Annotated in this window: 59 protein-coding genes, 2 tRNA genes and 1 pseudogene (1 of these 62 running past the window's edge); 48 read left to right on the top strand and 14 right to left on the bottom strand. The window is 37.7% G+C overall.

What is annotated here, in order from left to right; genetic code table 11:
* From ACTS4L_RS05735 to ACTS4L_RS05575, 33 genes are all read left to right on the top strand, one after another.
* Positions 1-307, top strand: partial view of a 2OG-Fe(II) oxygenase gene (locus ACTS4L_RS05735; RefSeq protein WP_440651800.1) — the end only. 2,027 nt of this gene lie to the left of the window's left edge; 307 of the gene's 2,334 nt are visible here — the last part of the coding sequence; its start codon lies off the left edge, out of view; it ends in the stop codon at positions 305-307.
* 35 nt (positions 308-342) lie between these two features.
* Positions 343-795, top strand: a complete 453-nt coding sequence (locus ACTS4L_RS05730) for a hypothetical protein (protein ID WP_440651798.1) — start codon at positions 343-345, stop codon at positions 793-795.
* Positions 792-1,088: a nucleotidyltransferase domain-containing protein gene (locus ACTS4L_RS05725; RefSeq protein ID WP_440616752.1), complete on the top strand. Its 297-nt coding sequence runs from the start codon at positions 792-794 to the stop codon at positions 1,086-1,088. Before ACTS4L_RS05730 ends, ACTS4L_RS05725 begins: the two co-directional genes overlap by 4 nt.
* 82 nt (positions 1,089-1,170) lie before the next feature.
* Positions 1,171-2,724 carry an ATP-binding protein gene (locus ACTS4L_RS05720; protein WP_440616751.1) on the top strand — a complete coding sequence of 518 codons (1,554 nt, stop codon included), beginning with the start codon at positions 1,171-1,173 and terminating at the stop codon, positions 2,722-2,724.
* Between the two features lie 46 nt (positions 2,725-2,770).
* Positions 2,771-3,067 carry a nucleotidyltransferase domain-containing protein gene (locus tag ACTS4L_RS05715; protein WP_440616750.1) on the top strand — a complete coding sequence of 99 codons (297 nt, stop codon included), beginning with the start codon at positions 2,771-2,773 and terminating at the stop codon, positions 3,065-3,067.
* On the top strand, positions 3,064-3,552 hold the full coding sequence (locus tag ACTS4L_RS05710; RefSeq protein ID WP_440616749.1) for a hypothetical protein: 489 nt from the start codon (positions 3,064-3,066) through the stop codon (positions 3,550-3,552). Before ACTS4L_RS05715 ends, ACTS4L_RS05710 begins: the two co-directional genes overlap by 4 nt.
* 179 nt (positions 3,553-3,731) lie before the next feature.
* Entirely contained in the window at positions 3,732-4,229 is a 498-nt protein-coding gene (locus ACTS4L_RS05705) for a hypothetical protein (protein ID WP_440616748.1), read from the top strand.
* 59 nt (positions 4,230-4,288) lie between these two features.
* Positions 4,289-5,710, top strand: coding sequence for an RNA-binding domain-containing protein (locus ACTS4L_RS05700; RefSeq protein ID WP_440651796.1), 1,422 nt, complete (start codon positions 4,289-4,291; stop codon positions 5,708-5,710).
* 127 nt (positions 5,711-5,837) lie between these two features.
* On the top strand, positions 5,838-5,990 hold the full coding sequence (locus ACTS4L_RS05695) for a hypothetical protein (RefSeq protein WP_440616744.1): 153 nt from the start codon (positions 5,838-5,840) through the stop codon (positions 5,988-5,990).
* The gene (rfbA, locus tag ACTS4L_RS05690; RefSeq protein WP_440616742.1) at positions 5,987-6,862 is read left to right on the top strand and encodes a glucose-1-phosphate thymidylyltransferase RfbA; all 876 of its coding nucleotides are present in this window, start codon (positions 5,987-5,989) and stop codon (positions 6,860-6,862) included. Before ACTS4L_RS05695 ends, rfbA begins: the two co-directional genes overlap by 4 nt.
* Positions 6,862-7,866, top strand: a complete 1,005-nt coding sequence (gene rfbB, locus ACTS4L_RS05685; RefSeq protein ID WP_440616741.1) for a dTDP-glucose 4,6-dehydratase — start codon at positions 6,862-6,864, stop codon at positions 7,864-7,866. Before rfbA ends, rfbB begins: the two co-directional genes overlap by 1 nt.
* Positions 7,867-7,869: 3 nt before the next feature.
* The gene (locus ACTS4L_RS05680; protein ID WP_440616740.1) at positions 7,870-8,262 is read left to right on the top strand and encodes a sugar 3,4-ketoisomerase; all 393 of its coding nucleotides are present in this window, start codon (positions 7,870-7,872) and stop codon (positions 8,260-8,262) included.
* Positions 8,263-8,724, top strand: coding sequence for an acyltransferase (locus ACTS4L_RS05675; RefSeq protein WP_440616738.1), 462 nt, complete (start codon positions 8,263-8,265; stop codon positions 8,722-8,724). It begins immediately after the preceding gene.
* A complete protein-coding gene (locus ACTS4L_RS05670) occupies positions 8,717-9,799 on the top strand; it encodes a DegT/DnrJ/EryC1/StrS family aminotransferase (protein WP_440616737.1) in 1,083 nt (360 codons plus the stop codon). Before ACTS4L_RS05675 ends, ACTS4L_RS05670 begins: the two co-directional genes overlap by 8 nt.
* A 3-nt stretch (positions 9,800-9,802) precedes the next feature.
* The gene (locus ACTS4L_RS05665; RefSeq protein WP_440616736.1) at positions 9,803-11,047 is read left to right on the top strand and encodes an O-antigen translocase; all 1,245 of its coding nucleotides are present in this window, start codon (positions 9,803-9,805) and stop codon (positions 11,045-11,047) included.
* On the top strand, positions 11,044-12,126 hold the full coding sequence (locus tag ACTS4L_RS05660; RefSeq protein ID WP_440616734.1) for a hypothetical protein: 1,083 nt from the start codon (positions 11,044-11,046) through the stop codon (positions 12,124-12,126). Before ACTS4L_RS05665 ends, ACTS4L_RS05660 begins: the two co-directional genes overlap by 4 nt.
* A 21-nt stretch (positions 12,127-12,147) precedes the next feature.
* The gene (locus tag ACTS4L_RS05655; RefSeq protein ID WP_440616733.1) at positions 12,148-13,248 is read left to right on the top strand and encodes an EpsG family protein; all 1,101 of its coding nucleotides are present in this window, start codon (positions 12,148-12,150) and stop codon (positions 13,246-13,248) included.
* 16 nt (positions 13,249-13,264) lie between these two features.
* Positions 13,265-14,023, top strand: coding sequence for a glycosyltransferase (locus tag ACTS4L_RS05650; RefSeq protein WP_440616731.1), 759 nt, complete (start codon positions 13,265-13,267; stop codon positions 14,021-14,023).
* Positions 14,024-14,048: 25 nt separating this feature from the next.
* The gene (locus ACTS4L_RS05645; RefSeq protein ID WP_440616728.1) at positions 14,049-14,879 is read left to right on the top strand and encodes an NAD-dependent epimerase/dehydratase family protein; all 831 of its coding nucleotides are present in this window, start codon (positions 14,049-14,051) and stop codon (positions 14,877-14,879) included.
* Positions 14,876-16,027, top strand: a complete 1,152-nt coding sequence (locus tag ACTS4L_RS05640; protein ID WP_440616726.1) for a glycosyltransferase family 4 protein — start codon at positions 14,876-14,878, stop codon at positions 16,025-16,027. Before ACTS4L_RS05645 ends, ACTS4L_RS05640 begins: the two co-directional genes overlap by 4 nt.
* Before the next feature lie 304 nt (positions 16,028-16,331).
* Entirely contained in the window at positions 16,332-17,198 is an 867-nt protein-coding gene (locus ACTS4L_RS05635; protein WP_440616724.1) for an ATP-binding protein, read from the top strand.
* Positions 17,199-17,209: 11 nt separating this feature from the next.
* Positions 17,210-17,494, top strand: a complete 285-nt coding sequence (locus ACTS4L_RS05630) for a nucleotidyltransferase domain-containing protein (protein ID WP_440651794.1) — start codon at positions 17,210-17,212, stop codon at positions 17,492-17,494.
* 80 nt (positions 17,495-17,574) lie between these two features.
* Positions 17,575-17,967, top strand: a complete 393-nt coding sequence (locus tag ACTS4L_RS05625; RefSeq protein ID WP_440651792.1) for a hypothetical protein — start codon at positions 17,575-17,577, stop codon at positions 17,965-17,967.
* A gap of 277 nt (positions 17,968-18,244) precedes the next feature.
* Positions 18,245-18,871 (top strand): sugar transferase, encoded by a 627-nt coding sequence (locus ACTS4L_RS05620; protein WP_440616721.1) that lies wholly within the window; start codon positions 18,245-18,247, stop codon positions 18,869-18,871.
* Entirely contained in the window at positions 18,864-19,493 is a 630-nt protein-coding gene (locus ACTS4L_RS05615; protein WP_440616719.1) for a NeuD/PglB/VioB family sugar acetyltransferase, read from the top strand. The genes ACTS4L_RS05620 and ACTS4L_RS05615 overlap by 8 nt, the downstream gene beginning before the upstream one ends.
* Before the next feature lie 121 nt (positions 19,494-19,614).
* Positions 19,615-20,781, top strand: a complete 1,167-nt coding sequence (locus ACTS4L_RS05610) for a DegT/DnrJ/EryC1/StrS family aminotransferase (protein WP_440616717.1) — start codon at positions 19,615-19,617, stop codon at positions 20,779-20,781.
* A 39-nt stretch (positions 20,782-20,820) separates the two neighbouring features.
* Positions 20,821-22,605: a polysaccharide biosynthesis protein gene (locus ACTS4L_RS05605; protein WP_440616716.1), complete on the top strand. Its 1,785-nt coding sequence runs from the start codon at positions 20,821-20,823 to the stop codon at positions 22,603-22,605.
* 132 nt (positions 22,606-22,737) lie between these two features.
* Positions 22,738-23,583: a Wzz/FepE/Etk N-terminal domain-containing protein gene (locus tag ACTS4L_RS05600; protein ID WP_440616715.1), complete on the top strand. Its 846-nt coding sequence runs from the start codon at positions 22,738-22,740 to the stop codon at positions 23,581-23,583.
* 169 nt (positions 23,584-23,752) lie between these two features.
* Entirely contained in the window at positions 23,753-25,669 is a 1,917-nt protein-coding gene (gene thrS, locus ACTS4L_RS05595; RefSeq protein WP_440616713.1) for a threonine--tRNA ligase, read from the top strand.
* A 34-nt stretch (positions 25,670-25,703) separates the two neighbouring features.
* Positions 25,704-26,225, top strand: coding sequence for a translation initiation factor IF-3 (gene infC / locus ACTS4L_RS05590; RefSeq protein ID WP_440616767.1), 522 nt, complete (start codon positions 25,704-25,706; stop codon positions 26,223-26,225).
* Positions 26,226-26,283: 58 nt separating this feature from the next.
* Positions 26,284-26,481: a 50S ribosomal protein L35 gene (rpmI, locus tag ACTS4L_RS05585; RefSeq protein WP_119328653.1), complete on the top strand. Its 198-nt coding sequence runs from the start codon at positions 26,284-26,286 to the stop codon at positions 26,479-26,481.
* A 34-nt stretch (positions 26,482-26,515) separates the two neighbouring features.
* Complete coding sequence (gene rplT, locus ACTS4L_RS05580; protein ID WP_117003271.1) at positions 26,516-26,875, top strand: 50S ribosomal protein L20; 360 nt, start codon at positions 26,516-26,518, stop codon at positions 26,873-26,875.
* Between the two features lie 227 nt (positions 26,876-27,102).
* Complete coding sequence (locus tag ACTS4L_RS05575) at positions 27,103-28,422, top strand: amino acid permease (RefSeq protein ID WP_440616712.1); 1,320 nt, start codon at positions 27,103-27,105, stop codon at positions 28,420-28,422.
* 273 nt (positions 28,423-28,695) lie between these two features.
* Here ACTS4L_RS05575 and ACTS4L_RS05570 read toward each other — a convergent pair whose 3' ends face one another.
* The 5 genes from ACTS4L_RS05570 to ACTS4L_RS05550 all read right to left on the bottom strand — a co-directional run bounded on the left by ACTS4L_RS05570 (position 28,696) and on the right by ACTS4L_RS05550 (position 34,396).
* Positions 28,696-28,962 (bottom strand): oxidative damage protection protein, encoded by a 267-nt coding sequence (locus ACTS4L_RS05570; protein WP_440616710.1) that lies wholly within the window; start codon positions 28,960-28,962, stop codon positions 28,696-28,698.
* Positions 28,963-29,166: 204 nt separating this feature from the next.
* Positions 29,167-29,586 carry a hypothetical protein gene (locus ACTS4L_RS05565; protein WP_440616708.1) on the bottom strand — a complete coding sequence of 140 codons (420 nt, stop codon included), beginning with the start codon at positions 29,584-29,586 and terminating at the stop codon, positions 29,167-29,169.
* 10 nt (positions 29,587-29,596) lie between these two features.
* Positions 29,597-31,498 carry a tRNA uridine-5-carboxymethylaminomethyl(34) synthesis enzyme MnmG gene (mnmG, locus tag ACTS4L_RS05560; protein WP_440616766.1) on the bottom strand — a complete coding sequence of 634 codons (1,902 nt, stop codon included), beginning with the start codon at positions 31,496-31,498 and terminating at the stop codon, positions 29,597-29,599.
* A gap of 223 nt (positions 31,499-31,721) precedes the next feature.
* Positions 31,722-34,091, bottom strand: coding sequence for an MMPL family transporter (locus tag ACTS4L_RS05555; RefSeq protein WP_440651790.1), 2,370 nt, complete (start codon positions 34,089-34,091; stop codon positions 31,722-31,724).
* A 65-nt stretch (positions 34,092-34,156) separates the two neighbouring features.
* Entirely contained in the window at positions 34,157-34,396 is a 240-nt protein-coding gene (locus tag ACTS4L_RS05550; RefSeq protein WP_440616706.1) for a hypothetical protein, read from the bottom strand.
* Between the two features lie 198 nt (positions 34,397-34,594).
* On the opposite strand from ACTS4L_RS05550, the gene ACTS4L_RS05545 reads away from it, so the two are divergent.
* Complete coding sequence (locus ACTS4L_RS05545) at positions 34,595-35,761, top strand: amino acid permease (RefSeq protein ID WP_440616704.1); 1,167 nt, start codon at positions 34,595-34,597, stop codon at positions 35,759-35,761.
* A gap of 1 nt (position 35,762) precedes the next feature.
* On the opposite strand, the gene ACTS4L_RS05540 is transcribed toward ACTS4L_RS05545, so the two are convergent.
* The 5 genes from ACTS4L_RS05540 to ACTS4L_RS05520 form a co-directional block, all read right to left on the bottom strand.
* Entirely contained in the window at positions 35,763-36,455 is a 693-nt protein-coding gene (locus tag ACTS4L_RS05540; protein WP_440616703.1) for a Bax inhibitor-1/YccA family protein, read from the bottom strand.
* Positions 36,456-36,548: 93 nt separating this feature from the next.
* Positions 36,549-38,024: a hypothetical protein gene (locus tag ACTS4L_RS05535; RefSeq protein WP_440651788.1), complete on the bottom strand. Its 1,476-nt coding sequence runs from the start codon at positions 38,022-38,024 to the stop codon at positions 36,549-36,551.
* Between the two features lie 56 nt (positions 38,025-38,080).
* Positions 38,081-38,701, bottom strand: a complete 621-nt coding sequence (gene lipB, locus ACTS4L_RS05530) for a lipoyl(octanoyl) transferase LipB (protein ID WP_440617476.1) — start codon at positions 38,699-38,701, stop codon at positions 38,081-38,083.
* Between the two features lie 3 nt (positions 38,702-38,704).
* Positions 38,705-38,953 carry an HP0495 family protein gene (locus ACTS4L_RS05525; protein ID WP_440617480.1) on the bottom strand — a complete coding sequence of 83 codons (249 nt, stop codon included), beginning with the start codon at positions 38,951-38,953 and terminating at the stop codon, positions 38,705-38,707.
* Between the two features lie 215 nt (positions 38,954-39,168).
* A complete protein-coding gene (locus tag ACTS4L_RS05520; protein WP_440617474.1) occupies positions 39,169-39,765 on the bottom strand; it encodes an XTP/dITP diphosphatase in 597 nt (198 codons plus the stop codon).
* Positions 39,766-39,900: 135 nt separating this feature from the next.
* Between ACTS4L_RS05520 and ACTS4L_RS05515 the strand changes: the two genes are divergently transcribed.
* From ACTS4L_RS05515 to ACTS4L_RS05500, 4 genes and pseudogenes are all read left to right on the top strand, one after another.
* Entirely contained in the window at positions 39,901-40,785 is an 885-nt protein-coding gene (locus tag ACTS4L_RS05515; RefSeq protein WP_440617472.1) for a DMT family transporter, read from the top strand.
* 77 nt (positions 40,786-40,862) lie between these two features.
* On the top strand, positions 40,863-41,723 hold the full coding sequence (gene proC, locus ACTS4L_RS05510) for a pyrroline-5-carboxylate reductase (RefSeq protein ID WP_440617471.1): 861 nt from the start codon (positions 40,863-40,865) through the stop codon (positions 41,721-41,723).
* Positions 41,720-42,283 (top strand): YggT family protein, encoded by a 564-nt coding sequence (locus tag ACTS4L_RS05505; RefSeq protein ID WP_440617470.1) that lies wholly within the window; start codon positions 41,720-41,722, stop codon positions 42,281-42,283. The genes proC and ACTS4L_RS05505 overlap by 4 nt, the downstream gene beginning before the upstream one ends.
* Positions 42,284-42,519: 236 nt before the next feature.
* A pseudogene (locus ACTS4L_RS05500) lies at positions 42,520-43,906 on the top strand (DHA2 family efflux MFS transporter permease subunit).
* Position 43,907: 1 nt separating this feature from the next.
* On the opposite strand, the gene rpoH reads toward ACTS4L_RS05500, so the two are convergent.
* From rpoH to ACTS4L_RS05485, 3 genes are all read right to left on the bottom strand, one after another.
* Positions 43,908-44,783, bottom strand: a complete 876-nt coding sequence (gene rpoH, locus ACTS4L_RS05495) for an RNA polymerase sigma factor RpoH (RefSeq protein WP_440617479.1) — start codon at positions 44,781-44,783, stop codon at positions 43,908-43,910.
* Between the two features lie 173 nt (positions 44,784-44,956).
* Positions 44,957-45,032, bottom strand: a tRNA-Glu gene (locus ACTS4L_RS05490).
* A 25-nt stretch (positions 45,033-45,057) separates the two neighbouring features.
* Positions 45,058-45,133, bottom strand: a tRNA-Ala gene (locus ACTS4L_RS05485).
* Positions 45,134-45,260: 127 nt separating this feature from the next.
* Between ACTS4L_RS05485 and ACTS4L_RS05480 the strand changes: the two genes are divergently transcribed.
* The 6 genes from ACTS4L_RS05480 to parC all read left to right on the top strand — a co-directional run bounded on the left by ACTS4L_RS05480 (position 45,261) and on the right by parC (position 50,681).
* Positions 45,261-45,686: a type IV pilin protein gene (locus tag ACTS4L_RS05480; protein WP_440617450.1), complete on the top strand. Its 426-nt coding sequence runs from the start codon at positions 45,261-45,263 to the stop codon at positions 45,684-45,686.
* Positions 45,687-45,972: 286 nt separating this feature from the next.
* Positions 45,973-47,142 carry an IscS subfamily cysteine desulfurase gene (locus ACTS4L_RS05475; RefSeq protein ID WP_440617448.1) on the top strand — a complete coding sequence of 390 codons (1,170 nt, stop codon included), beginning with the start codon at positions 45,973-45,975 and terminating at the stop codon, positions 47,140-47,142.
* A 4-nt stretch (positions 47,143-47,146) separates the two neighbouring features.
* The gene (locus ACTS4L_RS05470; RefSeq protein ID WP_440617447.1) at positions 47,147-47,482 is read left to right on the top strand and encodes a hypothetical protein; all 336 of its coding nucleotides are present in this window, start codon (positions 47,147-47,149) and stop codon (positions 47,480-47,482) included.
* A 5-nt stretch (positions 47,483-47,487) separates the two neighbouring features.
* Entirely contained in the window at positions 47,488-47,685 is a 198-nt protein-coding gene (locus tag ACTS4L_RS05465; protein ID WP_440617445.1) for a hypothetical protein, read from the top strand.
* Positions 47,685-48,386: a DNA repair protein RecO gene (gene recO, locus ACTS4L_RS05460; protein ID WP_440617444.1), complete on the top strand. Its 702-nt coding sequence runs from the start codon at positions 47,685-47,687 to the stop codon at positions 48,384-48,386. Before ACTS4L_RS05465 ends, recO begins: the two co-directional genes overlap by 1 nt.
* Positions 48,387-48,443: 57 nt before the next feature.
* Entirely contained in the window at positions 48,444-50,681 is a 2,238-nt protein-coding gene (gene parC, locus ACTS4L_RS05455; RefSeq protein ID WP_440617443.1) for a DNA topoisomerase IV subunit A, read from the top strand.
* Positions 50,682-50,692: 11 nt separating this feature from the next.
* Here parC and ACTS4L_RS05450 read toward each other — a convergent pair whose 3' ends face one another.
* The gene (locus tag ACTS4L_RS05450) at positions 50,693-51,289 is read right to left on the bottom strand and encodes a transglycosylase SLT domain-containing protein (RefSeq protein WP_440617442.1); all 597 of its coding nucleotides are present in this window, start codon (positions 51,287-51,289) and stop codon (positions 50,693-50,695) included.
* A gap of 149 nt (positions 51,290-51,438) precedes the next feature.
* Between ACTS4L_RS05450 and ACTS4L_RS05445 the strand changes: the two genes are divergently transcribed.
* The 4 genes from ACTS4L_RS05445 to ACTS4L_RS05430 all read left to right on the top strand — a co-directional run.
* The gene (locus ACTS4L_RS05445) at positions 51,439-52,017 is read left to right on the top strand and encodes a thymidine kinase (RefSeq protein ID WP_440617440.1); all 579 of its coding nucleotides are present in this window, start codon (positions 51,439-51,441) and stop codon (positions 52,015-52,017) included.
* A 212-nt stretch (positions 52,018-52,229) separates the two neighbouring features.
* On the top strand, positions 52,230-53,453 hold the full coding sequence (locus ACTS4L_RS05440) for an MFS transporter (RefSeq protein WP_440617439.1): 1,224 nt from the start codon (positions 52,230-52,232) through the stop codon (positions 53,451-53,453).
* A gap of 168 nt (positions 53,454-53,621) precedes the next feature.
* Positions 53,622-54,635 carry a hypothetical protein gene (locus ACTS4L_RS05435; RefSeq protein WP_440651786.1) on the top strand — a complete coding sequence of 338 codons (1,014 nt, stop codon included), beginning with the start codon at positions 53,622-53,624 and terminating at the stop codon, positions 54,633-54,635.
* Positions 54,628-57,671: calcium-binding protein (locus ACTS4L_RS05430; RefSeq protein ID WP_440651784.1), on the top strand; the 3,044-nt coding region annotated here is incomplete at its 3' end. The genes ACTS4L_RS05435 and ACTS4L_RS05430, both read left to right, overlap by 8 nt.

Genomic DNA, 57,671 nt, shown 5'->3' with positions numbered 1-57,671 from the left:
GTGTATTGCTTTTGAAAACTCATGTAAATGTGAACTATGTGACGAATTGGGTGCATTTTTACATGATAGAGCTGCGCAGTCAAAAATCTGGCCGATTGCGGAATCAAAAAGGCAGCATGTATCCAGTATGGTTCATGATTCAGCTGTTCCGGTAAAGCTCGAAACTTTAAGACAAGGCAGTCCACACAAACTTGTCTTGACCAAAGATGATGCACTTTATGCAACATCACTTAAGCGATACCAGAAAATCAGCGGTGCTTTAGCACAATTATGTTTTGATTTTAATATTAATGAGGGCGCTGTCTAATGCATCAAGGCAGGTTGCAAATTTTTGCTAAAAGAATGGACAAGCTAAATAAACATTTCAAAGCGCTTGATGATTACAAAACATTGATTGGTCAAATGTTGGAATACCAAAATATTTATAACCCACAAATATTCGAAGATCTTGCGGTGCGGGATAGGGCGGTATTGGATGCCTATTTAAAGCGATTTAGCTCAGCGCAAGATTTTTTAGGTGCTAAAATTTGGCCGATGATGTTTGCCATTGTGGGGATTCCAGCTAAAGCGATGACTGAAGTGTTATATCATGCGGTAAAAGAAGGTGTTTTAGATTCCTTGGAAAACTGGATAGAAATTCGCGAAATTAGGAATGAGTTAGCACACGATTATCCTGATGAGCTAGAAGATGCATTGCGTGGTTTACAGTTTTGTATTGATCATTATGATGCTTTGAAAACGTATTATGATAACACATTAGCTTTTTGTGCGCAGCATAGGGTGCTAAAGCAATGAGGCTGTCTGAACGCATCAAAGGAACTCTGCAAAAAGCGATTGTTCAAAGCTTTGGCGAGGTGCCAGTTTATCTGTTTGGTAGTCGTGTTGATGATACTTTGATTGGTGGTGATATTGATTTGGCAGTTGATGTTGAAATGGATAAATCCCAATTTTGGCAATGTAAAGTAAAATTTAAAACAGCGCTTTTGCAAATGGGCTTTGACCAAATTGAAGTAGATGTTGTGCCTTTTAATACAAAGGATGAATTATTAGCACGTGAAATTAAGGAAAATGGCGTGAGGCTATTTTAGATCTTATGGATAAAATGAGTTAATAGTTAAGAATTTAAAATTAAGCATTGAATATTAAAAATTTTACAGGTTGAGGGAAAATATGAAAAGACTTCCAATTGGTATTTCAAGCTTTGATAAAATCATTACTGAAGGCTATGTTTATGTCGATAAAACCAAGCATATTGATAAGCTAGTGAACCAAGGTGCTGGGCGTTACTTTCTATCGCGTCCACGACGTTTTGGTAAGTCATTATTAATTGATACAATCAAGCATGCCTTTGAAGGTAATAAAGCACTGTTTAAAGGACTGCACCTTGAGGATCATTGGGATTGGCAAACGACTTACCCTGTGTTGCACTTTAGTTTTGGTGAGGGAAATGTCTCAAGTCCAGAGGCCTTAGATGAAAAGATTAGCACCTTTCTAGATGTCTACTATGAGCGCTATAGTATTGAGCAACCTTATAGTGAAATCAGTAGTAAATTTTCTTATCTCATTAACACGCTTGGCACTAAGTATCAGCAGGTGGTTATTCTAATCGATGAATATGATAAACCAATCTTAGACAATATTGATAATAGTGACCTTGCGATAGCGATGCGCCAGCGTTTGAAAAATTTTTATAGTGTTATTAAAGCGCAAGATGAATATATTAAGTTAGTGATGTTAACCGGTGTCTCAAAGTTTAGTAAAGTGAGTTTGTTTAGTGATTTAAATAACCTCAAAGATATTACTTTAGGTGTTAATTATGCTGATATATGTGGTTATACACAGTTAGAGCTTGAAGTGTCTTTTAAAGCACACTTAGATCAAGGTAATGTTGACAGAAAGCTGTTAAGAAATTGGTATAACGGTTATAACTTTGCGGGGGGGGAGCAGCAAAAAGTTTATAATCCCTTTGATATTTTACTGTTTATTGATGAAGAATACCATTACCAAAACTATTGGTTTGAAACGGCAACGCCAACGTTTTTGATCAAGATGATAGAGAAGAATCGCTATTTTATCCCTGATTTTGAAAGTGTTGTGGTCAACGAGCATTTGTTGAAAACCTTTGATGTTGATAATATGCCGATTGAAACACTTTTATTTCAGACAGGCTACTTAACGATTAAAGAAATGTTTCTCCGTGGGCGTGTTATTGCTTATCGGTTAGGTTACCCAAATTATGAAGTTAAATATAGTCTTAATAATAGTCTGGCAACCATAGCGACAAATGACAGTAAGAAAAATCAAGTGATAGATCATATGATTAGCGCTTTTGAAAAAAATGATTTCGAGCGCTTAGGTGAAATTATATGTAGTCACTTTGCAAGCATTCCGCATGATTGGTATCGTAATAATCATATTGATCAATATGAGGGATTTTACGCCAGTATTGTTTATAGCTTTTTGGCAGCGCTGGGATATGATCTGATTGCTGAAGATGTCACGAATCATGGAAAAATTGATTTAACGCTTGTAATGCCCGATAAAGTAATGATTATTGAGTTTAAATTGCAAAAATATGGAGATGCCAAAGATGCTGTTGCGCAGATAAAATCACGTCAATATGCACAAAAGTATGAATCTTATAATAAACCAATCTATTTAATTGGGATGAGTTTTGATAACAAGCAGCGCAATATGGCGAATTTAGCGGTGGAGAGATTTTAGACTAATTATGAATTATGAATTATGAATTATGAATTAGGAGGTCGGTGTGAGGCTTACAGAATATGAGATTAAAGCAATCAAAAGTTCATTTTTAGAGGTTTTTGGTACGGGTAGTGTTTACCTATTTGGCAGTAGAGTCGACGATAATAAAAGAGGCGGTGACATTGATTTATATATTGTGCCTAATGAAGCGTTGTCGCGAGATCAATTGCTTGAGAAGAAAATAAATTTTTTGGTTAGCGTGAAAAGCTTGATAGGTGAACAGAAAATAGATGTTATCATTGCTACGGATGAAAGTAGACTGATTGAGCAAGAAGCATTAACTAAAGGTGTTAAGCTATGAGTGGTAATAGTGTGTTGAATACATTTCAAGAAAAAATATATGAATGCAATAAGCACATTGAAAAAATTGAGACTGCTAAGAAATATTTGGCTGAGCATATGCCGCTTAATGTTGAGGCATACCAAGCATTAGATGATGTCAGTTTGAGTTTTATTGATGGATTGATATATCGATTCTTGAAGCTTCAGGATACGATGGGAGGCAAAATCTTTCCAGCTGTCTTATTGCTGGCAGAGGAAGATGTAAAGAGAAAAACGTTTATAGATATTCTAAACCGGCTTGAAGAGCTTGAGGTGCTTGATAAAAATCAATGGCTTAATCTAAGAGAAGCCAGAAATGAAATAGAGCATGAATATTCATTTAACGTAGCTGAAGTGGTTGACAGCATTAATCTTATCTATCACAAAAGTGATGAACTTGCGGAAATTTATGGAAGAGTGTGTGAGTTTTGTAGAGTGAGACTTAATATAGAATTGAGAATGTAGAGAAATTAAAAATTGAAAATTAAGCATTGAGAATTATCAGAGTATCTTATAAGATTAGCAGCGGTTTTTGAGTGAGTAACTTATGAGTTTCAAAGTAAAAATTGGACATGAGATAAAGTGGATAGAAAAATTTCGGTTGTTGGTTATTTGAATCATCTTCTGGTAGTAATGAGTGCTAGATGAAAAAATTTAAATATTACTTTTTTGGCATAATGGATGCAAAAGACAAAAGAGCCTTCTGGCGATATGTCATGGTGTTTTTTTTAGGTAGCATTTTTGCTGTTTTAGGCATCGGTGCAGTCATTCCTTTTATTAATGTATTAATTCAACCTGAGAAAGTGATGTCTTACCAAGTGTTTAATGGGTGGAGTTATAATCATATAATTATTGTTTTAACAGTGATGTTGATTATCGCATTTGCCGTTAAGAACTTACTAGTATTATGGTTGCTTAATTATCAATCATTTTTTAAAGATTGTCAGAGGGCTCGTTTTATACCTGAATTAGAAGATGCAAGATCTAACTATTGGTTAAATGCTATTTTTTTGAGTAATCCTAATGAGCGTGATACTTTCTTAAAAATGACCAATGATGCAGATGTTATGACACGACCTGTTTGGGCATTAATGAATGATTTACCAATGTTGAGTGTTGACTTAAGGGATTTGGAATGCTGAAGCAAGAAAAGATTATTTTGGACAAATCATTTAGACTTACAATAAGATATAGTTAGGTTATGAAAGTTTCTGATTTAGTTAAGCAAAAAGAAAATAGAAAGCTTGAGTTTAAGGTAGAACTTCCTGCTGCAGAAAAATTTGCAAAAACAGCATGTGCCTTTTCAAATTCGCAAGGTGGCTATTTAATTATTGGTGTTGACGATAATAACACAGTGGTTGGCATCGATGCAGATAAGGTTGTGGAACATGAGGAATATTTGACTAGTGTTATCTATGATCACTGCTATCCGCTGATTATTCCAGAGATTTATACTTATACTATGCAGGATAAAGTGCTTTTGATTTGTCAATTTTATTCATCTTCACAGAAGCCGCATTATATCAGGAGTAAAGGCAAGCTAAATGGCACATATGTCAGGCTTGGGTCTAGTAATAGATTGGCAACTGAAGAAACATTAATCTCGCTTGAGAGGGAAAAACGTAACTTTCATTTTGACAGTTTAGTGAATTATGATCTTGAAGTAACGGAAGCTCAAACATATCGACTATTCAAAAGTCTGACACATCGTTTAAATGAGCAAGGTTCTGTTTCCTTGTATGAAAAGCTAAAATTGATTTGCAGTGAAAGAGGGAGGTATTTTCTCACTAATCTTGGAATTTTGTTTTCTGATAAAAAACAGACCTTTTTCCCTTATGCAAAAATTGAATGTGCACGTTTTAAGGGTATCAAGACAGAAATCTTTATTGATCAGGCAACTTATGATAATGATCTTATTGAAGCGATTGAAGGCGCAATGGAGTTTATTAAACGTAATATTCGACTTGGAGCTACGATTGGTGAGATTTATCGTGAGAATAGGTGGGAATATCCATTATTAGCATTACGGGAAGTGCTTGTTAATGCTGTGCTGCATCGAGATTATTCGATATTAGGCAGTGACATTAAAATTGCTATTTTTGATGACATGTTAGAGATCACAAGTCCTGGCATTCTAGTGATTGATAAGGAAAAGCTTGGGTTTGGGTATAGTGAGTTAAGAAATCCGCATTTAGGTGCGTTACTTAAGCGCTTAGAGATAATTGAGCAGTGGGGTACAGGGTTTAATAAGATTCATTCTATTATGCAGGACTATCCAGAACTTGCTATTGAGATTGATGATGCATCTAGCTTTGTGCAGGTAAAGTTTATTAAAATCAAATTGGTTCAAGAAACCGCCCAAGAAACCGCCCAAGAAACCGCCCAAGAAACCGCCCAAGAAACCGCCCAAGAAACCGCCCAAGAAACCGCTCAAGAAAATACAAAAGAAATGGTTTTAGAGCTTTTAAGGCAAAATCCAAAATACACTAAATTAGATTTGATGAGGGTTTTGGCTAAGGCAGATGGGACGATTAAGGAGCATATTGCAAACCTTAAAAAAGAGGGTAGACTTAAAAGAGTGGGAGGCACTAAGTCTGGACATTGGCAAGTGTTGGATGAGTGAAAATGATAAATATTGAATTAAAGATTAAGAATTAAGTTGAATGTCTTGCTTTAACCTTATAGGGTTAGCGACGGTCTTCAAGTGAAGAACTTATAAATTTCAAAGTAAAAATTGGACGTTAGAAAAAGTGGATAGAAAAATTTCGGTTGTTGGTTTAGGTTATGTCGGCTTGCCTGTGGCGGTTGCTTTTGGGCAAAAGCATCAAGTGGTTGCATTTGATATTAATGAAAAGAGAATAGAGTGGTATAAAGCATCTTTATCAAAAAGTGAAGCGCAATGAAAGGCATTATTTTAGCAGGTGGTAGCGGGACAAGGCTTTACCCTTTAACTCTAGGCGTAAGTAAACAATTACTGCCAGTATATGATAAACCTTTGCTGTATTACCCCTTATCGGTATTGATGCTAGCGGGTTTGCGAGAAATTCTAATTATCTCTACTGCGCGAGATATTCCCCTGATTAAGGATCTTTTAGGTGATGGTTCACAGTTTGGTATTGAGCTAAGTTATAAAATTCAGCCATCCCCAGATGGGTTGGCGCAAGCCTTTATTTTAGCAGAAGATTTTTTAGCGGGTGACTCGGCTTGCTTGATTCTGGGAGATAACATTTATTATGGTCAAGGATTGCCAGATTTTCTAAACACAGCGAAAATACAATGTGACTCAGATAATGGTGGGGCTTGTGTGTTTGGTTATTATGTTAACGATCCAGAGCGTTATGGCATTGTTGAGTTTGATGAAAATAATCAAGTGGTTTCACTAGAGGAGAAACCCCAAAGGCCTAAATCAAAATACGCCGTAACAGGGCTGTATTTTTATGATAAGCATGTGGTTGAGTATGCAAAACAAGTCAAACGTTCTTGGCGTGGTGAGCTTGAAATCACGGATTTAAATAAAATTTACTTGGAAAAGAAAAAATTGAATGTACAATTGCTTGGTCGTGGATTTGCTTGGCTTGATGCGGGAACACATGACTCACTATTAGATGCTTCGCAGTATATTGCTGCAATTGAAAAGCGTCAAGGGCTAAAAATAGGTTGTCTAGAAGAGATCGCGTGGCGTAAAAAATTTATTGTAACTGAGCAAATGCTAGCGCAAGCGGAATTGCTTAATAAGACCGAATATGGTCAGTATTTAAAAGGGTTAGTGAATTAATGTATAAGGCTAAAAATATTTTAGTTACAGGTGCCGCGGGATTTATCGGTAGCAATTTTGTGCGGATGCTGTTGTTAATGAATGAGCAATATAAGGTAATATCCTACGATAAATTAACCTATGCGGGTGATTTAAAGAACCTTGAGGACTTGTTAAATGCCCAAAATCACACTTTCGTTCAAGGTGATATTTGTGATGAGGGACAGGTAGCAAAAGTATTAAGAGAGCATAATATTGATACGGTCATACATTTTGCTGCAGAGTCGCATGTCGATAATTCAATTGCAGGCCCCAAGGTCTTTTTTGAAACGAATGTAATGGGCACCTTTAACCTTCTAGAGCAGGCAAAAAGATTTTGGCTTGATGAAAAAGCTCTGGATGAAACACAGTGTCGTTTCCATCATGTGTCAACAGATGAAGTCTATGGTACGCTAAAAAAAGAAGCACCTGCATTTACTGAAGGCAAAGCATATGAACCTAATTCACCTTATTCGGCATCAAAAGCAGGTTCTGACCATATTGTGCGTTGTTACTATCACACTTATAAATTACCAGTAACGGTATCAAATTGTTCTAATAACTACGGACCTTATCAGCATCCTGAGAAGTTAATTCCAGTGGTTATTAAAAGTTGTATTGAGCAAAGCGCTATTCCAGTTTATGGTGATGGTAGTAATATTCGTGATTGGCTCTATGTTGAGGATCATTGTGATGCGATTGCCTGTATACTTGAAAAAGGCAAAATAGGTGAAGTTTATAATATTGGTGGCAGAAATGAGGTTGATAATTTAACTTTGGTTAAAACGATTTGTCAACTGATGGATAAGTACCGCCCAGATAATGCACCACATCAAAAGTTAATTAAATTTGTTGAAGATCGCAAAGGGCATGACTGGCGTTATGCAATTGATAATAGTAAGATTCAAAATGAGTTAGGATGGAAGCCTTCTCAGGATTTTGAGAAGTTGTTTAAACAGACGATTGAGTTTTATTTGGTGGATTAATATATGCAGGTAGAGTGGATTGAACTATATAATAAGTCTGACAACCGTGGTAGCTTAGTAGTTGCTGAAGCAAAGAAGAATATTCCTTTTGAGATTAAACGAGTTTATTGTTTATATGGTATGAACTCTGAACCTAGAGGGTTTCATGCGCATAAAAATTTACAGCAAGTCATGGTGTGCTTGGCAGGTGTGTGTGAAGTTGTTCTAGATAACGGTATAAATAAAAAAACTGTGCAGCTTAATAATACATCAAAAGCACTTTTGATCGATAAAATGATATGGCATGAAATGCATCAATTTAGTACAGATTGTGTGTTGATGGTCTTGGCCTCAGATTGGTACGATGAGAGTGATTATATTAGAAATTACTCTCATTTTCTTGCTGAGGAAAAATAGATGAATATACACCCATTGTCTGATGTTCAATCTTTGAATATAGGTAAAGATACGCGAATATGGCAGTTTGTGGTTGTTATGAAGCAAGCTCTGATTGGTGAAAATTGTAATATATGCTCACATTGTCTGATTGAGAATAGGGTAAGTATTGGAAATAACGTTACTATTAAGTCTGGTGTTCAAGTTTGGGATGGGGTTACGCTAGAAGATGATGTTTTTATCGGTCCAAATGTAACTTTTACAAATGATAAAAAACCTATATCAAAACAATTTTTGGCTGAATATCCAGAGACAGTCATTAAGAAAGGAGCCTCCTTAGGAGCAAACTCAACCATTTTGCCAGGTGTAATAGTGGGTGAGTATGCAATGATTGGTGCAGGTTCAGTTGTAACAAAAAGTATTCCAGCGAGAGAAGTGTGGGTAGGCAATCCTGCCAAGTTTTTAAGGAAAATAGATGATTAAGTTTTTAGATTTAAAAGCAACCTATAATGAACTTAAAGAAGACTTAGATGAAGCATATCATCGCGTGATGGATTCGGGTTGGTATTTACTAGGCAATGAGCTTGAGTCTTTTGAAGCTGAGTTTGCAAACTACTGCACAACCAAATATTCTGTTGGTCTTGGAAATGGTTTGGAAGCCTTAGAGCTTTTATTAAGAGCCTATGATATTGGTGCAGATGATGAGGTGATAGTCCCTTCAAATACCTATATAGCAACTTGGCTTGCGGTAAGCTATGTGGGTGCTAAGGTTGTACCTGTCGAGCCAGATATTAGAACTTATAATATTGACCCAAGATTAATTGAAGAAAAAATCACTTCAAAAACAAAAGCAATTATTCCAGTGCACCTATATGGTCAGCCATGTGACATGGACGCAATTATGGAGATAGCAAATAAATATGGCTTAATTGTAATTGAAGATGCAGCACAAGCACATGGTGCATTATATAAAGGAAAAAAAGCAGGCTCATTAGGGCATGCTGCTGGGTTTAGTTTTTATCCAGGGAAGAATTTAGGTGCTTTTGGTGACGCAGGAGCGATTACAACAAATGATAAAGTGATAGCTGAAAAGGTTAAGGTTTTGCGAAATTATGGCTCGCAAAAGAAATACTACAATGAGGTTAAAGGTGTCAACTCTCGTTTAGATGAGTTACAAGCGGCTTTCTTGAAAGTGAAGCTTGCGAAAATAGACGAGTGGCATGATAGAAGAAAAGTTCTTGCAAAGCTATATATTGATGGATTAGCAAGTGTTGATAGTATCAGATTGCCTTATGTTCCGGATTATGCTGACCCAGTTTGGCATTTATTTGTTATCGCAACAAATAAGCGGCATGAGTTACAAGAGAAATTAGATTCTTTTGGTGTGCAAACCATGATACACTACCCCAAGCCGCCGCATTTTCAAGAAGCATATCAGGATATGAATGATATGAGTTTTGCTCTATCAGAAAAAATTCATAATGAGGTGTTGAGTTTGCCGATTGGGCCGCATCTGTCACAAGAGGAAGCAAAAAAAATTATTGGTGCTATAAGTTAAAAAATGAACTTTTGGAAAACTTCTTTTTGGGCACTTATTGCAACAGCGGCTAAGTTATTGTCACAATTTATTGTTGCAAAAATTATTGCAGTATTTGCAAGCGTTGCAACGTTTGGAATATTTGGTCAATTTTTATCTTTCGTAAATATAGTTCAGCTGGGTTCTGGTGGGGTTGTGAATGGAGGAGTTACTAAATATGTCTCCGAATATCATAAAAACCAACTTCAGTTGATTAAACTTATTGAAACAGCAATTAAATTTGCTATTTATGCGTCTTTAATCACTGGGCTTTTAATCGTTATCTTTTGCATGCCTTTGTCATACTATATTTTTCAAACTTATAAATACTGGTGGGTGATTGGTGCTTTTGGTTTAACCTTGTTTGGGTATACATTAAACCAAATGTTTCTCTCCATTTTTAATGGCTTAAATAAAATGTCAATTTATGCTGCAATAACGATATTTAGCGCATTGTTATCCGTTATATTTATAGGAATATTGACTTATTTTTATCATGCGGAAGGTGCTTTGTTAGGGTTCGTGCTGTCTCAGCTATGTATGTTTTTTGTGGGGTGTCTTTACCTGAATAAGCTGCCTGTGAAAATTCATTTTTTTAAGTCTAAATTGGATAAAATAGAGTTAAAAAAACTAATAGCGTTTTCGTTGATGGCTATTACTTCAGCTATTGCCTTACCTTTAGCGCAAATGTTTTTACGTGGCTACGTCGCTTATTTCTCTAGTTGGGATGAGGTTGGTTACTGGCAAGCAATTTTAAGGGTTTCAGATGCCTATTTGTTAATTATAACAATGATGATCAGTACATATGCATTGCCAAAGTATGCAAGAATATCTGATAACCTTGAGCTTAAGCGAGAAGTCTTTTCGGTGTTGATAAAACTAGTGCCTATAGCGATCATTTTTGCATTAGTCATCTATGTTCTAAGAGAGCATGTTATTTTAATTCTCTTTTCACAAGATTTTTTAGCTATGGAAAATTTATTTTTATTCCAATTGATCGGTGATGTGTTAAAGGTGGCAAGCTGGGTTATTGCTAGTGTTCTTCTAGCTAAGGCTCAAATTAAGGTTTATATAAAGCTAGAAATACTATTTACGATAATTTATATCGTATTATCAGTTATAGCATTTAACCTTTATGGAGCTGTTGGGTTGACAATGGCGTTTGCGATTAATTATACAGTTTATTTTATAGTTGTGTTATTTTGGTTTTTAAGGTTTGTTAAAAAATGAAAATATTATTGTTTGGGGATTATAGTAATTACCATGTGTTTCTAGCTGATGGGCTAAAAAAGAAAGGTTATCATGTAGATGTTTTTTCTGAAGGTGATGGTGTTAAATGTACTAAGTTTGATATTGAACGGAAAAAACATGTGAGTTATTTTGACCTAAGGGATTATAGACAATGCGTTAAGTTAATTCGTGAGTATGATATAGTCCAGTTCATTAATGCGAGAGCTTTTCGCAGGAATCTACTATTATGGGCGTGGGCTTTTTTTCATAAAAAGTTATTGGCTAAAAAATCATTTATGTGTTTAGTCGGTTGTGATTATTTTTTTTGGACAAAGGGAAGACAAGTTCTGGGTATGCCGTTATTTGAGGAGGTTGAAAACTCAGCTAATGTACAGTACATGAAGTCTCAAGTTTCAATGTTTTCAAAAATAACAAACAAGCTCATGTTGAAATGTGTTAAAGGTGTAACTGGATGGGCTGAGTATGTGGAAGCTTATAGAGAGGTTGTCACTCCCCATCTTATGGTTTTTCAACCTCTTAGGCTGAGCGACTATAATTTTAAACAAAGAAATTTTGTTAATGGTAAGTTGGTTTTATTTCATGGCATACAGAAAGGAAGAGAAGATTTTAAAGGAAGTAACTATATAATAGATGCTTTTACAGAACTTAACAAAAGATATCCGGATGATCTGGAATGTATTTGTGTCGAGAGTTTACCTTATAATCAATATGTTGAACTTATGAATCGCGCCCACGTGTTATTTGATCAAACAAATTGTCATTCTTTTGGAATGAATGCATTGGCCGGGTTAGCAAATGGTTTGATCGTGTGCTGCGGCTCTCAAAGTGATAAGTTTTGGCTAAAGTGGTGTTCTGAACTTGGTTTGGATAAGAAGCCTCCTATTTTGTCATTAAAGCCAAATGTCGACAATATAATATCTCAGGTTGAGTGGATGCTAGATAACAGAGAAAAATTAGGCCAAATATCATTGGATGGACGAAGGTATGTTGAATTGAACCATGATTCATCAAGAGTCGCAGAAAAATTTTTGCATTTCTGGCAATCGGTACACAATTAAGGTGAAAGGATTCCTTAAAGAATGCTAATTTATCTATTTTTATATTTTTTCATTTTCTTGTTATGTGTGATGAAGATTCAGATTGACTTGAAATGCTGCATAATCGTCTGTGCCTTAACATTACTCGCGGCGTTTAGGTGGGAAATAGGTACAGATTACTTAACTTATTCTAGTATTTATCAAGATGAAATACCCACCATTCAAGAATGGTTAAATGGTTGTATCTTGCCGAATATTCAAGAGTATGGGTTTTCTGTTATAGAAATGGTGGCTAAGACAATTGGTCTAACATCGCAAAGTTTTTTAATGATATTAGCGATTATCGATGGTTTTTTACTACTTAAATTTATTAAAAGAATTAACTTTAGGTCAGACTATGCCTTGCTCATGTTTTACTGTACATTTTATTTCCCCTTGTTTTTTAATGTAGTAAGGGTTGGTTTGGCAATTCTCATTGTTTTAGCGTATGGAGTAAGTCAGATTGAAAAAGGTCGCTTTTCCCGGTATTTTCTTATCGTTTTAATTGCTACGACAATTCACTACTCCGCCATTATATTTGTACTGTTACCTTTATTTTCTAGGAAGTATATACAAATAAATTTAAGGCTTATAGGTTTTTTAATTCTAATAATGGCGTTGCAATATTTAGTTGAATTAGATCGTACAATTATATTAAGCATAGCTAACTGGCTAGGGAGAGACAGATATATGGAGTATGTTTTTGTAGGAGAAAATTACAATATATATGGGATTGCTATTTTCTGTTCCTCTGTTTTGATTTTTTTACTTATGTTATCTTATGTTTGTCGAAGAGTGTCTATAAGTAATGATAGATTGCTGATATTTTTGGTTAACGGAAGTATAATTGGTTTAGTGCTTCAACTGTTGTTAATTAGATATGGAGCAACCCTTGTAACAAGGGTAACAATGCCTTTAAATGTTTTAGTTCCTTTTGCGGTTGTTATGATGCTAAATCAGGCGAAAAATATACTAAGCACAAAAGATTGTAGAGTTTTGTATGCGCTTGTTATTTCTGTCTCAACTATGGTTTTATTAGTAACGTTATGGCACAATAGCGGCGGTGTTGTACCATATAAAAGCTTTTTAACTTTTATTCAATGATTAAGGTGGATTCATTTTGAATTTTCAACTTGCGATATTAATTCCTGTTTATAATAACCTTATTGGATTGATTGATACTATAAAATCTTTTCAGGAGGAGGATTTACAGGGTTTTATATTTTATATTTTAGATGATGGAAGCAGAGAAATTATTACTCCAGAGTTGGTGCAGAGTCATTTGGATGATAGAGTTAACCTTAAAATTATTAGAAATAAAGTTAATGTAGGCATTGAAAAAAGTCTTAGAAGAGGTGTCGAGGAAATAGCAAGAGACGAGATTCCCTTTTTTGCCCGAATTGACGCGGGCGACTATGCCTTAAAAGATCGATTAAAGAAGCAATTAAATATATTGAAGAGTTCTGAGAGTATTGCGTTAGTAACATCATTTGTAGAGCTTGCTAGCGAACAAGATAAGGATAAGGTTAAACTATACCTTCCAAATTTGAAACGGTTATCTTATACAAATGTTATTGTGCACTCATCTGTTATGTTGAGAACAAAGTCAGTAATATTGGTTGGTAACTATAATCAATTGGCAAAAAGAGTGGAAGATTATGATTTATGGTTGAGATTACATAAAGCAGGCTGGGAAATGACTTGTATTGATGAGCCGCTAACAAAATATGTATACTCAGAAAAAGGAATTACAGCATTAAACTCAAGACAAATGAGAAAACAGCGACTAAAATCGCAGTGCCAACATTTTTCTTTATTTGACGTATGGTCATATTTTGGCGTCTTTAGATCAGTGCTTTCATTGGTCTTAAAAAAATAGAGACCTCATGATTAAGGGCAAGTATATGAATCCAGTTGTTAAAAACATTATTATAGGTAAATCAAGTAATTTATCAGAGCAACTAGCAAGAAAATTAGACAGCTGTAGTTTGCATTCGGCAAGAGATGCAATGGAGAATGGTTTTAATGTTGCGATAAATGGCAAAAGCAATATTATATTTAATAATTTTCAACCGGCAACGTTGCTTACGCAATTTGATGATCCTGACTCTTATATCAATAACGCTATTGGGGCAACTGCCAAAATTTTGAATGCATTAAAGGAGAATAGAAAGCATATCAATCGTGTACTATATACAAGTAGTAGTTCAATTTATGGTTCCATAGTACCGTGCTTGGAGGATGGTAAGGTTGAGCCAAAATCTCTACATGCAGCTTTGAAACTCTCTAATGAGCTTTTAATAAAGGGTGTATGTCAGGCTTATAATATTGATTTTACACTTATACGATTATTTAATATGTATGGTGGAAATGATAACTTTTCAGTTGTATCTAAAATAATAAAAGCTGTTAAAGATTCTCGTGAGTTTGATATGGTGAATAAAGGCCAAGGGTATCGAGATTTTATTCATGTAGAGGATGTTGTGGAGGTTTACCTAAAATTGCTAACGGTTAATGATGCTCCTGAGCTTGTTAATGTAGGGACAGGAGTGGGAGTAAAAGTTTGCGACTTAATAGAGGTTGCAAAGGAATGCAAGCCTAGTTTTGATGTTCGTGAAGTATGTAAGTCAGTTGAAATTATTGACTCTGTTGCAGATATAGGGCGGTTAAAAAATATAATGGAAGATTATAAATTTAGATCGGTAATTGACTTTGTAAGAGAAAAATGTAAATGAAAAAAATATTAATAATTGCCACAGTGCCTTCTTGTTTTTCAACTTTGATTAAAGGGCAAGCAAAATATTTGTCTAACTATTTTGAGGTTAAATTAGTAACTTCTCCTAATGAAATGAATGCTGAAATACGAGAATTTGAAGGTGTTGATTTATATGAGGTTGAAATGGCTCGTAAAATCACTCCCTTTAAAGACCTTAAGAGTTTATTTAATATTCTTAGTATTATAAGGAAGGAGAAACCTGATATTGTCTACTCATTTACTCCAAAAGCGGGGTTGCTTGGTATGATAGCATCATTTATTGCAAGAGTGCCTATTAGAGCTCATTTTGTTGTTGGTCTCCCATTAATAGAGGCAAAAGGAGTGAGGCGCATTATATTGAAATGGACAGAGAAAACTACCTATATGTTTGCTAATTACATATATTCAAATAGCTTTAATTTAAAGACATATATTAAGAAGTTAACCAAAAAGAAAGTAAATATCATCGGGAACGGTTCAATTAATGGCGTTAATACAAAACACTTTTATGATGATGTGTCAGATTATGACAAGCGCAAATTGAAGTCTAGCTTAGGATTAGATTCAGATGACTTCATCATAACCTTTGTTGGAAGAATAGTCAGAGATAAAGGTGTCAATGAGCTAGTCTCGGCTTTTTCAAGCATAAGCACTAACTATCCAAGACTAAAATTACTGTTGGTTGGAGACTATGACAGTGGTTTGAACCCCGTAGATAGTAGAGTGCAACATGAGATAGAGGTGAATAAAAATATTGTTATGGTTAACTTTCAAGAAGATGTAAAACCATTTTTAGCAATATCAAGCCTTTTTGTTCTTCCTTCTTATAGGGAGGGACTCCCAAATGCGTTATTAGAGGCAGGGAGTTTCTCTATTCCGTTAGTGGCTACTAATATTAATGGGTGTAATGAGGTGATAATCCCATATGAGAATGGTATTTTGGTTGATTTAAAAGATGAAGCTTCATTGAAGGATGGCATTTTGGAGTTTTATAATAATAATAAACTTTATAAAGATGTAAAATCTAAATGTAGAGAATCAATATGTAATAGGTATGATCAAGAAAAGTTTTTAGAAATGTTAAGAGATGAATTTAAAAATCTTATAAATGCCACTTTAAATGTGTAGGAATGGAGTGAAGGGAGAACTATATTTGATACCTTGAATTTTGAATGCGAATTTAGGGTTGATCTATTAATTAAAACATGAAATGGTAATGCGTGTTACTGTAATACAGGTTGCGATTAATGAGCGTAATCGTGAAGCATTAGTTGTTGAAGTTAAACGAGCAAAAAATTAAATTGTTTTAAATCGGCTTAAAGCTAAAGCAAAGAATTTGGTTCAGTCGCAATCGCAAGGTTATACTATCCATTATGAAGGATTTTCTTTAGATGATATGTTGGATCAGTGCTAAGTGATAAAAGGTGATTTTATGAAAAAACTCCCGATTGGTATCTCAAGTTTTGAGAAAATAATCATTGAAGGCTATGTTCATGTCGATAAAATCAAGCATGTTGATAAGTTAGTGAACAAGGGTGCGGGGCGTTATTTTCTATCACGACCTAGACGTTTTGGTAAATCACTATTGGTCGATACAATTAAGCATGCCTTTGCAGGCAATAGGGAATTATTTAAAGGGCTTTATTTAGAGGAAAACTGGGACTGGCAAATGACTTATCCTGTGTTGCATTTTAGTTTTGGTAAGGGCAATATCTCTAGTCCGCAGTCATTAGATGAGAAGATTAGCATATTTTTAGATGCGTATTATGAGCGCTATAATATTGAGCAACCTTATAGTGAAATCAGTAGCAAATTTTCTTATCTCATTAACAAACTTGGCACTAGGTATCAGCAGGTGGTTATTCTAATCGATGAGTATGATAAACCAATCTTATATAATAGTGATCTTGCTATAGCAATGCGCCAACGTTTAAAAAATTTTTATAGTGTCATAAAAGCGCAAGATGAATATATTAAGTTTGTGATGCTAACTGGCGTTTCAAAATTTAGCAAAGTCAGTTTGTTTAGTGATTTAAATAATTTAGATGATATAACGTTAGGTGCTAAATATGCTGATATTTGTGGCTATAATCAAGTGGAAATAGTAGAAACTTTTAACGACCATTTGCAGCAAGGTAAAGTAGATTATGACTCATTAAAGCATTGGGATAATGGTTATAATTTTGCAGGAAGTGAAAAGCAAAAAGTCTATAACCCCTTTGATATCTTATTATTTATCAGTAAAGATTTTTATTATCGTAATCATTGGTTTAACAACAAGGGTATTTTATGCGCTTAAGTAAAGAAAATGTGTTGAAAATAAAAGCTTGTGTTCATTCAATTTTTGGTGGGGACATGCGAGTATTCTTATTTGGTAGTCGGGTTGATGACGCAAAGCGAGGGGGAGATATTGATTTATATCTTTTGCCCAAAAAGCACGAGGAAATTGAAGGTGCTTATAGCAGGAAAGTTGATCTGCTGGTTGCGTTAGAGAAAGTGCTGGGTGAGCAAAAAATTGATATAGTGATTGCAAAAGCGGGTGATGATAAACGCCTGATAGATGATATAGCCTTAAGAGATGGAGTTGAGCTATGAATCCATTGCAAGATAAAATGGTTAAAATTTTATACGAATGTGACCAGCACAAAAAGAGAATAAATTACGCTTATAATAACATGAAACACAAATTACCTTTTGATGTGGTTAATTATGAGAAATTTCGTGATGAAGAAATTGAGCATATTGATCAGTTCTTATTTCGCTTTGCTAAGTTGCAAGATGTGATGGGTGAGAAGCTTTTTCCAACGGTGCTTATGCTGTTGGCGGAGGATGTTAAGCGTCAGTCATTTATCGATATCCTTAATAAATTAGAGGCGCTAGGGTTGTTATACACTGATCATTGGCTTCGGTTAAGAAAAATTAGAAACAGTGTTGCGCATGAATATGGATTTAATGTGGTTGATATGGTTGATAGTCTCAATGCGATTTACGAATCATGTGTAGATTTGATTGATATTTATGATCGAATCAATTTGTTCTGCCGAGAGAAGTTTGATTTTTTAAACTAAACATCAAGAAAGATTAGCGCTTTTAATATATAATGCAGCGTCATAGTCATTGAGCTAAATGGCAAAAGGTGATTGTTATAATTTATTGGCGAGATTTAGAAGTAAAATATCGAATTTGAGTTTAGAGTTATTTAAGTTATGTATTACTTTAATTGAGGCGCATTATCAGAAAGACAATGTAAAAGGGGTAATTATATTATGAAAGTATTAATAACTGGTGCAACGGGCTTTGTTGGTAACGAGTTTGTTAAGAGTCCAATTTTTGATACAGAAATAGATGTATAGTGAAGAAGATTTAAAGATGAAGTTGTTTTTAGATAAATTTTTAGCATGTGTTATTCTTGTTGTGAGTTTACCAATTCTGTTAGTGACTAGTGTTTTAATTGGAGTTAAGCTTGGTCGTCCTGTTTTGTTCAAACAAGAACGTCCAGGAAAGAATGGCAAAATATTTACTATCTATAAATTTCGTACGATGAATGATAAGGTGGATGTTCATGGTGAGTTACTGCCAGATGAACAAAGGCTAACTAAGTTTGGGAAATTTCTAAGGAGTACTAGTTTAGATGAGCTTCCTCAATTATATAATGTGTTAAAAGGCGATATGAGTTTTGTTGGTCCTCGTGCATTGTTGGTTGAGTATTTACCTTTGTATAATTCTCGACAAGCAAGAAGACATTTGGTGAAACCAGGAATTACAGGTTGGGCTCAGGTGAATGGGCGTAATGCTATAACTTGGGAGGAGAAGTTTGAGCTAGATGTTTGGTATGTAGAGAATAGAACTTTTTTATTGGATTTAAAAATATTATGGATGACTTTTTTAAAAGTGATAAAGCGTAGTGATATATCCAGTGGCAAGCATGTAACGATGGAGAAGTTTACAGGGAGCGCAAGAAGCGATGAGTAAAGGTGAAAATATCGTAGTTATCGGTGCAGGCGGGCATGCCAAGGTTGTAGTGGATGCAATATTAGCTCAAGGTAAATACACTATTCAGGCTGTTATTCAGGATGACCCAATTCCTGAAAACGGGAAAACAATTCTAGGGTATGAGGTTATTCACTCCTCTCATTTGAGTGGGAAAAAAATAGATTGTTTTATCGTTGCTATAGGCTGTGACAATACGAGAAAAGAGCAGTTTTTAAAGTATAAAAAGCAAGGCTATCATGCCGCAACAATTATCCACCCTCAAAGTATAATCGCTCGCAATGTTATAGTAAGTGAAGGAAGTGTTATTTTAGCGGGTGTTATTATCAATCCAGATAGTAATATAGGAGCTAATGTAATCATTAATACAGGGGTTATTATCGAACATGATGTCAGTATCTTGAGTCACTCACAGTTATCTCCCGGAGCGGTGGTGTGTGGAGGATGTTGCGTAGATGAAAAAGTCTATATTGGTGCTAACTCAGTGATTCGCCAATGTATCCATATAGTGAATGACTCAATAATAGGCTGTGGAGCGAGTGTAGTTTGCAATATTACAGAGTCAGGTACTTATGTTGGAGTTCCTGCTAAAAGAAAGGAATAGAATATTGTGAATGTTAGCTGTATACTTCCATTCGCAAACCTTATAGTAAACGTGTTGTGTATAACAGCAAGAGATCTAAAAATTTTGAAATTTAACTTTTACATTAGTAGAGGATTTTTGAATGACGTTAGGCGCATGGCCGCACTTTGCTGAAGATGAAATTTTGGCAGTTGAAAAAGTTTTAAGAAGTGGCAAAGTAAATTATTGGACTGGCAACGAGTGCAAGCTGTTTGAGGAAGAGTTCGCTAAATTTATTGATTGTGATTATGCCATTTCATTATCAAATGGAACGGTAAGTCTGGAGTTAGCACTTCGTGCTTGTGATGTGGGTTATGGTGATGAAGTTATTACGACACCAAGAACATTTATTGCCTCGGCAAGTGCCATTGTTGCTGTAGGTGCGATTCCTGTTCTGGCAGATGTTGATTCTCATACTGGTAATATAACAGCTGCTACGATTGCAGAAAAATGTACTGATAAAACAAAAGCGATTATTCCAGTTCATCTTGCAGGTTATCCATGTGAAATGGATGAAATTATGAAGTTGGCATTAGCAAAAGGAATTTATGTTATAGAGGATTGTGCTCAAGCTCATGGTGCTGAGTATAAGGGGAAAAAGATAGGTTCATGGGGGCACTTTGGCTCATTTTCATTTTGTCAGGATAAAATTATGACAACCGGTGGCGAAGGAGGTATGTTAGTTTGTAATGATGAAAGTCTTTTTAAACGAGCGTGGAGCTATAAAGATCATGGTAAAAGTTATGATGCAGTCTTTCATAATAAACATGAGGCTGGTTTTAGGTGGTTACATGGATCATTTGGCTCCAATTTCAGGATGACTGAAATGCAGGCTGCAATTGGTAGAATGCAGTTGAAAAAACTACCAAATTGGCTTGCTAGAAGAAATGAGATTGCACAAGCATATACAAATGCCTTTTCTAACTTTGAAGCGGTTGAAACTCCAAATTATTCAAATGATATAATTCACGCGTTTTATAAATATTATTTGTTAGTTAATGAGGGCAGACTAAAAGAGGGTTGGAGTCGTGATAACTTGATAGTAGAGATTACCTCAAGAGGGGTAAGCTGCTTTAGTGGCAGTTGTTCAGAGATATATAAAGAAAAAGCTTTTATGGGCAGTGAGTATAGCCTGCATAACCCACTAGCTAATGCTAAACGTATAGGGGAGAGGAGCTTGATGTTGTTGTGCCATCCAACATTATCAGATGATGATATTGAAAATAGTATAAATATAATTACAAAAGTTCTAGAGCAAGCAAGTATGTAGTTCACTTTTAGATAAAAGTGAGGAGTAAAAGGGATAATAATGAAAATAAGCCTAATAAAAAATAAAAGTGCGTGGATTGTCTTTGTTTACGATATTTTCTCAGCCTTACTCTCATGGGGGATTGTGCATGCGCTTATATGGGGAAGAGTAAGTGGTTTTAGTTTTCGACAGTTTATATTTATAGCGATTGCATTTGCTATATCAACCAAGATTTTTCGTACCTATGCCTCGCTATGGAAAACAGTGTCGGCAGAAGACTTAAAGAGGAATATTTATTCAGTTATTTTGGGAGTGATTATTTTTTTTGGTCTAGAGTTTATTGCTAATAGGATGGATTTTATTGCTCGCTCTGAAGTACTGTTTTATCCGGTATTGACGCTTTTAATTACTTTAGCAGGACGATTTTTTTACCGGCAGTATTTGTTGGGAATGAGGAAAAAGCATGCAAAGAAACTGATTATCATTGGGGGGGGGAGTGGTGCAAGTTTATTTTTACGTGAGAATGATGCGCTTAATCGACCTTATAATGTCTTAGGTATCTTTGATGATGATAAAGCATTGCATGGTAAGTTATTACGTAATAATAAAATCATTGGACCTGTTAACTTCCTAGACGAGCGAGATTTTTTAACAAAACACCCAGCAGACGAAGTTTTAATCGCTATTCCATCACTTGATAAAGTAAAATTACAAACGCTGTATCAGAAAGTCTCAAAGCTTGGCTTGCCTGTTAAAATTTTACCATCGTTAATGGAGTTAACACACGGCGCTAAACTGACTGATTTGCAAGAGATAAAAATTGAAGATCTTCTGGGGCGCGACCAGGTTATTATTAACTCAAATGAATTGGATAAAGCCTATCTGGATAAAGCAATATTGGTCACAGGTGGTGCTGGATCTATTGGCTCTGAGATATGCCGTCAGTTACTCAAAAAATCATCTCCAAAAACACTCATTATTTTGGATCATAGTGAATATAATCTCTATTTGATTGAGAAAGAGCTTAGTGCATATCCTTGTCAAACAGACTTACAGTTTATTCTGGCAAGTGTAATAGATACCGAGGCACTAACGCAGGTGTTTGAGAGAAATAAAATTGATGTCGTCTTTCATGCGGCAGCATATAAGCATGTGCCACTGTTGGAAGATCAGCCAGAAATAGCCATTCAAAACAATATTTTAGGGACTAAGCAGGTTGTTGATTTGAGTCTGCAATATAAAGTCGAGCGCTTTCTTCTTGTGTCAACGGATAAAGCTGTTAATCCAACAAACGTTATGGGCGCGACAAAGCGCGTGGCTGAGTTATATGTGAATGCTCAAAAAAGTGAACATACAAAGTTCATGATCACACGCTTTGGCAATGTGTTGGGTTCTGCAGGTAGCGTTGTCCCATTATTTAAAAAGCAATTGGAGAGTGGCGGGCCCATTACAGTGACGCACAAAGATATTGAACGTTATTTTATGACGATTCCAGAGGCTTCACTATTGGTTATTTTATCTTGTGCTATCGGCGTAGGTGGAGAAACTTTTGTGCTTGAAATGGGAGAGCCTGTAAAGATCGTTAAGCTTGCTGAGCAAATGATAAAGCTTTCTGGTAAAAAGCCTTATGAGCAGATTAATATTGAATTCACAGGGTTGAGACCTGGTGAGAAAATGTATGAAGAATTATTTTATTCAAAAGAAGAGCTCAGAAGCTCAGGTTTTGATAAATTATTAATTGGTCAATCCATTCATCTAGAGAGTGATAAAATAAACGCTATACTTAGTTTGTTAAAAACAAATGCGACAAAAGAAAGTTTACTTAAAGTTATCGAGTCTTTGTAAAACAAGGTTATTAAACATGTTGAATCAAAATAACCAAAACCTTTCATTGCATAGTTATCATCAATTTATTATATTTCTGCTAGCGTTTGCAAACAGATAACAAAAAAGAAAAAAAAGAAAAAAAGGAAAAGTATGTCACAACAGGACAATGATATTATTAGCATCAGTGATTTATTGGTGACCCTAATTAAGCATATTAAATTATGGTTTGTTCTTGTAGTGCTTGGTGCGATTTTGAGTATTGTTTATGGTATTAAGCATCAAGATAACTACGAATATAGCGCTTATCTTTTAGGACCTAGTTATATTGATAATGGGCAATTGATGAGTGTTATGGGGGAGGGTAAGCTCTCAAAATTGATTGATATTTACTATAAACAATATCAAGATAATGGTAAATCATCAGAAGATAAATTAAAGGATAAAATGCAGTTTGACGTAGCAAAGTTAATGCTTCATGTCAAAGCAAAATACAAAGAACAAGGACAGGTTAATGAATTATTTACTCAATTTATTGCTTATATCCAAAAACAACAGCAATATATCAACAATATTAATAATTGGCAGAAGAATGTTGAGTTCAACCTTGCGCAATTACAACAACAAAATAAAGTGTACGGTGACACAGTTAATCAATTTCAGCATAACATGGACAGCTTAACTAGATCACAAGACTTGGCAACGGTCAATGGTCAAGCACTGTTAAATAATCTGTCTAACACCATTTTATCCTATCAAAATCAAATGTTTAGCAACAATATAACAATACAGCATTATAAATCACAATTAAAAACGCTTGATCACAGTGTCCTTATTTATGGTGGGATGATTAGGTCTTATAAACCGGTTGGTTTAACCTCACCAATGATTATTGTGTTGGGTATCATACTATCGCTTATTTTGGCAACGATTATTGTGTTTATGGTTGAGTTTGTTAGAAACTTGCGTCAAGAAGTTAAGCAAAAAATGGCAAAATAGATCGCATCAGGTCTATTGAAGTATAAAATACAGCGGGAGCTGCTGAAACAAAACCACAACGCTTGACAGCAGCTATGGTAATACTTGAAAATACTCTACCTATAGACTTATTGCTTTGCTTAAACTTAAAGAGCAAGCCTAATGAAAATAATAACATCTGGAGTGAATAATGCCTGTAATTACCTTGCCGGACGGGTCGCAGCGTGCGTTTGAGAAACCTATTTCCGTGTATAACGTTGCCTTGGATATTGGGCAGGGTTTAGCAAAAGCTACCCTGGCTGGTATTGTCAATGGCAAAGAAGTAGATACAAGTTTTATTGTAGAGCATGATGCAACCGTGAAATTGATTACGGCAAAGGATGATAAAGGCTTAGAAATTTTACGTCACTCCTGCGCGCACTTGTTGGCGCAAGCGGTGAAGCAGCTTTATCCCAATGCGCAAGTCACCATTGGACCGGTGATTGAGGATGGATTTTATTATGACTTTGCTTATGAACGTGCGTTTACACCTGAAGATTTAGAAAAGATCGAAAAGCGGATGTATGAATTAGCGGCACAGGCGGAAGTCGTGACACGTGCCGTTAAATCACGTGATGATGCGATCACTTACTTTGAAGCTATTGGCGAGAAATATAAAGCAGAGATTATTGCTGATTTGCCGCAAGGAGAAGTATTGAGTTTATATTCACAGGGTGACTTTACCGATTTGTGCCGTGGACCACATGTGCCAAATACATCACATCTAAAGGCTTTTAAATTAATGCGTGTGGCAGGCGCATATTGGCGTGGTGACTCAAACAATGAAATGCTAACGCGTATTTATGGCACTTGTTGGGCGGATAAGAAGCAATTAAAGCAATATTTAACACGTCTTGAAGAAGCTGAAAAACGTGATCATCGCAAGATTGGTAAGGCACTTGATCTTTATCACTTCCAAGAAGAATCCCCTGGTATTGCTTTTTGGCATCCAAAGGGCACTGCCATCTGGCGTGTTGTTGAAGATTATATGCGTGCATCAAATGAGAAATATGGTTGCACTGAGATTAGGACGCCATTGATCGCTGATATCTCGATGTGGGAGAAGTCAGGGCATGCCGCAAAGTATGCTGAGAATATGTTTATGACACACTCAGAGAATCGTGATTATGCGATTCGTCCGATGAATTGCCCAACTTGCGTTCAGGTTTATAATCATCATTTGCATAGCTATCGTGATTTACCCATTCGCATGGCAGAATTTGGTGTGGTTCATAGAAATGAAGCATCGGGTGCTTTGCATGGTTTGTTGCGTGTCAGAAGTTTTACGCAAGATGATGGGCATATTTTCTGTACAGAGGCGCAGATCGAAGCTGAAGTGGCACAAATGGTTGAGCAATGCTTTGAGGTTTATCGCGATTTTGGCTTTACTGATTTTGATGTCAAACTTGCGCTTCGTCCTGAAAATCGCGTCGGTTCTGATGATATCTGGGATAAATCAGAAAAAGCCTTAGCAGATGCGCTTCATAATCAAAAGGTGGCTTTTGATTATTTGCCTGGAGAGGGTGCATTTTATGGTCCTAAAATTGAATTTCATTTAAAGGATGCGATAGGGCGCAGTTGGCAGTGTGGCACGATTCAGCTAGATTTGTCCATGCCAATGCGCTTGGGGGCGACATTTATTGATGAAAATAGTGAAAAGCAAGTGCCGGTGATGTTGCATCGTGCGATTGTTGGTTCACTTGAGCGATTTATTGGTGTATTGATTGAGCATTATGCAGGTAAATTGCCTGTATGGTTGTCACCGGTGCAGGTGGTATTAACGGGAATTAGTAATAAACAAGATCAATATCTTAAAGAAGTTGAGCAAAAATTAAGAAAACTTGGTATTCGTACACAAATTGACTTGAGAAATGAAAAAATAGGGTTTAAAATCCGCGAGCACACTTTAGCACGAGTGCCATTTATGGCGATTGCTGGAGAAAAAGAGCAGTCTTTGGGTCAAATCACCGTCAGAAAGCAAGATGGTAGCGATCTAGGTGCGTTGACGATTGATGCACTTGCTGAGCTTTTGTTGTCAGAAATTGAGAAAAAAGGTCGAGTAAGTTGAGAGACCTAGAAAACCTAAATTAGGAGTTTGAGTTATTAACAAAGCAGACCAGAAAACGCCGATTAATGAAAGTATTAGGGCGAAAGAGGTTCGTTTAATCGGGCCGGAAGGAGAGCAAATTGGCGTTGTGTCGTTAAGACAAGCGTTAACACAGGCAGAAGAACATGGTATGGATTTGGTGGAAATTGCCTCTCAGGCAGCACCACCAGTGTGTCGTATCATGGATTATGGCAAATTCTTGTTTGAACAAGGCAAGAAGAAAGCCGCTGCAAAAAAGAAGCAAAAGCAGATGCAGGTCAAGGAAATTAAAATCCGTCCTGGTACTGATATTGGGGACTACCAGGTAAAACTACGCAACCTGATAAAGTTCCTTGAAAGTGGCGATAAAGTCAAGATCACTGTTCGTTTTAGAGGTCGTGAGATGGCGCATCAAGAGTTAGGCGTTGATATGCTTAAACGCTTGGAAGCTGACTTAGACGAATACGGCGTGGTTGAGCACCGACCGAAAATGGAAGGTCGCCAAATGGTTATGGTCTTAGGGCCTAAGAAAAAATAATCGCATGTCAGGTATAAGCTTGAACATGTCATAAAAATGGTAAAATGCGGAGTATATTATGCCAAAAATAAAAACAAACCGAGGTGCTGCTAAGCGCTTTAAAAGAACAGGTAAGGGTGGTTTTAAGCATCGTTCAGCGAACCGCGCTCACATTAACACGAAGATGACAACTAAGCGTAAGCGTCATTTACGTGGTATGTCTCAAGTTGCTAAAGTAGACGTACCAAGTTTGAATCAACAAATGCCGTATGCATAAGTGTTAGTAACAATTTTTTAAAGTGGAGTAGATTATGCCTAGAGTAAAAAGAGGCGTGGAAGCACGTCGTCGTCATAAGAAGATTTTAAAACAAGCCAAAGGCTATTATGGTGCGCGCTCGCGTGTGTATCGTGTTGCTAAGCAAGCGGTTATCAAAGCGGGTCAATATGCGTATCGTGACCGTAAGCAGAGAAAAAGACAGTTCAGAGCGCTTTGGATTGTGCGTATAAATGCCGCAGCGCGTCAGCACGACTTAAGCTATAGCCTATTTATTAATGGCTTGAAAAAAGCGAATATCGAACTTGATCGTAAAGTATTGGCTGAGTTAGCAGTATTCAACAAAGATGCATTTGCACAATTAGTTGAAAAAGCAAAATCAGCATTAGCAGCTTAATAGTAAGCGCTAGTTGAATTAAAGGGTGTGCTGTTGGCAGCGCACCCTTTTTTTTATGCGTACTTTTTAATTATCTGAAATCGTATGATTTTGTGTCTGTTCATTGGGGGTAAAACCTGTCATGGTAACTGCTGTTAACAAAAGGCGACTTTAATAGTCGCTTATACTATGGTATTTATTTTGACTATTATTGAATAGAGAATATAAAAAACGGGGAGTGTTGCTGTATGCAGCAAAATGAAAAAAATCAATATATGAGCTTTTGGATGCTAGTGGCGCTAGTCTCTGGCAATATGGTTGGTTCGGGGATATTTTTATTGCCATCAGGTCTGGCAAAGTTTGGTTCAATTAGTATTTTGGCGTGGATTTTCACAGCGGTTGGCTCGGTATTGTTGGCACTTGTTTTTTGCAGCTTTAGTCGCCTGATACCCAAGGTTGATGGCGGACCTTACACTTATGTGCGCGTCGGGATGGGTAACTTTCTAGGCTTCCAAAGTGGTTTTGGCTATTGGGTGTCATTGTGGGTAGGAAACTGCGCAATCTCTTTGGCAATGGTGGGATATTTGAGTTTCTTTTTCCCGATTTTGTCAGACAAATTAATGACGGCGATTGCTGCCATTGGCATTATTTGGATCATTACTTTCTTTAATATGTTTGGTGCGCGTATTGTGGGTTGGCTACAATTGCTATCAATGATTGGTAAAACAATTCCGCTATTATTTATTATCTTTGCGGGTATTTGGTATATCCACCCAGAGTATTATCTTGAGTTTAATCGCAGCGATAGCTCAAGTTTAAGTGCATTAAGTGCTGCTGCTTCATTGACCCTTTGGGCATTTATTGGTTTGGAGTCTGCAGCAGTGACAGCAAGCAAAGTGAAAAACCCACAAAAAACCATCCCATTGGCAACATTAACAGGTACATTGATTGCAGCATTTATTTATATCGCCAGCTCTACAGTGATTATGGGTATGGTGCCAGCGGCAGAGCTTGCAAACTCGAATGCGCCATTTGCTCTAGCAGCGACAGAAATTATTGGTCAAGCCGGTGGTGTATTTATCGCAATTGCCGCAGTGATCGCTTGTTTAGGGACACTAAATGGCTGGGTGATGGTGACAGCAGTCGTCTCTAAGTCTATTGCTGAGACTAATCTCTTCCCTAAGATTTTTGCTAAAGAAAATCGCTATGGTGCGCCAAGCTTTAGCTTGGTCTTATCTGGTGTGCTAATGACGCTTTTGCTATTACTGACCATGTCAAAAGCCTTGGTTGAACAATTTGAATTAATTATTCTGATGGCGGTGTTAACTGCATTGGTGCCATATTTTTATACGACGATATCGAATATCTTAGTGATCAAGCAACAAGATAAAGATAGTCCATTCTGGCAAATGTCCATTATTATTGCCGTACTTGCATGCGCTTATTCATTCTGGACCATATTAGGCTCAGGGCAAGAAGTTGTTTACTATGGTATGATCTTATTCTTTTTGGGTACGCCCATTTATGCGATTGCTGAATGGGTTAATTTGCAAAGAAAAGATGGCTAAGATTAAATGCTTACCCAAAAGGGCTCATCGTACCCTGAGCGTAAGTCGAAGCGATGCACTGAGCATCAGTCAAAGTTAAATTAACCATTCCTGATAAAATGGATTGCCACGCATCCATCCTTGCAATGTCATCCTATGGATTTGTCATCCTGAGCTAGGATTGCGTGAGGATCCAGTGCAAAGTTGTCATGGTCGGTTAGCAATCATGCTAAAGGTGTCATTAATTTATATGGCATATAAGCATGGTGTTCATTGTTATGCTGTGTGCGGTGACTACTCAGGTGTAGAGAAAGCATCAGGCTTTTCAGAACCTTCGTCAAATAGAAATTTTTCCATTTCAGTCATTAAGAATTTCTTGGCTTCTGGCTCCATAAGGTTAAGACGATATTCATTAATTAAAATCGTCTGATGATCAAGCCATTTGCTCCAAGCCTCCTGTGAGATTGATTTTAAAATGCGTTGTCCAAGCGCCCCTGGAATGGGTGCATATTGCATGGCAGTGCCTTGTTGTTTCAGTTTTTCACAAAAAATATCAGTCATGGTCTCTTTTTTATCCTTTTCAGTTTAGGTTAGTCTAAAGTTAAGCAATAGTTTGTTAGTAATCATGGATATTCGAGTCAAGCCCGAATATAACAACTCATGACCATTCTCGGACTTGATCCGAGAGTCCCAAAAAACACCTGATAATATTTGCATAGCTACTTATTAAAATTCATAAGTTATAGTGTGTTTTAATATATTCACTTAATAAGAAACACAGTTATTGCCACGGAATGTGGTGTTGACAATTTTTCTCGTTTTGTTGTCAAAGACAATCCATGTTGTGCACGATAATGAATACGTCTGACCACCGACAATCGTACCAGGTGTCGAGATCACCGTGGTGTTATTGCCATTTTGCACGGTAGTAATGTTCGTTGGCATTTGTGTAATGGGTGTGCTGACAATTTGGCGATCACTATAAATATAGGCTGTTTGGTTATTATCAAGCTTCAATGTTTTATTTGGATATCCCCACATCTGTACAAAAGTATCAATTTTTTGACCACGCCATTGATCTAGAATGGCACGATACTTTGCAGTGGTCGCACATGCGCTCATCACAACACTCAACACAATCAAAAGCAATGTTTTAAATAAAGGCGTTGTTTTTTTCAGTATCATCAAAGGCCCCTTAGTCATTAATCTTATTTTGCTTCTTAAGAAAGCCTAACTTTTTCATGTAAATAGTCAATAAGGAAATAGCAGCCGGTGTGACGCCTTGTATGCGTGAAGCTTCACCTAGGCTTGATGGGCGTTGTGTTATAAGCTTTTGACGAACTTCGTTAGAAAGCCCTGAAACCTTGCTGTAGTCAAACTCCTGAGGGATTTGTGCATTTTCAAGGGTTTGATTAGCCAAAATCTCTTCATTTTGACGCTCGATATATCCTGCATATTTGGCAGAGATTTCAATTTGTTCAATGGCTTGTGTGTGATCGATAAACTCACCAAGCTCTGCGATATCTGCAAGGCTTTGATAATCGACCTCAGGGCGCTTTAATAAATCAAATAAGCTACTTTCTTTACTCAGGGCTTTTCCAAGCAATGACTTTAATTTTTCGGCTTTAACGCTTTTGGGTGCAACCCACGTAGATTTTAAGCGTGAAGTTTCACTGGATATTAAGGCTGCTTTGGCAAGATATGCTTCTTTATCTTTATTGTTTAACAGTCCAAGCTCTATCGCTTTGGGACATAGTCGCGCATCGGCATTATCCTCTCTTAGAATCAATCGATATTCCGCACGTGAGGTAAACATGCGATAAGGCTCTTGTGTACCTTTAGTGATTAAATCATCGATGAGTACACCAATATATGCTTCATTGCGCTTGGGTGACCAAGTTGGTTTGCCTTGTGATTTAAGGGTTGCGTTTAAGCCGGCAATAAGACCTTGGGCAGCGGCTTCTTCATAGCCTGTTGTACCATTGATTTGTCCAGCAAAAAATAGATTTTCAACGTGTTTGGTTTCTAAGCTTGGATATAAGCCACGTGGATCAAAGAAATCATACTCAATAGCGTAACCAGGGCGCGTGATGTAAGCGTTTTCAAAACCTTCAATGCTACGAATAAACTGCAGTTGCACATCAAATGGTAAAGAGGTTGACATGCCATTAGGGTAAAGCTCAATGCTATCTAATCCTTCAGGCTCAACAAATATCTGATGGCGGTCTTTATCCGCAAAGCGCACAATCTTATCTTCAATCGATGGGCAATAACGTGGTCCAATGCCATCGATCATGCCGCCATACATCGCTGAGCGATCTAGATTTTTAAGAATGATTTCATGGGTTTTAAGGTTGGTGTAAGTAATATGACAGGGCACTTGCAGTGGGTGCTCGTGTGCTTCAGTAAAAAATGAAAAAGAAGGTGTTGGGTCATCGCCAGGTTGAACACCCATTGCGGCAAAGTTGACGCTACGTTTATCAATGCGTGGCGGGGTGCCTGTTTTTAAACGTGCGACATCAAAGGGAAGTGCACGCAGTTTCTGCGCTAAAGCATTAGCCGGTTGATCACCGGCACGACCGCCTTGATAATGATTAAAACCGATATGAATTTTGCCTGCTAGAAACGTACCAACCGTTAAAACAACTGTTTTGGCGCGAAAGCTTAACCCCATTTGCGTCACAACACCAGTGACGCGATCATTCTCGATTAAGAGATCATCAACACCTTGTTGGAATATTGATAAGTTCTCTTGATTCTCTAGTGCATGGCGTACAGCGATTTTGTAAAGTGTACGATCAGCTTGCGCGCGTGTTGCGCGTACTGCAGGGCCTTTTCTGGCATTAAGTGTGCGAAATTGAATACCTGCCTTATCAATCGCTTTTGCCATAATGCCACCTAAGGCATCGATCTCTTTCACCAAATGACCTTTACCAATGCCACCTATGGCAGGGTTGCATGACATTTGTCCTAGGGTGTCGATATTGTGTGTTAAGAGTAGGGTGTTGGCACCCATGCGTGCCGCTGCCGCTGCCGCTTCTGTTCCAGCATGACCGCCACCAACAACGATAACATCAAACTCTTGAGGATAAAACATCATAATAATAGATCTACTTTTAAATTTTGGTTATTTGAACTCATTTAAATTGGTTAATTAGACTACAAAAAGTCACTGATGCGCATCATATAAAAAAAACAAGGATATGTCCATGAACTTTCAGTGTTGCTCCTTAGCCTTTGTGAGTGATCTGCCCCTCTCAACCGTGCAGCCTAAGCTGCACGAGCAATCGCACAAGGGGAGAGGTACGAGATGATGCAACTTATTTATACATCACTCGATTAGAAGCTAAGGGCGACAATAAAAATGCACTGGTAATGCCAACAAATACAGCTAACCCAAAGTAGTGAATAACAGGCGTTTGGCTAAAAGCTAATAGTCCAAAGGAAAGTATCGTTGTAATCGCTGAGAGAGTTACTGCTAGCATTGTGCTATGCAGGCTTGACTTGGTTTCAGCAAAAAACAATACATAATCAACGGCAATGCCCAGCACTAGAATTAATGCCAGAATGCTAAAGAGTGTAACTGGGACGTTAAATATGCCAAACACGGCAAGGCTTAGTAAGGTTGCCATCGTTGGTGGTACAAAATAGCATATGGCTTTTTGTAGACATCTATAACGTAGTAACAGCAGTAAAAATAGTGCAACAAATACAATAATCAATAGATAGCTAATATATTGACGATAGGTTTTAAAGACATGTGAGATCTCATCTGCTTTGTTGATAAAGATGACATAAGGAAGACCTGTGCAAATGGTTTTAATGTCGTTCATATTTAATTTTTGTGATAACAGAACAACCGAAGCAAACTGTGCATCAGAATGTCTTGAAGTTTGAGTTTTTCCCATCCATAAAAATTTTAAGTTGTGTGATACGGGTGAGCTTAACCAATCGTGAACAGTCAGTGGTTTAAAAGGAATATTCCGTAAGTTCTTTTCAATACGCTTAATTTCTTTGCTATCAACACCGATTTGGTTTAGGAAGTCACTTAATCGATTTTTTAAGAGGTTCTCGCGCACAAGGGTGTAATTCTGTTGTTGGCTATCAATGCTTGGCAGATATTGGCTAATCGCAATAATGGGCTGTGTGATAGTTGGGTTTTGCGCTTTAATTTTGTTAATCAATAGGTGCTCATGATTGATGACATCTTCAGGTGTATTGCCTGTGACAACAATAAAATCAGTGCTGACATCGCTGCCAATAATCGATTTTAATTGCTGTTCATTGGCTTTGAGTGCTTTGGGTGTCGCTTCTAAAATGCGAATATCATCATTGCTATGCAGCTTGGAGATGCCAATGGCGGCGATAATCGCAAGGATCATGTAGATGATTATAATTTTTTTGATACTTAAGTTTTGCCAAAGCTTAAGATAAAGTGTGGCGATGTGACAAATAAAGGAATTAAAGGCACGCTTATGTGGTTTAAGCAGATAAGGAAACAAACAGACCACCGTCAGGTATGACATCAATAAACCGCTAATGGCAAAGGTGGCAAGCTGTCTGAGCCCAGGAAAAGGGGCTATGGCGATAATCAAATAAGCAATGATAACGTTTAAAAGACCTAAAGTAATGCCAGAGAAGATGCGCTTAAGTCCAGATCTTGACTGCCATAGCTTGCCACCATATAGTCGATCAGCATAGTAGAAAAAGGCATAATCAACTGAAATGCCAATGAGACTGGCACCAAAAACAAGGGTAAATAAAAAGACCTTACCAAAAATAAGATACGTTACGATAAAGGCAAAAACAAAGCCAATCGCACTAGAGAATAGCGTCAATAACAACGGTGATAATGAATGAAAACTAATAAGCATTAACAGAATAATGCCAATCAACGAGCCAACACCAATGATTGAAACATCATGGCGTGCGCTATCTGTGCCTGCTTTGGCATAAAAAAGCATGCCCGTCATCAAAAAAGTACTTTGTGGATAATTACTGGTAATCATTTGTTGAATATCACTAAAAAGATGCGTGATATTGTTTTGGTTGCTTAAGGAAAAACTATCTTCCTTTAAGGTAGCATTAATCATACTATACCAGATGCCATTGTCTTTGGTCATTAGGTGATTTTTATACAAATCAAGCTTATTAGATGGTTTAGGCAAAGCTAAGATAAAGTGCTGAAAAAGAGAAAAAGGATCGTTTTGCAAAAGTTTAGAATTACTAATGCCAATGGGACTATAGAGGTTAAACAAAGCCTGTTGACTAATGCTGTCAAATTGATGTTGCATTATCAATGTGCGATCTTTATCCGATAATAAGGATAAGCGATAGGGGAAATAGAAACTTGCCCATGCTTCTTGTTCATTAGTGCTTACGCCATTAGTCACACTGGAAAAGTAATTAGATTGTTGAAGTCTATGACTAAAGACATCCGAAGCTTGCAATGCTTTATCTTGATCGGGGTTGCCAACCAAAATAACAATCTGTTTGCCCATTGTGTTGGCGAAATTATCAGCGATCTTCTCAATACTATTGGTATCTTTTGCACCGGGTAATAGCGCCAGCATATTGGTGTTAATGGGTAAACCTTGGAAAAGCAAAAAAACAAAGCTTAGAATGCTTAAGGTTGAAAGTATTATCCAAAGATATAAACGCTTTTTGAAACAATTCTTCTGAGAGTGCATGTTGATATAGATTGTAAGCTCATGGCAGCATACTGGCAGATAATCTAGAGAAGTACAATTTTTATTTAGGCATGATACAGTGATGAAGTTGTTGAATGCGTCTTTTTAGTTGTGGATGCATGTGTTTTAGTATGTGATTTGCTCGTATGCTGATGTGTATTATGCTGGGCTTCTTTGTGATGCTTTGTTGCTTTTGTGTACCCTGTATTGTTGGCAGTTGTGCTTGGCGTGCTTGCAAATGCCGTAAGTGACATTCCCACGATACCAACTAAAGCCAATGTGATCTGTGTAATTTTCTTAGTCATAATGTATTCCTTTTGTTTGTTTGGTTGTTAATTCTTATGATTAGCGAAATGTTGGTCGCAATTGACAATGTTATGAACTGTATATTAAGAAAATATTAAAGATTACTAAAATAATTATTTTTTGAGCAATGATTAAATATACTTTTTATCTGTACTGTTGTATCGTTACGCTTTTGGTGCATTTAATGGAGAAAACAAATGACAAGGTCGCTTGGTGGTGCATTTTTAGTGGTCGGGACAACAATTGGTGCGGGGATGTTATCCTTGCCTTTAATTACAGCTGCATGTGGTTTGTGGGTGTCGATTGTATTAATTATTATTTTATGGTCAGTGATGTATTTAACAGGATTAAGATTAATCAAAGTCTGCGCGCATCAGCCATTGGGAGTGAACTTCACCTCATTGATCAAAGAGGAAATGCCAAAGAGCCTGCAAATGATTTTCACATTAGTTTATCTGCTTTTGCTCTATGCATTAATGGCAGCCTATACCACACAAGGCGCGTCATTGGTGAATTTGGTGTCACAAGCACAAGTGCCAACAGTCAGTATTGATGCGATTGTCTTTATCTTGATTTTTGGACTTGTCATTTTAAGTACGCGCTTAAGTGATTATGTCAATCGTTCTTTTGTATCGGTTAAATTAGTATTCTATGTGCTCTGCGTGATTAGTATGCTGTTTGCTTTAAAATGGGCAAATATGCTTGATATGCCATTATCTTTCTATGCTTTAGTGTTTGCGTGGCCAACACTTTTACCTTCTTTTGGTTTTCAGAACATCATTCCCGTATTGTATGAGTATCAAAAGGGTGACGTTCAAGCAGTCAAGCGCAGTGTATTTATCGGCAGCATTGCTGTCCTCATCATTTATATCATCTGGCTTATTGTCTGTTTGGCTATATTGCCACAACAAGGGTTGCATAGTTATGAGACCATCTTTAAAGATGGAAATACCTTAACAGCATTGATGAGTGAGATAAAAGAAGCCACCCAAAGTGCGAGTATTAATACCTTCTTATCGGTATTTGTGAATATTTCAATTATTACTTCATTTATTTGTGTTGGCTTATCGCTTTATCACTACATTAAAGATACCTTTAGACGATTTAATATTGAACTAAATAAAATGATTGGTTTCTTACTGACCTTTATCCCACCATTTATATTTACGGTTTTTTATCCCAAAGGCTTTATCTTAGCCTTACAATATGCGGCTATTTTTGCGGTAGTGATTTTTGTATTTACGCCGATTTATTTAGATAAAGAAAACAGAAAAGATGCAGTTAATCTTTATCCTTTAGTATTGGGTGCTTTAGTTATAGTGGCGCAAGTGCTCAATTTATCTGGCATATCACAGCCGTTTTAGATTAGTTACGATTCCCTGAGAACATACCTAAAAATTGTAGAATAGTTAAGAAAATATTTAGGATTGAAACATAAATAGTTACGGTTGCAACAATGTAGTTTGTCTCACCACCGCGTACGATCTGGTTGGTTTGCCATAGAATGAAGCCGCCTGAAATAAAAGCAATAATAACAGAAAGTGCTAAGTACAATGCTGGCATCTGTAAGAATAAGTTAATAACAATGGCAACTAAGGCAATCAGTGCACCTATGCCAAGGAAAGAGCCTAATCTTGAGAAATCACGTTTTGGATTTAAGGCGATTGCTGAAAGCCCTAAGAATATTGCGCCTGTTGCGCCTAAAGACATCATGATAAGCTCTGAGCCGTTACTAAACGTTGTAATATAGAAGTTCAAAATAGGTCCTAACGTCCAACCCAGAAAGCCCGTTAATGCAAAAGTCAGCACTAACCCCATTGGGCTATTGCGTGTTGCTTGCACACCAAACAATAAAGCAAAGTAGACGATTAACGTAATAAAGGGGTTAATAGGAGGCGCTGCCACCATCATTGACCAGCCGGCTGTTAAAGCGCTAAACAAAAGGGTTAGTGACAACAGTAAATAAGTGTTACGCAACACTTTATTGGTTTGAATGACTGAGCTGCCACGAGCATCAATCACGCGTGCGTTTTGTTGATAGTTAAAACGATCGTTCATATTCTCTCCATATTATATTTAAATGATAAAGTCAAAATTACTGGTAAGTATATGGGGAGAGTCGCTGAAAAAACAATAGTCAATGGCTTAAATTTAGACATTTTTTTTATGATAGTGCATGAATTTTGCTAATAGGTAGGCAAAGCAAGCGCATAGCAGGCCAGCGACTAACAGCGTGCCATAAAGATAAGATAATGATTGATAAGTACTTGTCAGAATTTGCGAATTGAGAATATTTTGATTAAGAGAGTAAACAAATACACCAATGCCTGCGGTAATGATAAAGAAAAATCCCATAACGATAGATTCATACTTGCGCGGTGAGAATTTACCAACCATTGCGTAATACAAAGGTAATAACAATACTTTAGCAACAGAGTTTAACATTAAAGTGATAAGTAATAAGTAGTTTCCCGTCATTGCAAAGTGATTTAAAGATTGCGAGAAAAAGCTGAAAAATAACAAACCACATGCCAACGCCATAAAAAAAGTAGCCAAACTAAATAAGCGAATCAAGCGCTTCATATGTTGCGTGTGCTTATTTTTATTCCACAGTACTGCTGAGACAAAGCCAATAATTAGTACTAAAGCAATATTAGCTTCAAAAAAGAAATCAGCCGATAAACTCTTGGCGTTAAAAAACCCATAGTCACGGTTAAAAAGAGTGAGATAGTTAAGGAAAATAGTAATAATACTCTTATCAGCAAGCCAGAAAAATATGCTAAGGGCTAATAGAATAAGAAGCAAGCGGTTGCGCTTGCGTTGAGTCTCATCTTTTTCAAGATAAGCATAGATAAGCATGATGCTAATCGCTATAAGTGCTATGGCAATAATAAGCACTTGTAATACGCGCTGATAATGCAGTAAAAAATCAGTTACCGAGGAAAGTACGATCAAAATAAACAAAACACTATAGGTCGATGGTGTGTATTTTGCTTCAACACCATCAATCAAACCAATATTGCGATTAAGATAAATACCACCGGCTAAGAAAATAAGCACAGCAAATAGGGTAACTATGGCCATAATCATAAACCAGTGCTGATAATTTAAGTGTTGCAATGTGCCACTAATCGATAACGATAATGCAGCACCAAGCACAGTGGTCATATACATCAAGGTAAAACCTGCGTGGCGTCTTGGGTCATCTTGAGTATAAAGAAAGCTTAATGTAGTGAATAGATTGGGAATAACGAGTCCGACACCAATAACATAGGCGGAAAAGCCAATTAAGGATAAGTTATTAAGTGATAACAGGATAAGGGCGACAAATGAATAAAGCATACCGATAATTACTGAGCGGCGATGACCGATCATATAACCTAGAATGCCACCGATTAATCCGGCTGCACTATATAAAAAGAGATTCGTCACAAGATTAAAGTTGATGGCTAAAATATCAGAGGTTAACCCCTCCTGTGTACTATCAGCAATGCTATGAATATAGCCAGAAAAATGCACTGTTATAGCCGTTGTGCCCATGCTATAAAGAAGCGAGGTTAACAACAAAAACCACAAGCCAAAGGGTTGCTTGGTGTTAAGGAGTAGTTTTTTAGGTTTTAGTTGCATAGCCTATGTGTGTCAAATGAGTCTTTGGTTATTATGACAATAATCTCATGATCGGTCTAACTGAAAATCGGGTTATCTAACTTTTGAGTCAATATATTGGCATAATCATTCAATACATCAGTAATGCTGATTTTAGAGTTGTGCGCGTGAACTTGTGTCATTTTCAAGCCTTGATAACCACAAGGGTTGATATAGTTAAACGGTGTCAGATCCATATTTACATTAATGGCAAGACCATGATAGGTTAGCCCTTTTTTAACACGTAAACCAAGTGATGCAATTTTAGCCTGATCAACATAAATGCCTGGTGCATTCTCAATGGTATGACTGCTGATACCATAGGTTTTTAGTAAGTGCATGCATGATTTCTCAATCATACAAACAAACTCTTTAACGCCTAAATTAAGACGTTTAAGGTCAAATAAAAAGTAAATAACGGCTTGTCCTGGTCCGTGATAGGTGACTTGACCGCCACGATCACTTTGGATAACTGGAATGTTTTTAGGGTTTATAATATGCTCAGGCTTGCCGTGACGACCTTGGGTGAAAACCGGTGGGTGTTCAACAAGCCAGATTTGGTCTTGAGTATCTTCAGTGCGTGATTGTGTAAACTCAACCATTGACTGATAAACTGACTCGTAGTCCTGTGATCCTAGATTTTTAATGATGATTGGCATCTGTTAAAGCACCATATGAATCTCAGGATGTCCGCTTAATGCTTGATAAATATTGTCAAGCTGCTCTTTGCTTGTTGCTTCAAAGATTGCGGTAATCGAGATGTATTTACCGGTTTTGCTTTCACGTGTGGTGAATTCAATTTTCTCAGGATTTTCAATGTATTTTTCTAAAGTGTTAAGGACAAACTCAGCAACTTCTTTTTGCGGATTTGCCATGATTTTGATTGGAAATCGGCAAGGAAACTCAAACAAGGTGTCAGGTTGCTTGGTCTGACTATTTTCATTTGCAGGTAAGCCATTACCTTGATCGTTGCTATTTGTTTTATTTTCTTGGTTGTCTTTTATTTCGTTTTGTTCATTTTTTTTATTATCACTCATTTTCAATATAACTCATCGACTATCAATTAATATTGCGCTTTAGTGTAATGTAAAGTATCAAGAAAATCATCTTGAAGTATCATGTTTTTCTACAAAAGGCAGTGGAGTTTCTCTTTGAGTTTTGTGAGTGCGCGAGCGCGGTGACTCACACTATTTTTAACCTCATTAGATACTTCAGCCATCGTTTGCTGATATTCAGGCAGTAAAAAAACAGGATTATAACCAAAACCATTATCTCCACGGCGTGCATGTGTAATACTGCCACCAACGCGTCCTTCAGCAATGACAGGCATAGGGTCATGCTCATGCATTACAAGTGCTAAGACGCATTGAAAATGGGCTTGACGTTTGTTATCCGTGACATTTTGCATATCAGAAAGCAGCTTATCGATATTTGCCTCATCATTACCATGCCCACCAGAGAAACGCGCTGAATAAATCCCAGGTGCTCCCTTTAAGGCATCAACGCATAGACCAGAGTCATCGGCAAGAGCGGGGAGTCCCGTAAATTGCGCACAGTGTCGCGCTTTTAAAATGGCGTTTTCAACGAAGCTTAAACCGGTTTCGTCAGCATCGGGGACATTAAACGCTGTTTGCGGAATTACCTTGAAGCCTAAAGAGAATAAAATATCGCTGACTTCTTTGATTTTTCCCTTATTACTTGATGCAAAGACAATTTCTTTCATGTGTTTAGTGAGTCCTGTTTAGTAAATTGCGCATATTCTAAGGTGAAATAAAAAACTAAGCAAATCAAGTAAACTGCTAGTCAATGCTGAAATTATTAAGTTAGTATAGCGCATCAAAATATGAGGACTGAATGTATGGCAAACGAAAAAAAGGCACTGATAGCACTGATCATAACCGTTGTTTTATGGGCGTCTGCGTTTGTCGGTATTCGCTATGTGATGGAAGCATTTTCGGCAGGTGGTTTGGCACTATCACGCTATTTTGTGGCATCGGTTGCAGCATTGATTCCATTTTGTCTGATCAAAAATAAAAAACTGCCACGGCTTAAAGACTTGATGCTATTCGCTATTCTTGGTTTTTTCGGGTTTTTCTCTTACAACATCTTGTTAAATGAAGGTGAGAAAACGGTAAGTGCTGGTTTGGCAAATTTTATCGTTGCGCAATTGCCGATTATCGTCACTGTTTTAGCGATGATTTTGTTTAAAGAGCGCATCAATCGCTATGGTGTCTTGGGGTTTGTGATCAGTTTATTTGGTGTGCTAGTGATACTCTTGGGAAGTCACAATAGCGCCGGATTTTCTGGTGTGCTATTAGTCTATGGTGCGACCTGCTCAGGTGCGATTTACTCATGCTTTCAAAAGAAGTTTCTAGCGCGCTACCACCCGATTGAAGTCGTGTGTTACTGTATGTGGCTAGGCACTTTGATGTTAATGATTTTTGCGCCTGAGGCAATAAGCTCAGTCATACATTCGGATATGTCACACGTCTTAAGCATTGTTTATATGGGGATTTTCCCTGGAGCGATTGCTTATTTATTATGGGGGTACGCCTTTAAACATATCAAGGCAGCAGCGGCATCGAGCGCTTTGTATCTTATGCCCATATTTACCTTAATTTTAGCGGCTATCTTCTTATCCGAAATTCCAAGTATCTTTGCCGTCATTGGCGGGATTATTGCCGTTATTGGTTCGGTTGTGATTAGCAAGTTTGGTGTCGCTGTTACGCGAAAAGATCAGTGAAGTGGTTACAAAGCCTTGAGTTTAAAGAGTCAATTTGAAACAATGCCTTACATGAAAATTTTAAAAAGGATTTAATAATGGTTAATGCTCAAATTTGCTTTTTAGGTGGTGGTAATATGGCAAGAAGCATTATCGCTGGGTTAGTGAGTGATGGTGTTTCTGGTCAATCAATTACGGTGGTTGATCGCAACCAAGAAAAACTGGATATGCTCAATCAGCTGTTTCGTGTTAAGACAACGCAAAGTGTTGAGGGTGCAGTAAAAAATGCCGATATTATTATGCTATGCGTTAAACCACAATCATTAAAAGAACTGATGTTTACGGTTAAAACGGCATTACATAAGCAGAATAAACCCTTGTTTATATCGATTGCAGCAGGTATTACCTTGGTACAAATTGCGCATTGGCTTGTCGGTGATTATGCGATTGTGCGGGCGATGCCAAATACGCCAAGTCTTATCGGTTGTGGTGCGAGCGCGTTATTTGCCAATAATTATGTCTCGCGCCAACAAAAAGAAATGGCTGAGCAAATTATGCGTAAAGTTGGTGTGATTACGTGGGTTGATCATGAGAACTTAATTGATGTCACAACGGCGATTTCAGGCTCAGGACCTGCGTATTTTTTCCTGATGATGGAGCATATGATTGATGTGGCAGTATCACTAGGATTAAGTGAAAAACAAGCCGCATTGCTCGTGACGCAAACCGCCTTTGGTGCAAGTAAAATGGCGCTAGAAAGTACGCAGACCTTGTCAAACTTGCGTCAAAATGTCACTTCAAAAGGAGGGGTCACTGCGGCGGCATTAAAAGCTTTCTCAGAAACAGGGTTTAAAGAGAGTATTGCAAAAGCGATCAAAGAGAACCTCTCACGCTCACAAGAGCTGGCAAGCCAGTTTGGTAATGCGTTAACACATAATGAACAAAAGGATAAAGTATGATTAATGCCGTTAATAATGTTGGACTTTTCTTAATAGAAATTATCTTTAGCCTATTCGCTTATGCGGTACTGCTTAGATTCTTTTTACAATGGGTAAAGGCTGATTTTTATAATCCATTTTGTCAGTTGATTATTCGTGTGACCAATCCTTTGTTGAAACCATTGCGTCGTATTATTCCTGGTTTCTTTGGTTTGGATTTTGCCGCGCTTGTTTTGGCGTACGTTGTGCTATTGCTGCAAATTATTTTAATACAAATGCTAAGTGCAAAAAGCTTTTATATCCCATGGTCAATTATTTGGTTTGTTGCAGTGATAAAGCTCATTCTGACGGTGATCTGGATGTATATTATCTTGATCTTTATTCGCTCGATTGCCAGCTGGTTTGCACAAGGTTCATATAACCCGGCTTTGATGGCATTGCATCAATTAACTGAACCATTGCTTAGAAAAGCACGCAGAATTATCCCGCCAACACAAAGTGGCATGGACTTCTCGCCAATGCTGATATTACTTGTACTTATTTGTTTACAGATATTTATCTCGTCAATTTTTGGGATGTAGCACGCTTTTTATTTGCTCAAAACATTGATAGCATCTTGTCGGTTATTTGACTCAAACATGGAAATCATTTTATGGCAGTAATGGAAGCTGATCAAAAGATATTGGGTTTTTGGCTTTATAGGCGTAGAAAAATTTAAACTAAGGTTGAATATATTTCATTTGATACAGGCATAGTATTCGCATAGACTTGAAGCGGGTTTTATGTTGGAGAGGGTAGTGACGTGTCAGATTCATCGATGGTGGCGATTCGTCGGATAGTGCCGCTTATTGTTGCAGTGGTAATTTTTATGGAGTTTTTAGATCTCACCATTATTAATACCGCTATTCCTAGCATTGCCAGAGATTTTGGCATTAGTCCAATTTTGCTGAAATTTGCGGTTGCAAGTTATTACATCAGTCTTGCCATCTTTATTCCAATTAGTGGTTGGTGTACTGATCGCTTTGGCACAAAGAGAGTATTTTTGTTTGCAGTGACGGTCTTCACTTTGTCATCACTTGCTTGCGGCGTATCAAATTCAGTGGTGATATTGACGCTTTGCCGCTTTTTGCAAGGTGTTGGTGGTGCTTTTATGACGCCTGTGGCACGGATTATTATTTTTACGCAAAGAGCTCATTAAGGTGCAAGGAGTTATTTTCACGCCGGCAATGCTCGGTTATGTATTGGGTCCTTTTGTCGGTGGAATAATATGCGACAGTCTGAGTTGGCATTGGATCTTCTTTATTAATCTGCCAATTGGTTGTTTGGCGTTGATTACGGGGTGTATTTATATTCAGCAGCATGTCGCTAAGACATTAAAGCGCTTTGATATTCTTGGATTTTTAATTGCTGGTTTTGCTTTGGTGATTGTCACCTTCGGTGTGGAGATGATTGGGCATTATGATATTGTCAGTAAAGGTGTTGTTTATACGAGTATTGTGATTGGCATCGTGTTATTGCTGATACTTGTGGTGTATTGCTTGAAGAAGGTTAATCCAGTATTAGATTTGATTGTTTTTAAAGTCAAAACATTCAAAACAGCAGTATCAATGAACGCCATATCATTTGCATTAACAGCAGGTGTTTCTTTGCTGCTGCCTTTGATGTATCAAGAAGGCTTTGGTTTTGATGCAGCTACCTCGGGGCTTCTTACTTTACCGATTGCCGTGGGCTATCTTACATTTAGAGGGTTGGCTAACCAAATAATCTCACGTTTTGGCTTTAAAAATGTTTTACAAGTGAATTTGATTTTGGCAATGATCTGGCTTGTTGGTATTGCGCAGATTGAGCAGCATACATCGGTTATTTATATTGTGATTATTGAGTTTTTATATGGTTCAAGCACTATTTTGATTGGCTCAGCCATTGGTGCGCTGACGTATATGGATTTAAATGCCGATCAAGCAGCTAATGCAACGTCAATTGATCTAACAATTCGTCAATTTGCGGCATCGATGGGTGTTGCATTAACAGCGATTGTTTTAAGCAGTATGTTAAGTGTATTTAATTTATCTCTTTTTAGTCCAAGTGCAGCGATATATCACTATAGTTTTTATGCGATGTTAGTACTTTGGTTAGGAGCGTTAATCATAAGTCTTAGCTTAACCAAAGCCGATGGCATGGCAGCGTTGACAACAGCGAAGTAATTTAGACGCGCGCAACAGCACGTTTAAGCTTATCCATTGCCAGTTCTTCAATCTGACGAATGCGCTCGGCAGACACGTCATGCTTTGCTGCTAAGTCGTGAAGAGTAAGTTTATCTTCAGCAAACCAGCGAGATAAGATGATGTCTTTGCTGCGCGCATCAAGCTTATCAATCGCTTCTTGTAATTTATCTTGAACTTTTTCTTCATAGTCATCTTCAACAGCGGCTTGTTCAGGATTCCTTGACTGATCTTCAAGATATAAAGCCGGATGAAAACTTGATTCATCGCCTGACTCTTCAACCGGTGCATCAAATGCCATATCATAGGCGTTCATACGCTTTTCCATTTCAAGCACGGTCTCAGGCTTAACACCAAGTTCTTTGGCGACACTTTGGATTTCTTCATCACTAAACCAGCCCAAGCGTTCTTTGCTGCTTCTCAAATTAAAGAACAGCTTGCGTTGCGCTTTGGTTGTCGCAATTTTGACAATACGCCAGTTTTTCAAAATATAGTCATGCATTTCAGCTTTAACCCAATGCACAGCAAAGGAAACAAGACGCACGCCGACATCAGGGTCAAACCGTCTTACGGCTTTCATCAAGCCGATATTACCTTCTTGGATTAAATCAGTAATAGGTAGTCCGTAACCCGAAAATCCGCGCGCGACTTTAACGACAAAACGTAAGTGTGAAAGAATAAGCTTTTGTGCCGCATCAATATCATTTTGTTGGCGTAAGCGTTGTGCTAATTCTTTTTCTTCTTCTTCAGAAAGCATTGGGATACTGCTAGCAAAACGGATGTAGCTATCTAAGCCATCCGTATCAGAAAGTGCTGGTATTGGTAAGGTGTTTTTTTTGGGAACGAGTTCTTTACCCATATGCTGCTCATGTTTATCCATAATGCTGCGAAGTATAGCATAGATATACCCATCACAAACCATTAAACACCGCAAAGCGATTTATAATGGGCATATAGGATTTTTAAAAATTTTTTAAGCGTGAAAATGTCTGAGTGTAGAAACAAAAAAACCGCTCAACGCGGTTTTAATGATGGCGTCCCCAAGGGGATTCGAACCCCTGTTGCCGCCGTGAAAGGGCGGTGTCCTAGGCCTCTAGACGATGGGGACACAAACTTGTGTCATATCAGTTTACTGGTGGAGCTAAGCGGGATCGAACCGCTGACCTCTTGCATGCCATGCAAGCGCTCTCCCAGCTGAGCTATAGCCCCGAAACTGAAGCTGCATTCTAGGGAGGTTTTAAAAGGCTGTCAAGCGCTAGATTTAAATATCCTTAAAATTTTGTCGGTTGATATTTGAAAGTCTTCTATACTGTAAACATAAATATGGATAGCGAGTATGAAAATGAGTCTTGAAAAAACAAACAGAAATGCTAAAACACAAGGTTTTTCATTGATAGAATTATTAATCGTCGTGGCGGTGATTGCAGTGTTAGCAGCCATTGCCATTCCGATGTATAGCAATTATGTACTAAGGGCGCATCGAGCCGATGCAGTAAGCTCAATCAATCTAATTGCAATGAATGAAGAAGCATGGGCATTAAGCTCAGGCACTTATACCGCAACACTGACTAATGTGTGGTCAGGAACGACCTCAACAAGAGGTTTTTATGATATGAGCTTAACCAGTGTCACAAGTAGCGGTTATACCATTACCGCTACGCCTACAGGATCACAAACGGCAGATAGTGGTGATTGCCCTAATTTAAGACTAGTCGCCAGTGGTGGAACCATTACACGCACGCCAATTGCTTGCTGGGAGTAAGGTTGCAAATAGGGTGATGACAATATTGCAACCCACTTTGATTGTATAAGCACTGGCTGAGCGTAAGTCGAAGCCTCTATGAAGTGTGATTCTCCTAAGCTACCCACTTCGACTGATGCTCAGTGCATCGCTTTGACTTACGCTCAGGGTACGATGAGTCCTTTTGGGCAAATATTTAGTCTTAGCCATAAATAGCAAATAAAGTTTTTCTTTTTGGCATTCACAAGTTGCTAGTATAGACTGTATGTCAGTGAAATAATCAGCTTTAGTAAATACATTTATAATTATGAAACAAATATATCTTGATTATGCCTCAACAACTCCGGTTGCTGATGAGGTGGTTGCTGAAATGCTCAAATATCTAAGCTTTGATAATGCCTTTGGTAACCCTGCATCCAATACCCATGATTATGGTTGGCAGGCAAAAGGGGCTGTGGATAATGCACGATTGCAAATTGCTCACCTTATTAACGCTGAGGCGCGTGAGGTTGTTTTTACCTCAGGTGCGACCGAGTCGGATAATTTGGCGATTAAAGGTGTTGCAGATGCCTATCGAACTCGTGGCAAGCATATTATTACCTCAATGATTGAGCACAAAGCGGTGATCGACACCTGTGCTTATCTTGAAACAAAAGGTTATGAGATAACGTATCTTAAACCTGATGCTAAAGGTCAGATCTCGCTAGATCAAATAAAAAACGCATTAACACAAGAGACAATTCTAGTTTCGATTATGGCAGTTAATAACGAGTTAGGCACAATATATCCATTGGCTGAAATTGGGGCGTTGTGCCGTGAGCATAAGATTTTATTTCATGTGGATGCTGCACAAGGTGTTGGCAAAATAAAAATTGATGTCAAAGCAATGAATATTGATCTATTGTCAATCTCAGCACATAAAATATATGGACCAAAGGGTATTGGTGCGCTCTATGTCAGAAGAAAGCCTAAGGTAAAGCTCACACCATTAATTCATGGCGGCGGGCATGAGCAAGGATTTCGATCAGGAACCCTAGCAACACATCAAATCGTAGGATTAGGTGCTGCCTGTGAGTTAATGTCTTCAAAGCAAAATGAATTAAATAAGCATGTACATGAGTTGCGCAAGCAATTTTTACAAGGAATCAATATTTTACCTGAGTTAATCATTAACACGCCGTTAGATAATAGTTATGCCGGAATTATTAATATTACCTTTAAAGGTGTGGATGGCGAGTCATTAGTGGCAATGCTTCACCAGTTAGCAGTATCGATGGGTTCGGCATGTAATTCAGCCAGTGTTGAGCCGTCATTTGTATTAAGTGCCATTGGTTTAACACAACAACAGGCGCATGCCAGTTTACGTTTTTCATTTGGTCGCTATACCACGCGTGCAGATATTGATATTGCCACTGCGGCAATCGTTGATGTGGTCACTAAATTGCGTGCCTTATCACCATTGTGGCAAGGTCAATAGTGCCATGATAAGTGAGAAAATTTTAGCACTACTTAAAGCGATTACATTGAAGGATTGTCAATATGATCATGCATGCGTGCAAACGATTGCGCATGCTGGTGAGCTGGGGCAGCAAGTTTTCATTTACAGCGATCAGGCTAATTATTATTTTAAAGCGATTGGTAGCCCGTATTTGTTGGCAATGACAAAATGGTTGGTAATGCAATTGCAAGATGAAAAGAAGATAACACTTGCTGATATCGATATTGCTCAGCTGCAACAGATGTTTGATTTACCAACACATAAACGTCAAGATGCTTTAGTGATTTTGCAGTTGATTGAGCAGCTATGCCCATCGTAAATCTAATGTCACTACTTTTAGGAGGATCACTAACCATCCATGGCAGCTTCGCATTGGATTTTCATGCCATCCTGGCTCAGGATGGCAATTCAGAGGGTGTGATTGCGCGCATGGATGCGTGGCAATCGATTTTATCAGGGATGGTTGATTTAATTTCGTTACAAAGCAAGAATTCTATAAAACGGTTTATGATGGGTACATAATGGGCATAGTAGAGAAAGCGGTTATTTTACATAGTCGTAAGTATAAAGAGTCATCACTGTTATTAACATTATGGTTAAGAGAACATGGTAAGTTGAATGCCATTGCTAGGACAAACAAAAAGAATCACGGCATTTATCAGCCCTTTAGGTTATTGAGTGTTGATATAAAGATCATGCCATCGGCAGAAAGCTTAGCAAATATTCGTTCTGCCGAGTGCGATAGTAGCTTTAGCATGGGTACCTATTTATCGCAATTGGCGCGAATGTATTTGAATGAAGTTTTGTACTGGCTTTTGCCGCATGATCATCATGACGAGGCACTTTTTGATCGTTATTTATTGGTAATACAAGAATTAGTTAGCGATGATATTACAAGATTACTACGTTATTTTGAGCTGCAGTTATTAGAAAGCTTAGGCTATGGTTTTCAAGTGGATTATGATCAGGAACATAAGCTAATTACTGAAGATCATTATTATGCGATGGCGCCTTTATCCGCCTTTTATCAAACAACTGCTGAAAGTGGTATCAATGGCAAATATATTAAGCAGTTGCAACAACCTGTTTCTAGCTGGGATAATGGCACGTTGCAAGTGCTACAAAAACTCATACGCATTAATTTAAATGCCTGTTTACAGGGTAGGGCACTTAAAACCCGCGAGTTGTTAATTAGTTTTTTACGAAACCAAAATGCTTCGTGACGCTTAGGTGATCATTTGCTATGATGTGACGAGTTTAACGCCTTAATTTTTTAACGTATGGATCAACTAAGCCTTTCTTTTGAAGATAATGAAAAGCAGACGATTAGTGCCTTTAGTCGTCAGGCCTATTTGAATTACTCAATGTATGTGATTCTCGATCGTGCATTGCCACACATCGGTGATGGTTTAAAGCCAGTGCAACGGCGGATTGTTTATGCGATGAGCGAGATTGGCTTATCGGCATTAAGTAAGCATAAGAAATCCGCACGTACGGTCGGTGATGTGTTGGGTAAGTATCACCCGCATGGTGATAGTGCCTGCTATGAAGCAATGGTGCTGATGGCGCAGGACTTCTCATATCGCTATCCGTTAATTGATGGGCAAGGTAACTGGGGCTCGCCCGATGATCCGAAATCATTCGCCGCAATGCGCTATACTGAGTCGCGCTTATCCAAATATGCTGAGGTTTTATTAAATGAATTAAAGCTTGGTACAGTCGATTGGCAACCGAACTTTGATGGTACATTACAAGAGCCAAAGATGTTGCCGGCACAAGTACCTAATGTGCTATTAAATGGTAGCATGGGGATTGCTGTGGGGATGTCAACCGATATTCCATCTCATAATCTTACGGAAGTTGTTAACGGTTGTTTATATCTTCTAACAGGTAAAGATCACGATCTAGATGGTTTAATGACGCATATTCCTGGACCTGATTACCCAGGAGGTGCCGAGGTCATTACTCCTTTTGAAGAGCGTAAAAAAATCTATGAAACCGGCACTGGCAGCATTCGCCTGCGTGCGGTATTTCATACGGAAGAGGGTAATATCGTTATTACCCGCGTGCCGCATCAAGTCTCTAGTGCCAAAGTGATTGAGCAGATTGCTGCACAAATGAACAGTAAGAAAATCTCATGGTTAAGTGATATACGTGATGAATCCGATCATAACGATCCAGTGAGAATAGTCTTAGTACCGCGTTCAAATCGCGTGGATACCAATCTTTTGATGAGTCATTTATTTGCGACAACGGATCTAGAGAAAAGTTATCGTGTGAACTTAAACATGATTGGTTTAAATGGTAAGCCGCAGGTGAAATCCTTAATGGAGGTCCTTGTAGAGTGGCTACAATTTAGAACTGAGGTCACGACTAAGCGCTTAGAGTTTCGTTTGGATAAAATCTTAGAGCGTTTGCATATCTTAGATGGTTTCTTGATTGCGTTTTTAAATATTGATGAAGTTATTGCCATTATTCGTTATGAGGATGATCCAAAACATGAGCTTAAAAAGCGTTTTGATCTCACTGATACACAAGCCGAAGCGGTACTTAATCTGCGACTACGCAACTTAGCTAAGCTTGAAGAAATGGCGATCAAAAAGGAAAAACATGCGCTTGAAAAAGAGCGTGATGAGATTATGGGCTATTTGGAAAATCCAACCAAGTTAAAAAACCTGATTAAAAAAGAGCTCAAAGCAGCACAACAAAAGCATGGTGATCAAAGAAAGTCAGCACTTGTAGTACGTCCTGAAGCCAAAGCGTTAAAAGAAGCGGATTTACAACCGGTTGAAAATGTTACCGTCGTCTTATCAAAACAAGGATGGGTGCGTGTTGCCAAAGGTCATGATGTTAATGTCGAAGGTTTAAGCTACAAAACCGGTGATAGTTATTTTGCCTCAAGCATGGGTAAGAGTAATCAGTATTGTTTATTTTTCTCAAGTCTTGGTAAAGCGTATAGTTTACTAAGCGCTGATTTGCCTTCTGCAAGAGGACAAGGTGAACCGATCACAGGGCATTTGAAGCTTGAGCAAAATGAACAAATTATCGCACTAACTTTTGTCAAAGCAGAAGATCAGTTTGTTTTAGCCTCAAGTGCAGGCAATGCCTTTTTAGCAAATGGTGATGATTTGATTAGTAAGAATCGCTCAGGTAAACAGGGCATCACCTTAGGTAGTGATAAGATGGTGCCTCCGGCTAATGCCCATGATTATGAGCATAGCTTGGTTGTTGCCATTTCTAATCAAGGGCGCCTGTTGGCTGTTGATAAAAGTGAGCTACCCAATTTAGCAAAAGGTAAAGGTAATCGCTTGATCAATATGCCAAGCCCATTAGCCACTGGTGAAGAGCTTAAATTTGTTGCTGCCGTTACCAATGGGCAAAGCTTGACTATCTATTCAGGTAAACGCCATATGCGTTTAAGCTTTAGCGATCTACATGATTATCAGGGTAAACGCGCCTCACGCGGCAAGATCTTGCCACGCGGTTTTCAGAATGTGGATAATATTGGTGTTGAATAAGTAATATAAAACTACCACCAACTTTGTGATGGGATATTGCAACGCCTGAGCTGATAGGCATAGCGATAGGCCATATCTTGTGTTTCACGTGCATATTTTAGTAAGAATTGATTATTGCGATAGCTTTTTTTCATATAGCCATAAATACCTTGGTTATAGGCAAGATAAAGCTGATAGGCGTTGTCCTTAGAGATGCCAGCAATGCGTTGTGCGCGATTGGCATACCAACCAATAAAGTCGACGGCATCGGCAAAGTTAGTTCTGCTTGCCCAGCTGTTTCCAGTTTCTTTTTGATACTCATCCCATGTGCCATCAAGTGCTTGCGCATAACCATAAGCCGTTGATTGGCGTCCGGTTGGAATAAACCCTAGGACATATTGCATTGGTGTTTGCGCATCGGCAATAAAGCTTGATTCTTTACGAATAAATGCCCATTGCACACTAATTGGCACACCCCATTTTTTATAGGAATCTAGTGAGTCGTAATACCAATCAGGGTATTGTTGTGCGATTGAACAGGCATTATTAGGATTATTCGGTGGTGCAGTAATACATCCAGCCAGTGGCAAAGCAGTTAAAATAGCTAAAAACTTGAAATTAAACTTCATGAAATTAAATAGCGAGTTTTTCGTAACATTGGGGCACAGCCTAACGGATTTTTTAGCGAACGCGAACTGTTTTCAACAATTTTTTATTCCAAGTGGGCGCGCAATACAGTAAGTTATGCAACCAATACAAAAAGTAAATACTACTGAACATGGCAAAGCTTCATTTTTATTACTCAACCATGAATGCCGGCAAGAGTACAACACTTTTGCAATCTGATTATAATTATCGTGAACGTGGGATGAATACCTTATTATTTGCCCCGAGCTTTGATGATCGCTTTGGTATAGGTAAAATCTCATCGCGCATTGGTTTGCAGGCAGATGCGCTGTTATATGATCAATCAACAGATTTATGCGCAGAGACAAAGCATGTGCTTAAAACCAAAAAACTGCATTGTATTTTGGTGGATGAGGCGCAGTTCTTAACAAAGGCACAAGTTTTGCAATTAACGGATATTGTCGATGAGTTAGACATTCCTGTGCTTGCCTATGGCTTGCGTAATGATTTTCAGGCAGAGCCATTTGAAGGTAGTAAGTATTTACTTACTTGGGCGGATCAGCTGCTTGAGATCAAAACCATTTGTCATTGCGGTAAAAAGGCCACACATGTATTGCGCCTAGATCAAGATATGAATGTTATTAAAGATGGTGAACAGCTGCAAATTGGTGGCAATGAGCGCTATATCTCAGTCTGTCGTTGGCATTATAAAAAAGGGCAAATTGCCTGATTAACTTCAGTGGTTATAATAATATATCAATAAGTTGCATCATCTAATACCTCTCCCCTTGTGGGATTGCTCGTGCAGCTTAAGCTGCACGGGTGAGGGGTAATTAAAACTCAGCACCATTCTTGATCCATTACTAAAATACTTTTGCTTGCTGTAAAATCATAACTTTGCCACAATGCTCTGTAGAGCGGATGATTGTATAAAGAGGATGTGTGAAGTCGTACTTAAAAGCACGTGCAGCGTTATTTAAAAATAGCTCATTTACCTATGCATGTATTATGAGCTTTTTTTCTGCTATTGCTGTTGGTATGGCATATGTTTCGTTCAGTTGGCATTTGCTAGCGATTTATAATAGTGTTAATGCGATTATTATCTTTATGTTTAGCTGGTGGGTTTCAGGTGCTGTTTTATCACCTATAACGGGTTATATTGCTGATCGTTTCCCGCGACAAAAAATCATTGTTGTCACCAATGGTGCGCGTGTTGTTATGATTGCTGCCTTTTTAATGTTTGGCTACCTTGATACATTGGCTGAGGTATACTTCTTTACTAGCTTTTGGGGTTTGATATTAGCATTTTATATGCCGGCAATGCTGATTATGGTGCGTGAGATCTTTAGCGACGATAGCTATCTGCTATACGCCAATAGCACGATGGATGGCATATTTGAAATTGGTATGGTGATTGGCATGTCTTTGGGTGGCTTATTGGTTGTGTTTTTTAATATGCATCAAATCCTATATTTCTTGTTATTTGCTACAGCCATTGCATTAATAGCAAGCTTTGGTGTGAAACCTAAGCGTTATGTTGAGCGTAGAGAAAGTGGTTTTATCGAAGATTGGCGTATGGTCTATCGCTTCTTGCGCCAAAAGCGTTTTGTCTTTTGGTTTTATGTCGCCGAAATTGGCTTTACCTGTTTGTTTATGACGGTACCGATTTTTATAGCACCTTATGCTAAGAATATTTTGCAAGCAAGCTCATGGCAGTTTGCATTAATTGAAACAGGGTTTTCAATCGGTTTTATTATTGGTTGCATTATTTTGCCATGGTTTGCTGATCGTTATAATGAGATCAAAACAATCGTTGGCGCCTTACTGCTGTCAGTCTGTTTATACTTTATGTTGGCAATCGTCCATAGTGTCTGGCTGGCATTGGTCTTTTATTTTATTATCGGCATATGTCTTTCATGCTGGGCGGTCTCTGTTACTCTTGCCCAAAGGCATACAGATATCACGCTACAAGGGAAAACCCAAGGTTTAAGCTATGGTTTATCCGGTTTAATGGTGATGGTGATTTATACGATGTTTTTGATTATTAATAGCCAGATGCACTTTCCGAGTAACTATTGGTTTTACTTTATCGTGGTTTTAGCATTAATCATTATCTATCCACTGCTGCGCGGTGGGAAATTGCAAAAAAACAAGGATGAAATTTGATCTTTACAAATAATAGTCTACGCTTCAATTGAGGCAACTCTATTTTGTTTTCCCCGCGCTTAACTTTTATTAAGGGATTAATTTTATACTAAAGTCTAACTTTTGAAGGCTTTATTAACTTATTTCTATTGTGTTGCTTTGTTAAGGTAAATTTAGGCGAGGTATAAAATGCACGATAAGACAAAAGTTGGAAGAATTGATAAAAGTAAACAGGGTGAAAGTGTTTCTCCAGAGCAAACGCTATCTACTAATGATATAAGGAAGCTGATACAGCGTAGACGAAATATTATCTCAGGACGTATTTGGGGCGTTATCGTTTTATGGTGTTTGCCTTTGGCGATTGCCTTTTTCTGGAGTTTGCAGGCTGGTCACTTAATTATTTTTGCCCTAGCTATTGCCATTCCTGTGGCAATAGCAGTAGCAGGAATATTAATTATCTTGATGTTGATCACTAACTACTTCACTTATAAGGATGAGTTAAAACAGATTGACCGAATTCAAGCAGCAAACCAAGCACTTTGGCAACAGATCAGTTTGGAGCATAGAAAATCATTGCTTAAAACGCACATTAGACCTTTTATTAAAGATTATTTAAAAGCAATTATTACAATTTTAGTGATTATGATCGCATGCGTTATCTACTTTGTTAGAGAAAGTCATTTTTCCACAACATTAGATTCAAGTGAGCGTATGCAAAAATTGGCGCAAAGCTTACAGACGAAATATGGAGAAAGCTTTCAAGTAACTAAAGAGACGTATAACCCAGAAAGCAATGGCTATAGCTATACAGTCATTCCGCAATCAATGGCAGGTAAGAAACTTGTTGTGATTACCAATTTTTTAGGTAAGGGATTATTTATCAGTAATTATTTGCAAACACACAGTGTACGAGAAGCAGTTGATTTGGTGCAGCCATTTTTTGAGGGGTTGTCGTATATATATCGTGTGCGAGTCAGCAGTAGCATATTATCAACGTTTGAGTTACCTGAAGACCAAGCCTATATTGCCAAATATATTAAATTGATTCCAACACACCCTGTTAAAGCTGATATTTTTGGAGATATTATAGACTCTTGGGCTATTTCAAGGCGCTATAGCTCAGAACAGGCGCAATTTTTAGTGAATACCCCGCTTTATCAACAGATCGTTAAACTACAATCACGGGAGAAGACTTATGAATAAGCAAATAAACTCACAGCAAGCGGCATTTTTATCGTATTTGGTATATACCCAAAACGAAGAAAACAATCAATATATCTTTGATAACCAAGAGGTAACAGAAGGTGAAAAAACATTAAGAAATTATATTTATGATCAGGATGGCAATTTTCACCAAGGGATTCCGCAGGAGCTTAAAGATAAGATAAATAGTCAACCGGATACCTTTAATAAAGTACTTGATAATTTCCAGTTAAAAGATACAACCAATACCATTGATGGGGCAGAAACAATTGGTGGCAATGGCTATTATGCCATTGCCATACAAACTAAAGATGATGAGAGTAGTATCATGATTGTTAACAAAGGTACCAGTGAGCTCGGAGACCATATATCTAATGGACAGATGCTTATTGGTAATATTGCCAATAATATGCTAGCTGGAGTTAATTTTTTCAAAAATATTAAAAAAATTTATAACCCAGAGACCGTCTCTACCGCAGGCCACTCATTGGGAGGTGCGATTTCGCAGGCGCAAAGTGCTTATATTGGTGATAAGTTAGAAAATACTTACACTTTTGAAGCCTTTGGTATCGAAAACATTATGAATCCACTAAAAATTAATGATCATTATTATGAGAGGATATGGGTAAATAACTTGCCTCTTGACGTACTGGTTACTGACCCAGATAAAATAGCGCTTTATAATAAATATGCTGAGAATAAAGATTTTATTGATGATAAAATACTCAATTATCTGCGTGAAGGAGATTATGTCGATCCGGTATCGGATAATATTGGGCAAACGATTATGTTACCTGGTGGTGGGATTCTTGATTCTGGGGATATCCACAAAATTCATAATTACTTGTATCAAGGTTATGATGACAATGGCAATATAATTCCAGATAAGCTCAATATCGATGTGGTATTAAAGGATTACGGTGAGGATATTGCGCTCATTGCTAAAGCCGAGATGGTTTTGCAGCAAATTCTAGATCAACAGGTTTTAGCAGAGTTAGATGGACATCTTTGGACTGCTCAAGAGTTTGATTTTTTATATAAAAAAGCATTTGAAGATGCAGGTATTGATGAAGCTTTATTAAATGAAGCACGTGGTCGTCTGGCTGATTTTAAGGATGTCTTTGGCGATTATGCGAATTTCAATGAGATGCTAATCATGGGAACGAACGTTGATGATGACTCTCCTCAAGGTGAGTTATTGCGTCAATTAATGGCGTTACTCGCCGAAGGTGTTGACATTAATCAAGTGGGTAATGTTGTGTTAGATGATCTGATTAATCAGCTATTTAACAGCGCATTAAACGCACCGGCTTTGCGACAGGATCCTTTGCTTTTGGATTTGGATGGTGATGGTATTGAGACGATTGACACCAATAGAAAAGTGATGTTTGATCATACGGGTGATAATGTCTACTACGCTACTGGTTGGGTTGACAAAGATGATGCGCTATTAGTACGTGATGTCAATGGTAATGGCAGAATTGATAATGGATTAGAGTTATTTGGCGAGAACACCATAAAACAAAATGGACAAAATGCCACAGATGGCTTTGATGCGCTATCGGATTTGGATGATAATCATGATGGTGTGTTTGATGCGCAAGATATTGCTTTTGCAAGTGTCAAGATATGGCAAGATGCTGACCAAGATGGCTTTTCTAAAGAAAGCGAGCTCAAAAGCTTAACAGAAGCTGGCATTAATAGCATTTCGCTCAACAAACAATCGCTGAATCAGGAAGTGCTAGGTGCGACCTTAGCATATGAGTCAAGCTATCAAAATAACAATGGTCAAAGCTATCAAATCGTTGCCGCAAACTTTAATGAAAATAGTTTTCATAAAGTTGATATGAACAACATGCTTGAGATTACGACCGCTGATGTAAAAGGAGCTGTTGGTGTTGAAGTGGTTATGACTCCTTATACCGGCTATGGTGCGGTTAAGTCAATGCGCCAATCGTTGCAAGCAAGTCAAGAATTAAGAGAAATTAAGGAAACACTGATTGCTGGTAGTAGCTATGACCCTTATCTGCAGTTAGATTGGTGGATGAAGGCAGGAGATGATTTTGTGTCTGCAGAGAGTATGCTTGATGGTTTAACCTTGCAAGATGGCACTCAGATACAAATGAACCTAAGCACAGGTGTTATCGAGAAAATCAAGCAAACAGCTTATTTAGAGAGAGTCAATGGGCGGCGATTGTTAGATTATAGTATTGTCGATAAGGGAAGTTATTATTCTGTTGGGATCAAAACGGGTAACGTGAGCTTTGGTTGGCAAAATGTCAGCAAAGGTGGCAGTGTGACAATGGTTGATCAAAGCTTTTTTCAGCTTGTGAATGGGCAAAGAAGTGCGGTGATTAGTGAAGCGTTTCAGCTGATGGTTAAGAATATGAAAGAACATCAGCAAGCTAATCGCTATCAAGCAGTGTTAACACAAATGTTACCCTATATAACAATAGAGCAGGATGCTTCAGGTGTCGCTCAATATAATTGGCAACGACTTGAAAAGTATTTTCTAGAGATGGCTGAGAGTAATCCTGAAAAGAGCTTCTCAAGACTGGAAATGATTATTGAACGTCAACAACAAGAATTTCAACAATTGGGTTTTGACGCGTTAAAGCTTGCCAATGACATGTTGGCAGCACCAAATAACAAAATGCTCGCTGAATTATCAGCACTTGATTCACTTGAGTTTATGAATCAAACCTACCACTTTGTCAGCGTTTCTGAATCTGAACAAGATCTTGATAACTATTTGATTGGTAATCATCGCAATGAAAACATTTATGGTTTATCCGGTAATGATACTTTAGAAGGCGGTGGCGGTAGTGACGATTTATATGGCGGCTTAGGTGATGATAAATTATATGGCAATGGAGATGATTATCTATATGGCGGTGCTGGTGATGATATCTTACTATCACAAGGAAATTGGCAGCATAATACATTAATTGGCGGCAAAGGAGATGACTTACTCATTACCTATAATTATACGACAACGACCTATGTCTACGAGCTTGGTGATGGCATTGATACGAT

Source organism: Cysteiniphilum sp. 19S12-1 (assembly GCF_052030685.1).
Classification (GTDB): domain Bacteria; phylum Pseudomonadota; class Gammaproteobacteria; order Francisellales; family Francisellaceae; genus Caedibacter.
Note: the sequence above shows the minus strand (reverse complement) of the source record. Positions and strands in the feature narration are given on the sequence as shown.

Bases quoted from the DNA above. Each gene is read 5' to 3' on its own strand.
- ACTS4L_RS05730 (WP_440651798.1), top strand. From the start codon at position 343: ATGGACAAGCTAAATAAACATTTCAAAGCGCTTGATGATTACAAAACA.
- ACTS4L_RS05725 (WP_440616752.1), top strand. From the start codon at position 792: ATGAGGCTGTCTGAACGCATCAAAGGAACTCTGCAAAAAGCGATTGTT.
- ACTS4L_RS05720 (WP_440616751.1), top strand. From the start codon at position 1,171: ATGAAAAGACTTCCAATTGGTATTTCAAGCTTTGATAAAATCATTACT.
- ACTS4L_RS05710 (WP_440616749.1), top strand. From the start codon at position 3,064: ATGAGTGGTAATAGTGTGTTGAATACATTTCAAGAAAAAATATATGAA.
- ACTS4L_RS05705 (WP_440616748.1), top strand. From the start codon at position 3,732: ATGAAAAAATTTAAATATTACTTTTTTGGCATAATGGATGCAAAAGAC.
- ACTS4L_RS05700 (WP_440651796.1), top strand. From the start codon at position 4,289: ATGAAAGTTTCTGATTTAGTTAAGCAAAAAGAAAATAGAAAGCTTGAG.
- rfbA (WP_440616742.1), top strand. From the start codon at position 5,987: ATGAAAGGCATTATTTTAGCAGGTGGTAGCGGGACAAGGCTTTACCCT.
- rfbB (WP_440616741.1), top strand. From the start codon at position 6,862: ATGTATAAGGCTAAAAATATTTTAGTTACAGGTGCCGCGGGATTTATC.
- ACTS4L_RS05680 (WP_440616740.1), top strand. From the start codon at position 7,870: ATGCAGGTAGAGTGGATTGAACTATATAATAAGTCTGACAACCGTGGT.
- ACTS4L_RS05675 (WP_440616738.1), top strand. From the start codon at position 8,263: ATGAATATACACCCATTGTCTGATGTTCAATCTTTGAATATAGGTAAA.
- ACTS4L_RS05670 (WP_440616737.1), top strand. From the start codon at position 8,717: ATGATTAAGTTTTTAGATTTAAAAGCAACCTATAATGAACTTAAAGAA.
- ACTS4L_RS05665 (WP_440616736.1), top strand. From the start codon at position 9,803: ATGAACTTTTGGAAAACTTCTTTTTGGGCACTTATTGCAACAGCGGCT.
- ACTS4L_RS05660 (WP_440616734.1), top strand. From the start codon at position 11,044: ATGAAAATATTATTGTTTGGGGATTATAGTAATTACCATGTGTTTCTA.
- ACTS4L_RS05655 (WP_440616733.1), top strand. From the start codon at position 12,148: ATGCTAATTTATCTATTTTTATATTTTTTCATTTTCTTGTTATGTGTG.
- ACTS4L_RS05645 (WP_440616728.1), top strand. From the start codon at position 14,049: ATGAATCCAGTTGTTAAAAACATTATTATAGGTAAATCAAGTAATTTA.
- ACTS4L_RS05640 (WP_440616726.1), top strand. From the start codon at position 14,876: ATGAAAAAAATATTAATAATTGCCACAGTGCCTTCTTGTTTTTCAACT.
- ACTS4L_RS05635 (WP_440616724.1), top strand. From the start codon at position 16,332: ATGAAAAAACTCCCGATTGGTATCTCAAGTTTTGAGAAAATAATCATT.
- ACTS4L_RS05625 (WP_440651792.1), top strand. From the start codon at position 17,575: ATGAAACACAAATTACCTTTTGATGTGGTTAATTATGAGAAATTTCGT.
- ACTS4L_RS05620 (WP_440616721.1), top strand. From the start codon at position 18,245: ATGTATAGTGAAGAAGATTTAAAGATGAAGTTGTTTTTAGATAAATTT.
- ACTS4L_RS05615 (WP_440616719.1), top strand. From the start codon at position 18,864: ATGAGTAAAGGTGAAAATATCGTAGTTATCGGTGCAGGCGGGCATGCC.
- ACTS4L_RS05610 (WP_440616717.1), top strand. From the start codon at position 19,615: ATGACGTTAGGCGCATGGCCGCACTTTGCTGAAGATGAAATTTTGGCA.
- ACTS4L_RS05605 (WP_440616716.1), top strand. From the start codon at position 20,821: ATGAAAATAAGCCTAATAAAAAATAAAAGTGCGTGGATTGTCTTTGTT.
- ACTS4L_RS05600 (WP_440616715.1), top strand. From the start codon at position 22,738: ATGTCACAACAGGACAATGATATTATTAGCATCAGTGATTTATTGGTG.
- thrS (WP_440616713.1), top strand. From the start codon at position 23,753: ATGCCTGTAATTACCTTGCCGGACGGGTCGCAGCGTGCGTTTGAGAAA.
- rpmI (WP_119328653.1), top strand. From the start codon at position 26,284: ATGCCAAAAATAAAAACAAACCGAGGTGCTGCTAAGCGCTTTAAAAGA.
- rplT (WP_117003271.1), top strand. From the start codon at position 26,516: ATGCCTAGAGTAAAAAGAGGCGTGGAAGCACGTCGTCGTCATAAGAAG.
- ACTS4L_RS05575 (WP_440616712.1), top strand. From the start codon at position 27,103: ATGCAGCAAAATGAAAAAAATCAATATATGAGCTTTTGGATGCTAGTG.
- ACTS4L_RS05570 (WP_440616710.1), bottom strand. From the start codon at position 28,962: ATGACTGATATTTTTTGTGAAAAACTGAAACAACAAGGCACTGCCATG.
- ACTS4L_RS05565 (WP_440616708.1), bottom strand. From the start codon at position 29,586: ATGATACTGAAAAAAACAACGCCTTTATTTAAAACATTGCTTTTGATT.
- mnmG (WP_440616766.1), bottom strand. From the start codon at position 31,498: ATGTTTTATCCTCAAGAGTTTGATGTTATCGTTGTTGGTGGCGGTCAT.
- ACTS4L_RS05555 (WP_440651790.1), bottom strand. From the start codon at position 34,091: ATGCACTCTCAGAAGAATTGTTTCAAAAAGCGTTTATATCTTTGGATA.
- ACTS4L_RS05550 (WP_440616706.1), bottom strand. From the start codon at position 34,396: ATGACTAAGAAAATTACACAGATCACATTGGCTTTAGTTGGTATCGTG.
- ACTS4L_RS05545 (WP_440616704.1), top strand. From the start codon at position 34,595: ATGACAAGGTCGCTTGGTGGTGCATTTTTAGTGGTCGGGACAACAATT.
- ACTS4L_RS05540 (WP_440616703.1), bottom strand. From the start codon at position 36,455: ATGAACGATCGTTTTAACTATCAACAAAACGCACGCGTGATTGATGCT.
- ACTS4L_RS05535 (WP_440651788.1), bottom strand. From the start codon at position 38,024: ATGCAACTAAAACCTAAAAAACTACTCCTTAACACCAAGCAACCCTTT.
- lipB (WP_440617476.1), bottom strand. From the start codon at position 38,701: ATGCCAATCATCATTAAAAATCTAGGATCACAGGACTACGAGTCAGTT.
- ACTS4L_RS05520 (WP_440617474.1), bottom strand. From the start codon at position 39,765: ATGAAAGAAATTGTCTTTGCATCAAGTAATAAGGGAAAAATCAAAGAA.
- ACTS4L_RS05515 (WP_440617472.1), top strand. From the start codon at position 39,901: ATGGCAAACGAAAAAAAGGCACTGATAGCACTGATCATAACCGTTGTT.
- proC (WP_440617471.1), top strand. From the start codon at position 40,863: ATGGTTAATGCTCAAATTTGCTTTTTAGGTGGTGGTAATATGGCAAGA.
- ACTS4L_RS05505 (WP_440617470.1), top strand. From the start codon at position 41,720: ATGATTAATGCCGTTAATAATGTTGGACTTTTCTTAATAGAAATTATC.
- rpoH (WP_440617479.1), bottom strand. From the start codon at position 44,783: ATGGGTAAAGAACTCGTTCCCAAAAAAAACACCTTACCAATACCAGCA.
- ACTS4L_RS05480 (WP_440617450.1), top strand. From the start codon at position 45,261: ATGAAAATGAGTCTTGAAAAAACAAACAGAAATGCTAAAACACAAGGT.
- ACTS4L_RS05475 (WP_440617448.1), top strand. From the start codon at position 45,973: ATGAAACAAATATATCTTGATTATGCCTCAACAACTCCGGTTGCTGAT.
- ACTS4L_RS05470 (WP_440617447.1), top strand. From the start codon at position 47,147: ATGATAAGTGAGAAAATTTTAGCACTACTTAAAGCGATTACATTGAAG.
- ACTS4L_RS05465 (WP_440617445.1), top strand. From the start codon at position 47,488: ATGTCACTACTTTTAGGAGGATCACTAACCATCCATGGCAGCTTCGCA.
- recO (WP_440617444.1), top strand. From the start codon at position 47,685: ATGGGCATAGTAGAGAAAGCGGTTATTTTACATAGTCGTAAGTATAAA.
- parC (WP_440617443.1), top strand. From the start codon at position 48,444: ATGGATCAACTAAGCCTTTCTTTTGAAGATAATGAAAAGCAGACGATT.
- ACTS4L_RS05450 (WP_440617442.1), bottom strand. From the start codon at position 51,289: ATGAAGTTTAATTTCAAGTTTTTAGCTATTTTAACTGCTTTGCCACTG.
- ACTS4L_RS05445 (WP_440617440.1), top strand. From the start codon at position 51,439: ATGGCAAAGCTTCATTTTTATTACTCAACCATGAATGCCGGCAAGAGT.
- ACTS4L_RS05435 (WP_440651786.1), top strand. From the start codon at position 53,622: ATGCACGATAAGACAAAAGTTGGAAGAATTGATAAAAGTAAACAGGGT.